Below are 57,671 nucleotides of genomic sequence, written 5' to 3' on the forward strand. Positions count from 1 at the left end.
GCGTCCGGCCGTGGCGGCCGAGGCGCCGCTCCAAGCGGTACCGGCCGTCCAGCACGAAACCCGGGTCCACGGGACCTCCCCTCTGGCGCGGGGATGGCGTTCACCCAGAGTGCAGTACGCACGCGGAACCCGGTTCGGATCGGCCGCCGGACGATCCGCACGGATCAGAAGGGAAAAAGTTCGGACCGGCCGGGTTACGGCCCGTGGCCGGAGCAGGCCACCGCGGGGACTTGCGCTTCCGCGGAGATGCGCCGGCGCCGCCGGCCCGGGTCAAGCCGGGGCATCGGGGCGGTGGCGCGGAGGCCATGAGACATGAAAAGCGGCGCCGGGTGGATACGGGGGCAACCCACCCGGCGCCGCATCATCGGTGTTCCGACGGGGGCCCGGAACACCGGCACGGGCGCTCCGACGGGGGACCAGAGCGCCGGTACAAATCGTACACCGAAACCCCCTGCGGTTAGTCAAGAGAATGTCACGACCGGATTTCCGGTCGCTGTCCGGAAACCCGCTTCTGCTCGGGGCCCTCGCGGTCGTCGAAGTGGGCGGACGGCGTCGGCTCGCGGCCGCCGTTCGCGAAGATCACCGCGACGTACGGCAGGAACAGCGCGCCGACGACGAGGACCGCCGCCAGCCACACCGGTGCCCCGGCCACCACGCTGACCACCGCCCCCACGAAGCAGACCGTCCGCACTCCCATCGACCACAGGTAGCGCCGCTGCCGGTGGCCGATGTCCTCGGACATGGGGCGGGGAGCGTCGGTGACCGTGTAGACCTCCGGTCCCCGATGGTGATTGACCTTCACCATTCCACGGTAAGCCCATGGAGTCCGATAGGCGACAGCAGGACGGTCAAGACATGGGAGACATGACATGACGGACCGTACGTACCGCGTGACGGAGATCGTGGGCACCTCGCCGGAGTCCGTGGAGACCGCCGTCCGCAACGGCATCAGGCGCGCCTCGCAGACCCTGCGCCACCTCGACTGGTTCGAGGTCAAGGAGGTGCGCGGCCAGATCGAGGACGGCGACGTGGCGCACTACCAGGTCACCCTCAAGGTCGGCTTCCGCCTGGAGGACACCTGATCACCCCCAAGGCGCCGCAAGGCGCCTTCGGGGGTGTGGGGGGAACCCCCACCGGGGGGCGTGGGGGGCTGGCCCCCCACCGGGGGCGGCCGGAGCGCCAGCGGAGCGCCAGCGGAGCGTAAGGCGACGGTCGCCCCCGGGGCGGGGGGTGTGGGGGGTCGCCCCCCACACCTAACTCGCCTGGGAGACCGTCGACATGTTGAAGTCGGCGACCCGCAGTGCCGGCATCGCGGCGCGCGTGAAGTAGTCCGACCATTCGCGGGGCAGGGCGGGGACGGTCCCGCCGACCTCGGCGAGCCGCGACAGCAGGTCGACGGGGCTCTCGTTGAACCGGAAGTTGTTCACGGCCCCGACGACCTCACCGTTCTCGACGAGGTAGACGCCGTCGCGGGTGAGGCCGGTGAGCAGGAGGCTCTGCGGGTCGACCTCGCGGATGTACCAGAGGCAGGTCAGGAGCAGTCCCCGCTCGGTGCGGGCGATCATCTCCTCGAGGGACGCGCCGCCGCCGGGGCCCGCCATCGAGAGGTTGTCGATCGACGGGGTGAGCGGCAGGCCGGTGCGCTCGGCGGAGTGCCGGGTCTGCGCGAGCGAGGTGAGCGTGCCGTCGGCGATCCAGTCGGTGGCGCCGAGCGCGAGGCCGTTGTCGAACACGGACGCCTCGCGGCTGGAGGCGTGCGCGACGACGAACGGCGCGCACTCCAGGCCGGGCGCGGCCGGGTCGCTGGACAGGGTGACGGGCAGGCTCGCGAGCTTCTCCCCGACGCGGGTGCCGCCGCCGGGGGCGCTGAACACGGTGCGGCCGTCGGCGGCGTCGTGGGCGCCCGCCGACCAGTACAGGTAGATCATCAGGTCGGCGACCGCGGACGGCGGCAGGATCGTCTCGTAACGTCCGGCGGGCAGGTCGACGCGCCGAGAGCCCCAGTCCAGCCGGCGGGCGAGGCCGGCGGCGAGGCCGGGGACGTCGACGTCGGCGAAGTCGCGGGTGCCGACGCCGGTCCAGGCGGAGCCGCCCGCGCCCTTGGCGTTCAACTCCAGCAGCCCGGTCGGCTGGTCGTGGCGCAGCCGCAGCCCGGCGGAGCTGCCGAGGAACGTGGAGGTCATGACGTGGTTGGCGAACCCGTAGAGCCGGTTCCCGGCGGACTCGGCGGCGGCGAACGCCTCGCCGAGCGCGGGCGCGACGCCCTCGTACACGCCGATGCCGGTCTCGGCGGGCGGGCCGTCCCAGCCGGTCGCGGCGGGCCCGTCGGCGATGAGCGGCGCGGCGTCCTCGGCGGCCTCGTTCCCGGCGGCGTCGGCCTCGGCGGCGCGCACCAGGTCCTCGATGCCGTCGGCGCCGACGGCGGACCGCGAGACCACGCCGGCGGCGACGCCGTCGCCGGTGCGGCGCAGCGCGATCACGGTGAGCCGGGTGGAGCGGGTGACGCCGTTGGTGGTGAGGGTGTTGCCCGCCCAGCGCAGGTTCGCGGTGGTGGACTCGTCGGCGATGGCGATGCAGTCGTCGGCGCGGGACAGGGCGAGGGCCCGCTCCACGGCCTCCTGCGGCCTGATCGTGCTCACTGGCCGGCCTCCTGCAGGGTGTTGAGGATGTTGACGCCGCGGAACAGCGCGGACGGGCAGCCGTGGCTGACCGGCGCGACCTGCCCCGGCTGGCCCTTGCCGCAGTTGAACGCGCCGCCGAGCACGTAGGTCTGCGGGCCGCCGACCGCCTCCATCGAGTTCCAGAAGTCGGTGGTGGTGGCCTGGTAGGCGACGTCGCGGAGCTGGCCGGCGAGGCGCCCGTTCTCGATCCGGTAGAACCGCTGCCCGGTGAACTGGAAGTTGTACCGCTGCATGTCGATCGACCAGCTCTTGTCGCCGACGATGTAGATGCCGCGCTCGACGCCGGAGATCAGCTCGTCGGTGGACGGCCCGCCGGGCGCCGGCGCGAGCGACACGTTCGCCATCCGCTGGATCGGCATGCTGGACGCGGCGTCGGCGAACGCGCAGCCGTTGGAGCGCTCCGCGCCGGTGAGCCGGGCGATGCGCCGGTCGGTCTGGTAGCCGGTGAACAGGCCGCCGGACACGATGTCGAACGACTGGGTCTCCACGCCCTCGTCGTCGTAGCCGATGGTGGCCAGCCCGTGCTCGGTGGTGCGGTCGCCGGTGATGTTCATGACCTTGGAGCCGTACTGCAGGCTCCCGAGCTTGTCGGGGGTGGCGAACGAGGTGCCGGCGTAGGCGGCCTCGTAGCCGAGGGCGCGGTCCAGCTCGGTGGCGTGCCCGATCGACTCGTGGATGGTCAGCCACAGGTTGGACGGGTCGACGACGATGTCGTAGGCGCCGGCCTCGACGCTCGGCGCGGCGAGCTTCTCGGCGAGCAGTTCGGGGATGCGGGCGAGCTCCCCGTCCCAGTCCCAGAGGGCGCCGGTCAGCCACTCCCACCCGTATCCGGCGGGCGGTGCGAGGGTCCGCATCGTGTCGAACACCCCGTCGGCGATGCCGACGGCGTTCACGACCGGGTGCAGCCGGACGCGCTGCTGGGTGGTGACGGTGCCGGCGAGGTCGGCGAAGAACTTGTTCTCCTTGACCTGGAGCAGGGTCGCGTCGACGTGGTCGACGCGGTCGTCGGCGAGCAGCCCGCGGCTCCAGTCCGACAGCAGCGCGACCTTCTCGGCGGTCGGCACGTCGAACGGGTCGGTCTCGTAGGAGGACACCCAGGTGCGCTCGCCGTGCGCGGGTTCGGGCGCCAGCTCGATGGGCTCGCGGTTGACGGCGCGGGCGACGGTCGCGACCTCGACGGCCTGCTCGGCGACCCGGGCGGCGCCGGCCGCGGTCAGGTCGATGCCGGCGGCGAAGCCCCAGGTGCCGTCCTTGACGACGCGGACCGACAGGCCCACGTCGTCGGCGTCGAGCGCGGTCTCCAGGGCGGCGTCGTACAGCCGGAGGGTCTGGCTGCGGATGCGTTCGAGGCGGAAGTCGGCGTGCTCGGCGCCGAGTTCCCTGGCCCGGGCGAGGGCCGCGTCGGCCAGCGCGCGCAGCGGCAGCGCGGTGAAGGCGGGATCGATGTCATGCACCTTCCGCAACCTACCCCCGAGGGCGCTCCCGCCCCACCTGCGCGGCGGGGCGAACAAAGCAGGGGTGCGGATCTTGTCGGTAAGGCACATCCTGTTCCCCCGCGGGGGCCGCTAGGGTCGTGCGATGTCGTCGCAGGACGGCGACTCCGGGAGCGACCGCCCGGCCGCGGGCGGTCCAGCGCGCACCGGGAGCCGCGCACCGGAGAACGGACCAATGAGACAGCCTACGAGAGGGTCGTGATGAGTCGCTCTGTCCTCGTGACCGGGGGGAACCGGGGCATCGGCCTGGCCATCGCCCGCGAGCTGGCCGCGGCGGGCGACGCCGTCGCCGTCACCTACCGGTCGGGCGAGCCCCCGGAGGGGCTGTTCGGCGTGCGGTGCGACGTGACCAGCGCCGAGGACGTCGACGCGGCCTTCGCGAAGGTCGAGGCGGAGCAGGGCAAGGTGGAGGTGCTCGTCGCCAACGCCGGCATCACCAAGGACACGCTGCTGGCGGTGATGAGCGAGGAGTCGTTCACCTCGGTGCTCGACACGAACCTGACCGGCGCGTTCCGGGTCGCCAAGCGCGGCGTGAAGGGCATGATGCGGGCGCGCAAGGGCCGCATCGTGCTGGTGTCGTCGGTCGTCGGGCTGCTCGGCTCGCCAGGGCAGGCGAACTACGCCGCGTCCAAGGCGGGCCTGGTCGGGTTCGCGCGGTCGCTGGCCCGCGAGCTCGGCTCGCGCAACATCACGGTGAACGTGGTGGCGCCCGGGTTCGTCGACACCGACATGACCGCGGTGCTGACCGAGGACCAGCAGAAGGGGATCACCGCGGCGATCCCGCTGGGCCGGATCGCGCGGCCGGAGGAGGTCGCCAAGGCGGTGCGGTTCGTGGCGAGCGAGGACGCCGCCTACATCACCGGGGCCGTGATCCCGGTGGACGGCGGCCTGGGAATGGGGCACTGAGGTCATGGGAATCCTCGAAGGCAAGCGCATCCTGGTCACGGGCGTCCTCACCGACGCCTCGATCGGCTTCCACGTCGCGCGGGTCGCGCAGGAGCAGGGCGCCGAGGTGGTGCTGACCGCCTACCCGCGCCCCACCCTCACCGCGCGGACCGCGAAGCGGCTGCCGTCCGGCCCGGAGAACCCGCCGCCGGTCATCGAGCTGGACGTGATGAACACCGAGCAGCTGAACGCCCTCGAGGGCAACCTGCGCGCGCACGGGTTCGACCACCTCGACGGCGTCATGCACGCGATCGGCTTCGCGCCGCAGACCGCGCTCGGCGGCAACTTCCTGGAGACGCCCTGGGAGGACGTGGCGACCGCGGTGCACGCCTCCACGTACTCGCTGAAGTCGCTGACGATGGCGTGCCTGCCGCTGATGAAGGACGGCGGCTCGGTCGTCGGCCTCGACTTCGACGCCACCAAGTCGTGGCCGGTGTACGACTGGATGGGCGTGGCGAAGGCCGGCCTGGAGTCGTGCGCCCGCTACCTGGCCAAGTACCTCGGCCCGCAGGGGATCCGCGTCAACCTCGTCGCGGCGGGCCCGCTGGCCACGATGGCGGCCAAGAGCATCCCCGGGTTCGAGGGCATGACGGAGCTGTGGCCGAAGGCGGCGCCGCTCGGCTGGGACATCAAGGACAGCGAGCCGACGGCGCGGGCCTGCGTCGCGCTGCTGTCGGACTGGTTCCCCGCCACCAGCGGCGAGATCGTCCACGTCGACGGCGGCCTGCACTCCATCGGCGCGCCGGACGTGTGAGCCCGTGATTCGCGCCGGAGGCCCCTTCCCGTTCCCGGGGAGGGGCCTCCGGCGTTCGTGAGCCGATGCCGGCGGCCGGCACCCGACGCGTCGGGTGCCGGCTCGCGGGTGGCCGCGGTCAGCGGCGGCGGGCGGCGGCGGACCGGCGGATGGAGCGGCCCGCGACGCTGATGTTGAGGGCGGCCACGGCGCCCGCGGCGCCCGCCGCGGCGGCGACCCAGAGCATCTGGTTGCTCTCGTGCTCGGAGGACGCGACGGGCGAGATGAGACGCGTCTGCGGCATGGCCGCGGTGCCCGGGCCGGCGCGGTAGGCGTTCGGGTCGGCCGCGATCTCCGGGGTGGGCAGGACGCCCGGCAGCCCGGCGGCGGGCAGGGGCGCCTTGCCGTCGTAGGGCTTGAGGCCCTCGCCGCCGGTCATGGGGGCGGGCCCGCTCCCCGCCGCACCGCCGCCCGACGGCACGGAGCCGTTTCCGCCGGACCGCGCGGGCGCCCTGGTCGTCTTCGGCGCCTTCGGGACGGCGGGCTTCCTCGTCTGCTCGGTGGGCGTCGGCTTCGGCGTGGGGGTCGGCGTGGGCGTCGGGGTCAGCGCCTTGCGCAGGTTGCCGAGGTTGCACTTCCAGTTCTCGATGGTGCTGGCCGGGTCGGTGCCCTTCTTGCAGGTGTCCGCCGCCGCCTCGCCCGCGGGCGCGGCCAGTACCAGGACCAGGGCGCCCGCCGAGACCGCGGCCGAAGCCGTACCGAGCCGCCTGAGCCGCTGGGGCATGTCGCTCCTCCGCCTACCGGTGATGCTGTTGTTGACATCTGGTCCAACGAAAGAAGGACACAGAGGTCACGGTCAAAACGCGCGCCAATTGGTCAGATCGTGCCCCATGCGCGCCCAACCGTAAACCGCGACACGGCGGTTTCTTTACCCCGTCACCAATCGCGCCAGGTGGGTCCGCCGCTCGCGCGCCCCGGACTCCTTGACGGCCCTGGCCAGAGCGGGTCCGGCCGCCTGCACCACCGACAGGTGCCGGCGCGCGAGCCCGAACGCGGTGGCCACCAGCGGCCGCGACAGCCCATCCGGCACCAGCACCGCGACGACCGCCGGGCGGCGCGTCCCGCGCGCCTGCGCGACCGGCACCGCCCACCCGTGCCGCAGCCGCGCCGCGTCCGCGGGCGCGACCGTCACCGCGCCGCCGGGGAACTCCACGTCCAGCCCGTGCGGGCCGCCTCCGGTCACCACGCCCGTCTCGCCGACCGCGGCCTGGGGGAGCGGCGCCGCGACGACCACCCGGTCGCCGGGGTCCATCCCGCCGAACGCGCCGGGGCCGGGGTTCAGCCGCGCCTTCAGTGCCGCGTTCAGCGCCGCGGTGCCCGCCTCGCCCCCCGCCGCGGCCGCGACGACCTGGACGTCCTCCACCGGGATGCCGAGCGCCCGGGGGATCGAGTCGGTGACGAGCTGGACCGCCCGGTGCACGGCCTCGGCCGGGTCGCCGGCGGGCACGATGACCACCTCGCGGCCCGGCGCGTCCACGGCGACCAGCTCGCCGCCGCGCACCGCCTCGGTGAGCGCCGCGACGGGATCGGCCGGCGGCTCGGCGTCCAGCATGACGACCGGCACGGTCTCGGACGCCTCCAGGTCGTCCAGCGGGCGGCCGGGACCGGCGGGCGGCGGCGAGCCGGGCTCGGCGCACAGCACGAGGTGGGCGCCGTCCGGGCACGCCTCGATCAGCACCGCGCACAGCTCGACGTCCAGCGCCGCCGCGTCCGCCACCACGACCAGGTCCAGCTCGAACGGCCGCTGCTCGCCGCGCCCGTAGACGACGGCGCCGGGCGCCGCCGCGGCGCCGTCCTGCGGCTCCAGCAGGCGGTGCAGGCTCGCCACCGCAGGGGCCGCTCCGCCGCCGGGCAGCGCCGCGGCGAGGTCGGCGGCGGCCCGCTCGGTCGGCGCGGCGATCGCGGCGCGCAGCCCCCGCGACGCGGCGGCCGCCGCGATGCCCGCGGCGACCTCGGCGAGGGCGTCCGGGGCGCCGCGCAGGACGCTGACGCCGGTGCGCAGCGCGGCGGTCAGCGCGAGCGAGCGGTCCTCGGGCAGCCCGGCGCGCAGCTCCTTGACGCCGGCGTCGTCCAGCAGGGGAGCCGCGGTGAGCGTCAGCCGCTGGAACCCCTCGGCCGCCGCCTCCTCCGCCAGCGCCCACCTCGCGGGCCCGAGCGTCTCCTCCGGCTCGGGCGGCTCGGCGTCCTCGTCGAAGGACTCCTCGTCGAACTCCGGCTCCTCGGTGAGCGTGACGACGTCGCCGCCGTCCAGCGCGGCCTCGACGGCGGCGCGCGTGTCCGCGACCCGGGCGCGCTCCAGCGCGGACACCACGTCGGCGAGGGGCGTGACGGTATGGCCGCGGCGGGCCGCCTCGGTCAGCAGGTGCAGGACGAGCGCGCCGCCGCGCCTGGGGTCGTCGGGCCGGGCGTCCGGGCCGAGCAGGGCGCGCGCGAAGTGGTCGGCCTGGGCGGGCTGGACGCCGGGGACGCTCAGCAGCCGCCACGGGTCCTCGCGCAGCCGCGCGGCGGCGCCGGGGCCGAGCCGCGCCGCCGTCCGAGCGGCCAGCCCGGCCGGGACGCCCAAGGAGGCGAACAGCTCGTCGAGGGCGGCCCGGCCCTCGCCGGCGTCGGCGGGCGCCGCGGCCGGAGCGTCGGCCTGCGTGCGGGCGGGCCCCGGCCGCCCCGGTCCCTGCTGCCCGTTTCCCAGCGGCCCGTTTTCCTGCGGGCCGGGCTCTTGTGGTCCGGGTCCCTGTGGTCTCGGTTCCCGCGGACCGGTGGTCCGCGCGGCGCGGGCGGCCTCGGCGGCGCGGGCTCCGGCGGCCTCGGCCGCGCGCAGCGCCTCGGCGGCGCGGGCGGCGCGCTCCTGCGGGGACTCGGCCGAGGGGTCGTCGATGTCAGGTGGGGTGTCGGTCACGGGCTTCCCGTCGCGGCTTCTCACGGTTGGCGGTGGACCGTCCCGAGCGTGCCACGGACGGCCCGCCCGGTCACGGAGGCGGGCACGAGAGGGGCGGTCACAGGGCGGGCGGTCATGGGGCGGGCGCGGTCACTGGTGGGCCGGGGACATGTCGGAGACGTCGTCCAGGGCGGCCCGGATCTCGTTCGGCAGCGTCAGGTCCTCGCTGTCCAGGATGGCCTCCAGCTGTGCGGCGGTGCGGGCGCCGACGATCGGGGCGGCCACCCCGGGCCGGTCCCGGACCCAGGCCAGCGCCACGCTGAGCGGCGACACGCCGAGGCCCTCGGCGGCGGTCACCACCGACTCCACGATCCGCGCGCACTCCTCGTCCAGGTAGGGCTGGACGAAGTCGGCGAAGCGCGGCGCGGCGGCCCGCGACCCGGCGGGGATGCCGGTGCGGTACTTGCCGGTGAGCACGCCCCGCCCGAGCGGCGAGAACGGCAGCAGCCCGGCGCCGGCGTCCAGCGCCGCGGGCACGACCTCCCGCTCGATGTCGCGGCTCAGCAGCGAGTACTCCAGCTGCGCCGACACGATCGGGGCGCGCCCCGGCCAGGCGCGCTGCCACGCGGCGGCCTTGGACACCTGCCAGCCCGCGTAGTTGGAGACCCCGACGTAGCGGGCGCGGCCGGACGTCACCGCCTCGTCCAGCGCCGACAGCGTCTCCTCCAGCGGCGTCGCCGGGTCGTAGACGTGCAGCTGCCACAGGTCGACGTGGTCGAGGTCCATCCGGTCCAGGGACGCGTCCAGAGCGCGCAGCAGGTGCCGGCGGGACCCGTCGTAGCGCCCGTTGGGCCGGATCGCCGCCTTGGTGGCGATGACGAACGCGTCGCGGTCGACGACCTCGCGCAGCAGGGCCCCGAGGATCCGCTCGCTGTCGCCGTCGCAGTAGACGTCGGCGGTGTCCACCAGCGTGCCGCCGGCCTCCGCGAACGCCACGAGCTGCGCCGCGGCCTCGTCCGGCTCGGTGTCCTGGCCCCACGTCATGGTGCCCAGCCCCAGCCGGGACACCAGCAGCCCGCTCCGCCCGAGGTGACGCTCCTTCATAGGCGGTCAATGTAGCGGTCATCGCGGGAGTCCCACGGTGCCGTCACCGTCCGCGTCCGCCCGGTGACGTGCGCGAAGGCAGGTGTACGGCAGGTGACGGGAACATGAGCATGATCGGTCTCAATGGTGACGGAAAACGATGTTCGCGCAGGTGGGACGGTCGCCAGGGCGGGCGGCGCCGGTGCGCGGGAACCGGGGCGCTGCGGGCGGCGGATACGCTTCACCGGGATCGGCGCCGTGGCCGATCTCGCATTCGGAGGGGACCCGCCGCTCGTGAACGTCGTGGAAGCGACCGTGCTCGGGATCGTCCAGGGGCTCACCGAGTTCCTGCCGATCTCCAGCTCCGGTCACCTGCTCATCGTGCCGAAACTGCTCGGCTGGAAGGACCCGGGCGCGGCCTTCACCGCCGTCATCCAGCTCGGCACCATGGCCGCGGTCGTCATCTACTTCTGGCGCGACCTCGTCCGCATCCTGACGACGTGGACCAAGAGCCTGTGGACGCCGGAGCTGCGCCCCCAGCAGGACGCGCGGCTCGGCTGGTACATCGGCCTCGGCACCGTCCCGGTCGCGGTCATCGGCCTGGCCCTCAACGGATTCATCGAGGGCGGCGCCCGGAACCTCTGGCTGAACGCGTCCTCGCTGATCGTCCTCGGCCTGCTGCTGATGGTCGCCGAGTGGGCCGGCATCGGCAAGCGCGAGGTCGCCGACCTCAACATGCGGGACGGCCTGATCATCGGCGGGTTCCAGGCGCTCGCGCTGATCCCCGGGTCGTCGCGGTCGGGGTCGACGATGACCGGTGCGCTGTTCCTCGGCTACACCCGCGAGGCCGCCGCCCGGTACTCCTTCCTGCTGTCGATCCCCGCGGTGGTGCTGTCGGGGCTGTTCGAGCTGCGCAAGGCGTTCGACGGGTCGCTGCAGGTCGTCCCGACCGCGATCGCGACCGTGGTGTCGTTCGTCGTGGGCTACGCGTGCATCGCCTGGCTGCTGAAGTTCCTCACCCGGCACTCCACGAACGTGTTCGTGTTCTACCGGGTGGCGCTCGGCGGCGTGCTGCTGGGCCTGCTCGCGGCCGGCGCGATCTCCGCGACCTGAACCGCGCGCGTCCGGGCCCGGCCGCACCCGGGCCTCACAGGGACCGACGTGCCGCCGGACCGGCGCGAAGATCCTCGGGTGAGACCTGTTCCGGCGGGTCACCGCCGGGCTAAAGTGCCGGGCCATGGCACCATCCCCGTACTCGACGCACCCGCCGGAGGACGCCGGCGGGCCGTCCGCCGACCCGGTGTTCGGCGCCGGCCCCGGCGACGACCCGGGCTACCTCGCCTCGCTGCGGGACACGACGGTGCTGGGACGGATGCGCCTGATGATGCTCGTGCTCGTCGGCGCGCCGGTGCTGATCCTCGCGCTGACCCCGCTGATCGTCGACAACCGCGGCGGCATGGCCGGGGACGCCCCGCCGTGGATCTACGCGCCGCTGCTGCTGGCGGCGGCGGTCGCGGCCCTGGCCGGGCCGCGCGCCCCGCTGGCGATGGCGCCGGGCGCCGAGCCGCCGGCCGCGGCGCGGCTGGCGCTGACGCAGTTCCGGCAGGCGGTGCTGCTGCGGTTCGCGCTGGCCGAGGGCGTGATCCTGCTGGGCCTGCCGCTGGCGATGATCGGGCACGCCGTGGTGGTGTTCGGCGCCGGGTTCGTCGTCGGCTACCCGCTGCTGCTGTGGCTGGCGCTGCCGACCAGAGGAGGGGTGGAGCGGGTGCGCCGCCGGTTGGAGGCCCAGGGGGCCGAGTCGCACCTGTGGGCCGTGCTGCTGGCCGCGCCGCCGCCGGAGCTGCTCCCCGGCCGGACGCCCGGCCGGGACGCCGCGTGACCCTCCGCGCCGGCCCCCCAGGGCCGTCCGCGCGCCCTACAGCCAGCCGCTCTTGCGGAGCCTGAGGTAGAGCAGGACGCACACGACCGCCATCACGACCAGGACGACCGGGTAGCCCCACGTCCACTTCAGCTCGGGCATGTGCGCGAAGTTCATGCCGTAGATCCCGGCGATCGCGGTCGGCACCGCGATGATCGCCGCCCACGCCGAGATCTTGCGCATGTCCTCGTTCTGCCGCTTGCCGAGCAGCGCCAGATGCGCGTTCAGCACGCTGTTCAGCAGCTCGTTGTGCGCGTCGACCTGCGCGTCCACCCGCAGCAGGTGGTCGAGCACGTCGCGGAAGTACTCCCGGGTCCCGGCGCACTCGGAGACCCGGCCCTTGACGATCTCCTGCAGGACCGGCACCAGCGGGTCCTCGGCGGTGCGGAACTCCAGCACCTCCCGCTTGAGCGAGTAGATGTCGGCGGTGACGTCGCGGGCCCGCGGGTCGAACACCGCCCGCTCCAGCCCGATGATGTCCACCTCGACCTCGTGCGCGACCAGCCCGTACCGGTCCACCACCTCGTCGCACACCGCGTACAGCACGGCCGTCGCGCCGTGCTTGAGCAGGTCCTTGTCCTGCTCCAGACGCCTGCGGACGGGGCCGAGCGGGTTCCCGGCCCCGTGCCGGACGGTGACGGCGAAGTCCTCTCCGAGGAACACCATGATCTCGCCGACCTCGATGTCGGACGTCTCGTCGACGTAGGCGAGCGTCTTCAGCACCACGAACAGGGTGTCGTCGTAGCGCTCCATCTTCGGCCGCTGGTGCGCCGACACGGCGTCCTCCGCGGCGAGCGGATGCAGCCGCAGCTCGTCCTTGACGAGCTCGAACTCCTCCTCGTCCGGCTCGTACAGGCCGATCCACAGGAAGCAGTCGCCGTTCGCCCGCGCCAGGTCGAAGGCGTCGCTGATGTCGCCGTCGATGTCGCTGCGGACGCCGCCCGCGTAGATGGCTTTGTCCACGATCACGGCACGCATTGTCGCGCATCCGCCGCGCCGCGCGGAATCGCAGCGGTGATCACATCCGGTCCGCGCATCTCCTACAGTGGCCAGTTGTGACGACCCTTCTCCTGGTAAGGCACGGCCTGACCGCTATGACCGGGCCGGTGCTGGCCGGCTGGACCCCCGGCGTGCGGCTGGACGAGCGCGGCCGCGCGCAGGCCGCCGCGGTCGCCGGGCGCCTGGCGGCGCTGCCGCTCGCCGCGGTCGTCTCCAGCCCCCTCGACCGGTGCGTCGAGACCGCCGAGTCGGTCGCCGCCCCGCACTCCCGGGACGCCGGCGGCGCCGTCGGCAAGGTCGAGATCGACGAGCGGTTCGGCGAGGTCCGCTACGGCGACTGGACGGGCCGCCCGCTCAAGGAACTGGCCGAGGAACCGCTGTGGCGGGTCGTCCAGGCCCACCCGAGCGCCGCCCGGTTCCCCGGCGAGGACGGCGAGGCGATGGCGGACGCCCAGCACCGCGCCGTCGCCGCCGTCCGCGACTGGAACGAGCGCGTCGCCGCCGCGCACGGCCCGGACGCCGTGTACGCGGTGTGCAGCCACGGCGACATCATCAAGGCCGTCGTCGCCGACGCGCTCGGCCTCCACCTGGACCAGTTCCAGCGGATCCAGGCCGACCCCGCGTCGGTGACCGCGATCCGCTACACCGAGCTCCGGCCGTTCGTCCTCCGCCTCAACGACACCGGCGGCGACGTCGCCGGTCTCCTGCCCAAGCCGGACGAGGGCGATGACCGGAAAACCGGATCCGGGGCGAGTGACGCGGTCGTCGGCGGCGGCGCGTAGGGTCGATGTCATGCCCGTCATCTCCTACGACCTGCCGGAGCGGTTCGTCGCCGGCGCCGTCGGGCGCCCCGGCGACCGTGCCTTCTACCTGCAGGCCCGCGCCGGCCGCCGCGTCACCAGCGTCGGACTGGAGAAGTTCCAGGTGACGCTGCTGGCGGAGCGGCTCGAGGAACTGCTGGACGAGGTGCTGCGGCGCAGCGGCGGCGAGGCCCACGTCCCCGCCGTCACCCCGTCCGAGCTGCGCGACGACGGGCCGCTGGAGCAGCCGGTGGAGGAGGAGTTCAAGGTCGGCACGATGGCGCTGGCCTGGGACCCCGACGACGAGCGCGTCGTCATCGAGGCGCAGGAGGTCACCGAGGGCGAGGAGGACGCCGAGGTCGGCGAGGACGACCCGGCCATCGCGGTGCTGCGGGTGCGGATCAGCCCGGCGCAGGCCCGCGCGTTCGCCGAGCGGGCCCTGCAGCTGGTCGCCTCCGGGCGGCCGCCGTGCCCCCTGTGCGGGCTGCCGCTGGACGCCGAGGGCCACGTGTGCCCCCGCCAGAACGGATACCTGGGCTGAGATGCGCGCGGTCGGCACGCCGGGCCGGGTCGCGGCCGCCCCGCACCGGGACCCGCGCTGGATCACGGGCGGCGCGGCCGGGAGAATGAGCGCATGACGCAGTCCTCCCGGGACCGGGCCCCCGCCGGCGACCCCTCCGGCGACCGGGTCTCCCCCCGCGACGTCCCCGCCGCCGAGCGGCTGCTGCTGGCCGGCCGGCTGTCGATCGAGGGCCGCCTCGTCCAGGCCTCCAACGCCACCCTGTACTGCACCATCGAACACGACGGCGTCAGCGCCGCCTGCGTCTACAAGCCCGTCGCGGGCGAGCGGCCGCTGTGGGACTTCCCCGACGGCACCCTCGCCGAGCGGGAGGTCGCCGCCTACGAGGTGTCCAAGGCCATGGGCTGGGGCACCGTCCCCCCGACCGTCCACCGCGACGGCCCCTACGGGCCCGGCATGGTGCAGCTGTGGGTGGAGCCCGACCCCGACACCGACCTGGTCGCGCTGTCGCGCTCCGACGACGACGCGATCCGCCGCATGTCGGTGTTCGACGCCGTCGTCAACAACGCCGACCGCAAGATCGGGCACCTGCTGCCGCCCGGCGACGGCCACGTGTACGGCTGCGACCACGGCGTCTGCTTCTCCGTGGAGTACAAGCTGCGGACGGTGCTGTGGCAGTGGCGCGGCAAGCCGCTCACCTCCGAGGCGGTCGAGGCCCTCGGCCGGGTCGACCGCGCCCTGCGCGGCGGCCCCCTCGCCGCACGCCTCACCGAGCTGCTCACCGAGGAGGAGGTCGATGCGACCCGCCGCCGCGTCGAGCTCATGCTCAAGCACCGCATCCACCCGTACCCGCCCGAGGACTGGCCCGCCATCCCCTGGCCGCCCCTTTAGTCCAGGGGGGCGACCCCCTGGAACCCCCGTCACGGTCGGTGGGCTGTTTCCCCGCTCCGCTGGCGCTCCGCGGCGAAACAGCCCACCGACCGTCGGGCATGCCCGCTGCGCTCGCTGGCGCTCGCTCCGCGTGCCTGCCCGTGATGGCGGCCGGGCTTCGATCTCCCGGGGGCGGCCTCCTAGAACCCCCGTTACGACGGGCGGGGCGTGCCCGCTGCGCTCGCCAGGGCTCGCTCCGCGTGCATGCCCGTGACAGTGGCTGGGCTTCGATCTTCCGGGGGCGGGGCTTGGATGTGGTGGGGTGGGGGACCCCGGGGTTCGGGTGGGTTCGGGGGAAGTGCTCCAATTGGGGGCATGTGCACGGCGATCATCAGTGTCGATCCCTCCGCCGCCGTCCCCGTCCTCGTCGCGGGCGTGCGGGACGAGTTCATCGCCCGGGAGTGGGAGCCGCCGGGACGGCACTGGCCCGGCCGGCCCGGCCTCGTCGGCGGCCGCGACCTGCGGGCCGGCGGCACCTGGTTCGCCGTGGACCCGGCCGCGCCGCGCGTCGCGCTGGTGCTGAACGGCCGCGGCAGGATGGCGCCCGAGGACGGCCGCGCCACGCGCGGCGAGCTGCCGCTGCGGACGGCCGCCGACGGCAAGCTCGGCGAGCCGGACCTCGCCGCCTTCGACCCGTTCCACCTCGTCGGCGCCGAACCGGACCGGGTGCGGCTGTGGAGCTGGGACGGCCGGGACCTCACCGAGCGCGACCTCGGCCCCGGCCTCCACATGATCGTCAACAGCGGGCTCGAGGGCGAGGGGCAGGAGGAGGGCGCGACCGAGGACGCCTACATGGCGGCCCGCCTCGCCCACTTCCGTCCGCGCCTGGCTGCCGCCGCCCGGCCCGAGCCCGGACCCCGCGACGACGTGCGCACGGCGTGGGGGGCGTGGCTGCCGCTGCTGGAGGGCGACGGCCTGCCGCGCGCCGACCACCGCGCGCTGCTGCCGCTGCTGGACATGGGCGACGGCCGCGTCTGGGGCACGACGTCCGTCAGCCTGGCGGCGCTCGCCCCCGGCGCCGTCCGCTACGACTTCTCCGCCGCTCCCGGCGACGGGGCGGGCTGGTCGCGGGTGCTCTGACCCGCGCCCCCGGCGCACGGCGTTTTCCTCTCCGCGTCCGCGCGATCATGACGCTGGGTGCTAATTTGACTACCTAATGCGATCTTCGTGGCCGCCGCGTGCGGGCCCGGTCCGCGGATCGCTCCGGGCAGTCGGTCATCAGCAGACGGGGGAGTGCGCAGATGACAGCAGTGAGACGGGGGGCGGTGGTCACCGCCGGGCTCGGCGCGGCGGTGCTCGCGCTGGCGTCCTGCGGGAGCGGCGGTGGCGGCGGCGGGGGGAGCGCCGGCGGCACGCTGAAGGTCGTCGGGTCCTCCGACGTGGACCACCTCGACACCTCCAGCGTCTACACGACCTGGGGCAACATGCTGGCCCGCCAGTTCGCCCGGACGCTGTTCGGGTTCAAGGCCGCCGACAACTTCGACGACGCCATCAAGGTGCAGCCCGACGTCGCGCAGGAGATCCCCAGCACGCAGAACGGGGGCGTCAGCCAGGACGGCCGGACCTACACCATCAAGCTGCGCACCGGCGTGCTCTGGAACACCAACCCGGCGCGGGAGGTGACCGCGCAGGACTTCATCCGCGGCATCAAGCGGGTCTGCAACCCGGCCAAGCCGTCCGGCGGCAAGGCGTACTACACCGAGACCATCGTCGGGATGAGCGCCTTCTGCAAGGGCTACGGCGGCGTCGACCCGAAGAGCGCGTCCGCCATGGCCGCCTACCAGAACGGCCACGACGTGGCCGGGCTGACGGCCAAGGACGACAAGACCCTCGTCATCAGGCTGACCCAGCCCGCGAGCGACTTCACCAACATCCTCGCGCTGCAGTTCGCGGCGGCCGCCCCCGCCGAGTACGACGGGTACATCCCCGACAGCCCGCAGTTCCGCCAGCACACGGTCTCCGACGGGCCGTACCAGATCGTCTCGTACACGCCGAACAAGCAGTACGTCCTCGACCGCAACGAGAACTGGAACGCCGCCTCGGACCCGACCCGGGCGCAGAACCCCCAGCGGATCCAGATCACGATGGGGCAGGACTCGCCCGACGTCGTCCAGCAGCAGATGGAGCAGGGCTCCGCCGACCTCGCCTGGGACCAGCCGGTGCCCACCTCGCGGATCCCGGCCCTGAAGTCCAACCCCGACTTCAAGATCATGGACGGGTCGTCCAGCAACCCCTACATCGTCTTCAACACCCTCAGCCCGAACAACAACGGCGCGCTCGGCAAGGCGCAGGTCCGGCAGGCGATCAACTACGCGATCGACAAGACCGCGCTGATCCAGATCTACGGCGGCCCGGACGTCAGTGAGGTGCTGAACCAGGTCATCCCGCCGCGCAGCGTCGGCTACCAGCCGTTCAACCTGTACCCGACGCCCGGCAACGCCGGCGACCCGAACAAGTGCAGGCAGCTGCTCGCGCAGGCCGGGTACCCCGGCGGGCTGACGCTCAAGTTCCCCTACCGGGTCTCCAGCAACCACCCCAAGGTCGCGCAGTCGGTGCAGGCGAACCTGAAGGCGTGCGGGATCACCGCGAACCTCACGCCCGACACCAACGGCACCTTCTACAACACCACGCTGGTGACCCCCGCCGACGCCAAGGCCGGCAAGTGGGACATCGCCGGCCCCGGCTGGGTGCCGGACTGGTACGGCAACAACGGCCGCACCAACATCGTGCCGCTGTTCGACGGCCGCCAGTACGGCCCGAACTCCACCAACTACGGCGACTACAACAACCCGAAGGTCAACGCGCTCATCGACCAGGCGCTGAAGGCCAAGGACACCAACGTGGCGGCCGGGTTCTGGGCGCAGGCCGACAAGCAGATCATGCAGGACGCCGCGGTCGTGCCGCTGATGAACCAGAAGTACCCGATCTTCCACTCGTCGCGGGTGAAGAACGCGCAGTACCTGCCGCAGTACCAGGCGTACGACCTCAACCAGGTCAAGCTCTCGTAGCCGGCGGCGCCCGGGCGCCCGCAGGCGGCGCCGCGCCCGGGCACCGGCCCGCGCCCGCGCGCGGCGCGGGCCGTCCGCCGGCCGGATGCAGGACGTGAAAGGGCGTCGATGAGTCTTCTCGAGGTGACCGACCTGCAGGTCTCCTTCAGCACGCCCGACGGGGTGGTGCGCGCCGTGCGGGGCGTCTCGTTCGAGGTGGACCGGGGCCGCACGCTCGGCATCGTCGGGGAGTCGGGCTCGGGGAAGAGCGTCAGCACCCAGACGCTGATGGGTCTCACGCCGGGCGCCCGGGTGAGCGGACGGGCCCTGTTCGAGGGCGCCGACCTGCTCACCGCGGGGGAGCGGCGGATGCGCCAGATCCGCGGCGCGGAGATCGCGATGATCTTCCAGGACCCGCTGTCGAGCCTGCACCCGCTGTACAGGGTGGGCTGGCAGATCGAGGAGATGATCCGCGCGCACGAGCCGGGCACCGGCCGGGACGCGGCCCGGAAGCGCGCGGTCGAGATGCTCGGCACGGTCGGCATCCCGCAGCCGGCGCGGCGCGCCGAGGAGTACCCGCACGAGTTCTCCGGCGGCATGCGGCAGCGCGCCATGATCGCGATGGCGCTGGCGCTGAACCCGAAACTGATCATCGCGGACGAGCCGACGACCGCGCTGGACGCGACCGTCCAGGCGCAGATCCTGGACCTGATGCGGCGGCTGCAGCGCGAGTACGACACCGCCCTCATCATGATCACCCACGATCTCGGGGTGATCGCCGACATGGCCGACGACGTGCTGGTGATGTACGGCGGGAAGGCCGCGGAGAAGGCGCGGCGGCGCCCCCTGTACTACCGGCCGCACCACCCGTACACCAAGGGGCTGCTGCAGTCGACGCCGTCGGCGGCGGCCGGCGCGGACCGGCTGCGGCCGATCCCCGGGCAGCCGCCGAGCCTGATCAACATCCCCTCGGGGTGCGTGTTCCATCCGCGCTGCGAGTACGTGATGGACCGGTGCGTCACCGACGAGCCGGTCCTGGACCCGGTCACGGGCGACGACGACCCGACGCACGTGTCGGCGTGCTGGCTGCCGCTGGAGGCGCTGGGGCTCGGCGAGGACGCCGAGCGGCTGCGGCGCCGGGCGGTCGAGGAGGGACGGGTGCGGGCGCGCCCCGCGGCCGCGGCGCGCAACGGCGCCCCGGAGTCCTCGGGCGCGGTCGACGCCATCGCCGACGGCCGGAACGCGGACATGGAGGCGGGCGCGGACGGCGGCGCGAGCGCGGCCCGCCGGCACGGCCGGCCGGAGGGCGGGGACGACGGCGGAGCGCGCGGGGACGGAGGCGCCGTATGAGCGGCGAGGCGGGCGGGCCGGGCGAGGTCCTGGTCTCGGTCGAGGACGTCTACAAGCACTTCCCCATCAAGCAGGGGATCGTCTTCAAGAAGGAGATCGGCCGCGTGCACGCGGTCGACGGCGTCGACCTCCAGGTCCGGCGCGGCGAGACCCTCGGGATCGTCGGGGAGTCCGGCTGCGGGAAGTCGACGCTGGCGCGCTGCGTCACCGGGCTGCACCAGGTGACGGCGGGGCGGATCCTGTTCGAGGGCGACGACATCACCCGGCTCGGCAAGGCCGGCCTGAAGGCGTTCCGCCGCGACGTCCAGATGATCTTCCAGGACCCGTACGGGTCGCTGAACCCGCGCCGCCGCGTCGGCTCCATCATCGGCGACCCGTTCGCGGTGCACTCGATCGCGGGAGGCGCCGAGCGCAAGCGCCGGGTGCAGGAGCTGATGGAGCTCGTCGGGCTGAACCCCGAGCACTACAACCGGTTCCCCGCCGAGTTCTCCGGCGGGCAGCGGCAGCGGATCGGGGTCGCGCGGGCGCTGGCGCTCAAGCCGAAGCTGATCGTGTGCGACGAGCCGGTGTCGGCACTGGACGTGTCCATCCAGGCGCAGGTCATCAACCTGCTGAAGGACCTGCAGGACGAGCTGGGCCTGACGTACGTGTTCATCGCGCACGACCTGTCGGTCGTCCGGTACGTCAGCGACCGGGTCGCGGTGATGTACCTCGGCAAGATCGGCGAGGCCGCGGAGGCGGAGACGCTGTACGGGCGGCCCCGGCACCCCTACACGGCGGCGCTGCTGTCGGCGGCGTCGATCGCCGACCCGGACGAGGCGGAGCGCGCCGAGCGGATCGTGCTGACCGGGGACGTCCCGTCGCCGATCGAGCCGCCGCCGGGCTGCCGGTTCCATCCGCGCTGCCCGAAGGCGGAGGACCGCTGCATCCGGGAGGACCCGCCGCTCGTGCCGCGCGAGGGCGACCCGTCCGACCACGTGACCGCCTGCCACTTCCCGGTGGAGCCGGGCGAGAGCCTCGCGCACAAGCACGCGGCGATCGCGCAGGTCTCCACCCAGCCGGAACTCCCGGAGGCCGAGGAATGAGCAGCTACACCGATCTCGAGGCGCAGGAGGTCGACCCGACGGCGGGCACCGGCCCGGCCCGGGTGCAGGGCCGCACCCCGTTCCAGCTGGCGTGGGCGCGGTTCCGGCGCGACAAGCTCGCGGTCGCGTCCATCGTCGTGCTGGCGCTGATCGCGATCTACGCGATCCTCGCGCCGGTGTGGGCGCACCTGACCGGCCACCCCTACGACGCGACGTTCCCGAAGACGGGCCTGGACGTGAGCGGGCAGCCGCGCGGCCCGTCCGGCACGTTCTGGCTCGGCGCCGATCAGCTCGGCCGGGACGTGCTGGTCCGTGCCGCCTACGGGGCGCGGATCTCGCTGGTGGTGGGGATCCTGTCCGCGGTGCTCGCGTCGATCGTCGGGACGCTGGTCGGCGTCCTCGCCGGGTTCGTCGGCGGGGCGATGGACACGCTGCTGGCCCGGCTGATGGACATGACCCTCGCGCTGCCGTACCTGCTGGTGGCGATCATGCTGGCGACCACGTTCCAGATCTCCTCGGTCGGCGCCAGCCTGACCCTGACGATCCTGGTGATCGCGTTCTTCTCGTTCGCCGCGTTCGGCCGGATCATCCGCGGCCAGGTGCTGTCGCTGAAGCAGAAGGAGTTCGTGGAGGCGGCCCGCTCGCTCGGCTCCTCCAACGCGCGGATCATGTTCGTGGACATCCTGCCGAACCTGGTCGCGCAGGTCACCGTGCTGACCTCGCTGCTGATCCCGACGTCGATCGTGTTCGAGGCGACGCTGTCGTTCCTCGGCGTCGGGGTGCGGCTGCCGATGCCGTCGTGGGGGTCGATGCTCGGCGAGGGCAGCGACGTGTTCCAGACCGCGTGGTGGCTGCTGGCGGTGCCCGGCGTCCTGCTGCTGCTGACCACCCTGTCGTTCAACCTGCTCGGCGACGGGATCCGGGACGCCCTCGACCCGCGCGGCGACCGGGCCACCGGAGGGGAGTGAGCGCCGTGATCCGCTTCGTCATCCGCCGCCTGCTGTACGCGGTCATCGTGCTGTGGCTGGTGTCCACGCTGGTGTTCGTGTTCCTGCACGTCTCGCCCGTCCCCGTGGAGCGGGTCATCGGCGGGCCGCGCGCCACCACCGACACCCTCGAGCAGATCCGCCGCAACCTGGGCCTGGACCAGCCGGTCATCGTGCAGTACGGCCAGTTCCTCGGCCGGCTGCTGCACGCGAACCTCGGCGACTCCTACATCAACGGGGAGCCGGTGACGACGCTGATCGGGGACCGGCTGCCGACCACGCTGTGGCTGGTGCTCGGCGCCGGCGTCATCTGGTTCGTCGGCGGCGTCGTCACCGGGGTGCTGTCGGCGACCCGGGCGCGCAGCCTGGGGGACCGGGCGGCGACGGTGTTCGTGCTGATCGGGCTGTCGACGCCGCCGTTCGTGATGGCGCTCGTGCTGCTGTACCTGTTCGCGACGAAGCTGAGCGAGGCGGGCATCTACTTCTTCGAGGCGGGCCCGCCGCTGCAGGAGCACTTCTTCCGCCGGATGATCCTGCCGTGGATCGCGCTGGCGTTCCTGATGGTCGCGGCGTACACGCGGCTGACGCGCGGCGCGATGCTGGACGTGCTGGGGGAGGACTACGTCCGGACGGCCCGCGCGAAGGGCCTGTCGCGGCGCCGCGTCGTCTACCGGCACGGGCTGCGGGCGGCGCTGACGCCGGTGGTCACGCAGTTCGGCATCGACCTCGGCGCGCTGATCGGCTCCACGATCGTCACCGAGAAGGTGTTCGGGCTCCAGGGGGTGGGGCAGCTGGTGTACCAGTCGATCGCGCTCGGCGACACCCCGGTGATCATCGGGGTGACGCTGATGGTGACGTTCTTCGTGATCGTGGCGAACCTGCTGGTCGACATCGGTTACTCGTTCCTGGATCCGCGGGTCCGGCTGTCCTGACGGCGGTCCGGGGGCCCGGTGCGCACCGTCCGGACCAGGTCACGATGCGGACACTCGGGACGGTCAACGCGATCTCGGAGTAATACGGCGAGGTGCGCATGGATAAGCTTTCCGTATGCGATCGTGGCCCGCTTCCGACGTCCCCAGCCTCACCGACGCGGGACTGCCCGCCGCGGCGCGGCGGCTCAGTTTGTACGACACCGGGACGGGCGCGGTGCGGCCCACGGAGCCCGGCGAGACCGCGCGGATGTACGTCTGCGGCATCACCCCCTACGACGCGACGCACCTCGGGCACGCCAACACCTACCTGACCTTCGATCTCGTCAACCGGGTGTGGCGCGACCTCGGACACACGGTCCACTACGTGCAGAACGTCACCGACGTCGACGATCCCCTTCTGGAACGTGCCCAGCAGACGGGGGAGGACTGGCGGGAGCTCGCCGAACGGGAGATCCAGCTGTTCCGCGACGACATGACGGCGCTGCGGATCCTGCCGCCGGAGCGCTACGTCGGCGCGGTCGAGGCGATCCCGCTGATCGTCGAGATGATCGAGAAGCTGCGCGGCCGGGACGCCACCTACGAGGTCGACGGCGACGTCTACTTCCCGATCGCCGCGGATCCCGCGTTCGGGCAGGTCAGCGGGATGACGCGGGAGGAGATGGCGCCGCTGTTCGCCGAGCGCGGCGGCGACCCGGACCGGCCCGGCAAGCGCGACCCGCTGGACGCGCTGGTGTGGATGGCGAAGCGGCCCGGGGAGCCCGGCTGGGACTCCCCGTTCGGGGAGGGCCGCCCCGGCTGGCACGTGGAGTGCTCGGCGATCTCCGTCGAGTACCTCGGCATGGGCTTCGACGTGGAGGGCGGCGGGTCGGACCTGGCGTTCCCGCACCACGAGATGGGCGCCTCGCACGCGCAGGTCGCGACGGGGGAGGCCCCGCACGCCCGCGCCTACGTGCACGCCGGCATGGTCGGGCTGCACGGCGAGAAGATGTCGAAGTCGCGCGGGAACCTGGTGTTCGTGTCGAAGCTCCGCGAGGCGGGCGTCGACCCGATGGCGGTGCGGCTGGCGCTGATGGCCCACCACTACCGGTCCGACTGGGAGTGGACGGACGCGGGGCTGCGCGCCGCGGAAGTCCGCCTGGGGCGGTGGCGCGCCGCCGTCGCGCGCCCGTCCGGGCCGCCCGCGGGGCCCGTCGCGGACACGGTCCGCGCGCGCCTCGCCGACGACCTGGACGCCCCCGCGGCGCTCGCCGCGATCGACGCGTGGGCCGCCGCCGATGGTGCCGACGCGTCCTCGCCCGCGCAGGTGCGGGCGCTCGCCGACGCCTTGCTCGGCGTCGCCCTCTGACCGTCCCGTGCGCCGCTCCCGCGAGGAGCGTCACAGCAGGCCGGCGAGCTTGTAGAGGACGAGGGACCCGGCCACCGCGACGTTGAGGCTGCTGCCGTCGCCGACCATCGGGATCTCGACGGCCTCGTCCAGCAGGTCGACGGCCTCGGCGGGGATGCCGTGCTGCTCGTGGCCGAGGACGGCGACGGTCCGGGTCCGCGCGGCGGGCAGGTCGGCGAGCCGCACCGCCTCGTCGGCGAGCTCGACGCCGACCACCCGGGTGCCGGCGCCGCGGGCGCGGTCCAGCCAGCCGAGCGGGTCGTTCACCCAGTGCACGCACGCCGGGCGGCGCAGCGTGTTGCCGCGCTCCAGCGCGGCGGGCACCCACGGGAAGCGCGGCACGGCCAGGCAGGCGCCGACGGCGTCGCAGGTCCGCAGCAGGGTCCCGAGGTTCGCGCCGTGCAGCGGCCACAGCGGCGCGGCGATCAGGTGGTCCCAGCAGGAATGGCGCCGGCCCCGGCGCTGCCGCCGCAGCTCGCGGGGGGTCCGCACGCGGATCGCGGGCGGCCGGGCGGAGCGGGTCACCGCCTCCGGGGGGCGCCGCCCCTCACATCGCTGATGCTCATGGTGGACGCACTTGTCGGCGTGCGCGGGCCATCACCGGCGGGTCGCTTACCCCTCGGAGTGTAGCCGGGTAGAGTCCGCCGCATGCGCATGGAACTGGTCATGCTGATGCTGCCCGGCGTCCTCGTCGCACTGATCGTGTTCGCGTCGGTCAAGCGCCCGGACGAGCCGGGGGAGTGACCGGCCGGCCGCCGGTCAGCCGGGATCCCGGCGCCGCAGGTACCGCTCGAACTCACGGGCGATCGCGTCGCCGCTCGCCTCGGGCAGCTCGGTGGCGTCCTTCTGCTCCTCCAGCGTCCGCACGTACTCGGCGACCTCGGAGTCCTCCTCGGCGAGCTCGTTGACGCCGTTCTCCCAGGCCCGCGCCTCCTCGGGCAGCTCGCCCAGCGGGACGGTGACGTCCAGCAGGTCCTCGACGCGGCGCAGCAACGCCAGCGTCGCCTTCGGCGACGGCGGCTGCGCGACGTAGTGCGGGACGGCCGCCCACAGCGACACGGTGTCCAGGTCGGCCTTGGCGCAGGCGTCCTGCAGCACCCCGAGGATCCCGGTGGGGCCCTGGTAGCGGGCGGGCTCGAGGTGCAGGGTGCTGACGAGCCCGGCCTCGGACGCGGCGCCGGTGACCGGGACGGGGCGGGTGTGCGGCGCGTCGGCGAGCAGCGCGCCGAGCAGCACCACGTTGCGCACGTCCAGCTCCAGCATCAGCCCGACCAGCTCGCGGCAGAACGACCGCCACCGCATGTTCGGCTCGATGCCGTGGATCAGCACGACGTCCTTGCCGTTGGGGAGCCGCGCCCACGACACGCGGGTGGTGGGCCAGGTGATGTCGCGGGTCTCCCCGTCGACCATCTCGACGATCGGGCGGGTGACCTGGAAGTCGTAGTAGTCGTCGGGGTCGAGCTCGGCGATCGGAACCGCGTCCCAGCTGGACTCCAGGTGCTGGATGACCCCGCTGGCGGCCTCCCCGGCGTCGTTCCATCCCTCAAAGGCGGCCACGAGCACCGGTTCGACGAGCTCCGGCACGCTCTCCAGCTCGATCACGCGCTGCCTCCTTCCGACGCCTGGGTACAGCGTCACCGGCGGGGGTCTCATTCCCGGGGTCGGGGGCCCCGCTCATGATCGGTGGCTGTCAGCCTACGTCCTGACAGTCACCTACCCCACCGTTCCGCCGCCAGACCCCCGCGCTGTACGCCCGCGGCGGAACGGAGGTCACGATCGGATCACTTGCCGTCCGTGGTGTGCACGATCAGCACGTCGCAGGGGGACCGGTGCGACAGGTTCGCCGGGACGGAGCCGAGGATGCGGCCGGCGAGGCTGTTGAGGCCCCGGTTGCCGATCACCACGAGGTCGGCGCCGCGCTCCTTGGCGAGGCGGCTGATGACGTCGACGGCGTCGCCCTCGACGGACTCCTGCTGGATGTCCCGGGCGCCCGCCGCCACGGCCCGCTCGCGCGCCGCGCGCAGCGCGTCGTCGGCGGGGGTGGAGCCCTGCACCTTGTAGGCCAGGTCGCCGAGCCGGTCGGCGGCGCTGGCGCGCTCGCGCTCGGGCATCGGGCTGTAGGCGGAGGCGAGCAGCAGGGTGGCGCCGGTCGCGGCGGCCAGCTGCGCGGCCCGGTCGACCGCGCGGAACGAGGAGTCCGAGCCGTCGGTGCCGACGAGGATCATGCGGTACGCGCTCATGCCGTTCCTTACCCGTTGGTAGTAACTGGGGGCACGTTATCGGTCGGGTGACCCATCCGTCACCGTCTTCTTGCACGGCCCGTCCAGTCCGCAGGGGGCACCGGTCCCGCGCCTCCGGCGGTCCTGGACGCCGTTCCGCAATGTGGACGGATCGGAGGGCGCCGGAGACCCGCGGATAGTCTGGGACCCCATGAGCACTCCCGTTCCGCATTCCCTGCGTCAGGCCCTGAAGGAGCGCGTCGTCGTGGCCGACGGGGGCATGGGGACGATGCTCCAGGACGCCGGCCCCACCCCGGAGGACTTCCAGGGCCACGAGGGCTGCAACGAGATCCTCAATGTCACCCGGCCCGACATCGTCCGCTCGGTGCACGAGGCGTACCTCGCGGCGGGCGTCGACTGCGTGGAGACCAACACCTTCGGCGCCGACCTCGGCGACCTCGGCGAGTACGGCATCACCCACCGGATCTTCGAGCTGGCCGAGGCGGGCGCCCGGATCGCCCGCGAGGCCGCCGACTCCTTCGCCGCCCCGGACCGGCCCCGCTGGCTGATCGGGTCGGTCGCCCCCAGCACCAAGCTGCCCACCCTCGGGCAGGTGACGATCGAGCGGAACGGCGCGATGCTGATGGGCTCGGAGATCGGCGCCGCGCTGACGGCCCTGGAGCCGCTCGGCCTCGACCTCATCGGCCTGGACTGCGCCACCGGCCCCGCCGAGATGAGCGAGCACCTGCGCCACCTCGCCCGGCACGCCCGCGCCGGGCTGTCGCCGGTCGGCGGCCGCTGCGGCACCACCCCCGAGCACCTGCGCCTGGTCGTCGAGCGGGTCCGCCGTCGCGCGCCTCGAACCGCACGTGGAGAGGTCCGAGGACGGCGGCAAGGGCCGGACCGTGCTCGCCACCGTCAAGGGCGACGTCCACGACATCGGCAAGAACCTCGTCGACATCATCCTGTCCACCAACGGCTACGACGTCGTCACATCGGCATCGAGCAGCCGGTGTCGGCGATCCTGGAGGCCGCCCCGCGAGCCAACGTCGAGCAGGACCTCGCCGGGCTCTGCGACGGCGAGGTCCGCTACGCCCGCGACGCGTTCGAGGGGCTGCGGCTGATGGACGCGTTCATGGCCGTCAAGCGCGGCGAGCGGGGCGCGAGCCTGCCGTCGCTGCGCGAGCGCCGCGTGCGGCGCGGCGCGACGCTCGCCGTCACCGAACCGGAGGACATGCCCGCCCGATCCGACGCGGGCCATTGGGGGCTCAAGCCGTGGCGCGGCGGGGACGGCCCCGGCTACGAGGAGCTGGTGGAGGCCGAGGGGCGGCCCCGGCTGCGGATGTGGCTGGACCGTGTCCAGACCGAGGGCCTGATCGAGGCCGGAGTCGTGTACGGGTACTTTCCGGCCGCGTCGGAGGGCGACGACCTGGTCGTCCTCAACGAGGACGGCTCCGAGCGGGAGCGGTTCACGTTCCCGCGCCAGCGCCGCGACCGGTTCTCCTTGGCTACGCGGCCTGCGCCGACATGGGAGATGGCACCAAGCTCGTCGGGCTGCTGGACCCGGGCCGGATCGGGGTGACGCTGTCGGAGGAGCTGCAGCCGGCCCCTGAGCAGTCGGCCGACGCGCTGGTCGTCCACCACCCGGAGGCCAAGTACTTCAACACGTGACGGCACACGCCGCGCGACCGTGCAGGTCAACGACCGCACGCGGCACTCGCCAGCGCGGGGACGCGCGCCGGCGGCGACGAGGAAGGGAAGGACGATTTGCGGGACGGTCACGGTGGCCTTCAGGCCGTGCTGTTCGACATGGACGGGTTGCTCGTCGACTCCGAGCGGGTGTGGCTCGAGGTCGAGTCGCAGGTGGTCGCGTGGCTCGGCGGCGAGTGGAGCGAGGAGCACCAGCGGGCGCTGGTGGGCGGGTCCCTCGGCGTCGCGGTCGACTACATGCTGGGGCTGACCGGCGCGGACGTCCCGCCGGAGGAGGTCGGGCGGCGGATGCTGGACGGCATGCACGAGCGGCTGAGCGAGAGCGTGCCGCTGATGCCGGGCGCCAAGGAGCTGCTGGTGGAGCTGAAGGACGCGGGCGTCACCGCGGCGCTGGTGTCCTCCAGCCACCGGCGGCTGATCGAGCCGGTGCTGGACGCGGTCGGCCGCGGGTTCTTCGCGCTCAGCGTCGCCGGCGACGAGGTCGCGCGCACCAAGCCCGACCCGGAGCCGTACCTGACCGCGGTGGCCCGTCTGGGCGCCGTCCCCGGCCGCTGCGTCGTGCTGGAGGACTCCCCCAACGGGGTGGCCGCGGGGGAGGCGGCGGGGTGCGTGACGGTCGCGGTGCCGAGCGTCCTGCCGATCCCGCCGGCGCCCGGACGCACCGTGGCGGCGTCGCTGCGCGAGGTGACCCTGGAACGGCTGTTCTCGCTGGTCGGATGAGGTCCGGCGCCGCCGGGTAGGCGGCGCCGAGGGCCGTGAGGCGGCCCCGCTCGACCGGTTCGACGTCCAACCGTTGCGCGACGTTGATCTATGCGGGGAGGCCGCGCGGCCCGGCCAGGACCCGTGGACGCGTGCCCCGGGAGAGGCGGCCGGGACCTAGGCGGTGGTCCCTAGGGGACGGATCACGCCGGAGGAGGAGACCGGATTGTCCGCAAACCGTCCGCCGGGAGGAGCGGAATCGGGGCCCGGACGTGTGACGATGGAAGGAGCAGCAGCGCCGGCAGGGCAGCACCGTACGGAGTGAGGGGCCGACATGAGCGACACGGCGATCGATCTGATCAGCCTCGGGGTGACCCTGGTCGGGCTGGTCATGAGCTGGGGGGTCTACCGGCGCCGCGGGGCGGCGTCCGGGATGCGCGGCGCCGCGCTGTCGCTGGTGCCGCTGGCCGCGGCGATGACCGGGGTGACCGAGTTCTTCGTGGACCTGGCGTTCAGCCCGGTGAAGTGGGCCGGGGTCGGGGTGGCGGGGCTGGCCGTCCTGCTCTACCTGACCTCGGGCGCGATGCTCAGCCGCCGGGCGGGCGGCGGATCCGACGACGGCGGCAAGGCCGCGGCGCGCGGCAAGGGCGAGCCGAAGGCGGCCGGACGCGGCGGCAAGCCCCGGGGCGAGGTGGGCAGCGCGCAGCCGTCCGGCGACCCGGAGATGGCCGAGATCGAGAAGATCCTGCGCGACCGCGGCATCTCCTGACGCGCGGTCCCGGCGGGTCCGGCGGCGGGCCGGGACGTCCCCCTCGGGGGGCGTCCCGGCCCGCCGTTTCTGCGTCCAGGGGCGCTGACCTGCGGACGATCGATCTCAGAACGGACTCAGTACGGTAAAGCTTGCCGGTCTAGACCGCTTTCGTGTTGCAGAGCACGGCACAGGCGAACGTACTATTCGGGCGATTTGTCCGACCTGATGACCGAGCACGTATGCCCGAGATGACGACGAGATCACAAGTCAGATACGGGTACTGGTGCAGCCCGTCTCACGGATGGACAGTCATGGCCGAGGGGCTACCTTTCCCTTCAGCAAACGCGGCGTAACGGGCACGGGGTCAGCGGATGATCTCCGCGACCGCCGGTCACCGCGCCGGCGGCGGCATGGCCGAACCAGTGGCCGGACGGTAGGAGGTACAGAGCGTGGCCGCACCCCTTGAGGTGACCGGGTCCGACACCGAGGCGCAACCGGAAGCGGTCCTCGCCGGTGTCGACGGCAAGGCGATCCAGGGCCGTTCCCTGGGACAGATCGCCTGGATGCGACTCAAGCGCGACAAGGTCGCGCTCGCCGGCGGCGTCATCGTGATCCTGCTGATCCTCCTGGCGATCTTCGGACCGCTGCTGGTGCAGTCGCCGCTGGCCTACCACCAGAACCTGATCGACCCGACCTACAACCGGCCGAAGACCGGCATCTGGCACACCGGCATCAGCGCCGACCACCTCCTCGGGGTGGAGCCCGGCACCGGCCGCGACCTGCTCGCCCGGATCGTGCACGGCGCCCGGATCTCGCTGCTGGTGTCGTTCCTGGCGACCGTGCTGTCGGTGGTCATCGGCGTCGTCCTCGGCATCACCGCCGGCTACTTCGGCGGCTGGGTCGACATGCTCATCAGCCGGGCGATGGACGCGTTCCTGGCGTTCCCCCTGCTGCTGTTCGCGATCGCGCTGGTCGCCGTCATCTCCGACGGCTCGTTCGGGCTGAGCGGCAACGGCCTGCGGATCTGGGTGCTGATCTTCGTCATCGGGTTCTTCAACTGGCCCTACATCGGCCGGATCATCCGCGGCCAGACCCTCTCGCTGCGCGAACGCGAGTTCGTCGACGCGGCACGCAGCATGGGCGCCCGGAACTCCTACATCCTGTTCAAGGAGATCCTGCCGAACCTCGTCGCGCCGATCCTGGTCTACTCGACCCTGCTGATCCCGACGAACATCCTGTTCGAGGCGGCGCTGTCGTTCCTCGGCGTCGGCGTGATCCCGCCGACCCCCTCGTGGGGCGGCATGCTGACCCTCGCGGTGCCGATCTACTCCTCCGACCCGATGTACATGATCGTCCCCGGTGTGGCGATCTTCATCACCGTCCTCGCCTTCAACCTGCTCGGTGACGGGCTGCGGGACGCTCTCGACCCTCGGGCCAAGTGACCTCGGGTTCATCCGACCCGGAGAAATGAATGGGGTGCGCCTGCACATGAACAAGATGAGACCAATCGCGGCCCTCGCCGCCGGCGCGCTCGCCGCGGCGGGCCTCGCCGCCTGCGGCGGTGGCGACTCCGGCGGCTCGGGGAGCGGACCCGGCTACAACGCCGCGGTCGACAAGGTCATCAACCAGTCGGACAAGAAGGGCGGCACCCTCCGCCTGGCGATGTCCGACGACTTCGACTCGCCGGACCCGGGCAACCAGTACTACGCGTGGGACCAGAACTTCTCGCGCTTCTACGGCCGGGGCCTGATGACCTTCAAGCCGGCCGCGGGCGACGAGAGCAAGCAGATCGTTCCGGACCTGGCGACCGCGCCCGGTCAGCCGAGCGACGGTGCGAAGACCTGGACCTACAAGCTGCGCACCGGCGTGAAGTTCGACGACGGCACCCCCGTCACGTCCAAGGACGTGAAGTACGCCGTCGAGCGCAGCAACTTCACCGACGAGCTGCAGCTCGGTCCGAAGTACTTCAAGACCTACCTGGTCGACAACAAGCCCGCGTACAAGGGTCCCTACAAGGACAAGAGCGACGAGGGTCTGAAGTCGATCGAGACGCCGGACGACAGCACGATCATCTTCCACCTGTCGAAGCCGTTCTCGGAGTTCGACGACCTGGTGGCGATGTCGCAGACGATCCCGGTGCCGAAGGCCAAGGACACCGGCCTGAAGTACGAGTCGTCGATCGTCTCCAGCGGCCCGTACAAGGTCGACAACTACACCCGCGGCAAGTCGATGACGCTGTCGCGGAACCCCAACTGGGACCCGAGCACCGACCCGATCCGCAAGGCGCTGCCCGACAAGATCGAGCTGCAGCTGAAGCAGAACGCCGACGACATCGACAACCGCCTGCTGGCCGGTTCGCTCGACATGGACGTCGCGGGCGTGGGCGTGCAGGCCGGTACGCAGCCGAAGGTGCTGGCGGCGGCGCAGAAGCCCTACACCGACAACCCGATCCAGGGCTACCTGCGGTTCATGTCGCTGAACCTGCACGTCAAGCCGCTGGACAACATCCACTGCCGCAACGCCGTGCAGTACGCGACCGACAAGGTCGCCGCGCAGACCGCCTACGGAGGCCCGCTGGCCGGCGGTGACGTCGCCACGACGATCCTGCCCCCGACGGTCGACGGGTACCGCAAGTTCGACCTGTTCCCGCAGAAGCAGGCGGCGGGCGGCAACGGCCTCGACGCGGCCACGCTGGCGAAGGCCAAGCAGGAGCTCGCGGCCTGCGGCCAGCCGAACGGCTTCTCGACGAAGATCTCGGCGCGGTCCGACCGGCCGAAGGAAGTCGCGATGGCCCAGGCCATCCAGCAGAGCCTCAAGAAGGTCGGCATCAACGTCAGCATCGTGCAGTGGCCGGCCGGCGACTACTTCAACAAGTACGTCGGCGTCCCGAACTACGTGCACCAGCACGGCATCGGCATGATGCTCATGGCGTGGGCGGCCGACTGGCCGACCGGCTACGGTTTCCTCTCCCAGATCGTCGACGGCCGGGCCATCAAGCCCTCCGGCGGCAACAACCTGGCCGAGGAGAACAACCCGAAGGTGAACGACGCGCTCGACCAGGCGATCGCCAGCACCGACAAGACCACGCGGACCAAGCTCTACGGCGACATCGACCAGATGGTCATGCAGGACGCCGTCGAGGTCCCGCTGATCTACGCCAAGGCGCTGCTCTACCGGCCGAAGCGGGTCACCAACGTCGGTATCACGGCCGGCTACGGCGGAATGTACGACTACCTCAACATGGGCGTGGAGAAGTAAATCTCCTCCGTCCGTGCGTTCATCTGAAGGCAGGTGAAGGCGATGCCCGCCGACCGGTACCGGGCCCACAGGTCCGGCCGGTCGGCGGGCGGGGCCGCGAAGTGTGCTCGCATACATCATCCGGCGCCTCGTCGGCGCCGTTCTCATGCTGTTGCTCATCAGCCTGGTGACCTTCGGCATCTTCTTCTGGCTGCCGAAGCTGGCGGGCCAGACCACCGACCAGCTCGCCGCGTCCTACGTCGGCAAGGCCCCGACGGCGGAGGCGATCCAGGCCACCAAGGAACGGCTCGGCCTGGACAAGCCGGTGGTGGTGCAGTACGGCCACTACCTCAAGGGCATCGTGGCCGGTGAGGACTTCAAGGCCGGGCCGGTCACCGACCACTGCCCGGCGCCCTGCCTCGGCTATTCCTTCCGCACCAGCCAGCCGGTGCTCCCGACGCTGATGGACCGTGCCCCGGCGACCCTGGGGCTGGCCATAGGCGCCGCGATCGTCTGGCTGGTGGTCGGCGTGTCGACCGGTGTCGTCTCGGCGCTGAAGAGAGGCAGCATCTGGGACCGGGCCGCGATGGTGGTGGCCCTGAGCGGAGTGTCGCTGCCCATCTACTTCACGGGCCTGGTGTCGCTCGCCCTGTTCTCCTACAAGCTGGGCATCTTCCCCGGCGGAGGCAGTTACGTGGGCTTCAGCCAGAACCCGCTGACATGGTTCGAGTCGCTGGTGCTGCCCTGGGTCACCCTGGCGTTCCTGTACGCGGCGATGTACGCGCGGCTCACCAGAGCGGGCATGCTGGAAACGATGAACGAGGACTACATCCGCACGGCCCGCGCCAAGGGCCTGCCGGAGAAGACGGTCATCACCAAGCATGCGCTGCGCGCCTCGCTGACGCCGATCCTGACCATCTTCGGCCTCGACTTCGGGCTGCTGATCGGTGGCGCGGTGCTCACCGAGAACACCTTCAGCATCCCCGGCCTCGGGCAGCTGGCGATCAGCTCGATCGGGACCGGCGACCTGCCGATGGTGCTCGGCGTCACCACGCTCGCCGCGTTCTTCATCGTCGTGATCAACCTGATCGTCGACCTCCTGTACGCCATCATCGACCCGAGAGTGAGGCTGGGCTGATGACCGACACAACGCCGGCCACCGGGCCCGCCGCGGGCGCCGGGGAGGCTCCCACGGCGTTCCTCGAGGTCCGCGACCTGAAGATCCACTTCCCGACCGACGACGGTCTGGTGAAGTCGGTCGACGGGCTGTCGTTCCAGCTGGAGAAGGGCCGCACGCTCGGCATCGTCGGCGAGTCCGGCTCCGGCAAGAGCGTCACCAGCCTCGGCGTCCTCGGCCTGCACAACCGCAGCAACGCCAACGTGTCCGGCGAGATCTGGCTCGACGGCCAGGAGCTCGTCGGCGCGTCGCCCGGCGAGGTCCGCCGGCTGCGCGGCCGCAAGATGGCGATGATCTTCCAGGACCCGCTGTCGTCGATGCACCCCTTCTACACGGTGGGCGCGCAGATCATCGAGGCGTACCGGGTGCACAACGACGTGTCCAAGCAGGTGGCGCGCAAGCACGCCATCGAGATGCTCGGCCGCGTCGGCATCCCGAAGCCGGACAAGCGGGTCGACGACTACCCCCACCAGTTCTCCGGCGGCATGCGGCAGCGCGCGATGATCGCGATGGCGCTGTCCTGCGACCCGGAGCTGCTGATCGCCGACGAGCCGACCACGGCGCTGGACGTGACCGTCCAGGCGCAGATCCTCGACCTGATCCGGGACCTGCAGCAGGAGTTCAACTCCGCCGTCATCATGATCACCCACGATCTCGGGGTGGTCGCGGAGCTGTCGGACGACATCCTGGTGATGTACGCGGGCCGGTGCGCCGAGTACGCGTCGGTGGAGGACGCCTTCCACAAGCCGCTGCACCCCTACGCGTGGGGGCTGCTCGGGTCGATGCCGCGGCTGGACCGGGAGCGCACCGAACGGCTGCTGCCGATCAAGGGCACCCCGCCGAGCCTGATCAACGTGCCGCAGGGCTGCGCGTTCAACCCGCGGTGCGCCTACAAGGACCTCAACGGGGACAAGTGCACGACGGTGCGTCCCGAACTGGTCGAGGCGGTCCCGGGCCACAGGGTGGCCTGCCATCTCCCGCTCGAGAAGAAGCAGGAGATCTGGGAATCCGAGATCCGGCCGAAGCTGTGACGAGCACGGGTGGGAACAAGACTGTGAGCACTTCTGACACCGCCGCGCCGGGGACCACCGTCCCCGGCGCCGCGGAGACCTCCGCCGACGCGGCGGCGCCCCGTCCCATCCGGGACGGGGAGATGCTGCTGGAGGTGGAGAACCTCGGCAAGCACTTCCCCGTCACCGCGGGGCTGCTGCGCCGGCAGGTCGCGGCGGTGAAGGCCGTCGACGGCGTGTCGTTCTCCGTCCGCAAGGGCGAGACCCTCGGCCTGGTGGGGGAGTCGGGCTGCGGCAAGTCCACCACCGGCCGGATGATCATGCGGCTGCTGGACCCGAGCTTCGGCAAGATCACCTTCGAGGGGCAGGACATCACCACGATGTCCCAGGGGCGGCTGCGGCCGCTCCGCCGCGACCTCCAGATGATCTTCCAGGACCCGTACTCGTCGCTGAACCCGCGCAAGACGGTCGGCGCGATCGTCGGGGCCCCGTTCCGGCTGCAGAACATCGCCACCGAGAACGGGGTCAAGAAGGCCGTCCAGGAGATCCTGGAACTCGTCGGCCTCAACCCCGAGCACTACAACCGGTACCCGCACGAGTTCTCCGGCGGCCAGCGCCAGCGCATCGGCATCGCCCGCACGCTGGCGCTCAAGCCGAAGCTGATCGTCGCGGACGAGCCGGTGTCGGCGCTGGACGTGTCGGTGCAGGCGCAGGTCGTCAACCTGCTGGAGGACCTGCAGGACGAACTCGACCTCACCTACGTGGTGATCGCGCACGACCTGTCGGTCGTCCGGCACATCTCCGACCGGGTCGCCGTCATGTACCTCGGCAAGATCGTCGAGATCGCGGACCGCAGCGACCTGTACGAGCGGCCCATGCACCCGTACACCAACGCGCTGCTGTCGGCGGTGCCGGTCCCGGACCCGAGCCAGCGCGGCGGGCGGCAGCGGATCCGGCTGCAGGGCGACGTGCCGAGCCCCCTCGACCCGCCGCCCGCGTGCCGGTTCCACACCCGCTGCTGGAAGGCGCAGGACATCTGCAAGCAGGTCGAGCCGCCGCTGATCGAGCTCAGCCACGGCCACCAGGCCGCCTGCCACTTCCCGGAGAACACCACCGTGTCGGCGACCGACGAGGTCGCGAAGGCCGCGGTGGCGCCCGGGACGGTGCCGGCCGCCGAGACCGACGCCGAGACCGGCGAGTAGGCCCGGCCGCACGACCGCCCTCGGGCGCGCGTCCCGCACGCCGAAGCCCCGGCCCCCGCACAGAGGGGGACCGGGGCTTCGTCATCCCCCGCCCGGCAGGGACACGGCGAAGGCCCGCCCGGCAGGGACCCGGCGAAGGCCCGCCCGGCAGGGACCCGGCGAAGCCCCGGCCGGGAGGGACGCGACGAAGCCCCGGCCGGCCGGGACACGGCGAAGCCCCGGCCCCCCGATGAGGGGCTGGGGCTTCGGGACGGGAGCCGCCGGTCAGTCCGTGGAGATGGCCTTCAGCACGTCCATCCGCCCGGCCCGCCACGCCGGCCACAGCGCCGCCGCGACCCCGATCAGCGTGGCGACCACCAGGTACACCACCAGCGTCCCGTACGGGATCGACAGCACGCCGAGGCCCTTGTCCTTGAGCGCGTTCTGCATCGCCGCGCCGAACGCCACCCCGATGCCGGTGCCGAGCAGCGCGCCGAACACCGCGATCACGATGGACTCCAGCCGGATCATGCGGCGCAGCTGACGCCGGGAGATCCCGATCGCGCGCAGCAGCCCGATCTCCCGGGTCCGCTCGATCACCGACAGCGCCAGGGTGTTGACGACCCCGACCGCCGCGATGATCACCGACATGGCCAGCAGGATGCTGAGGAACGTCACGAACCCGTCCACCTGCTTGTGGGCGTCCTTCTTCAGCGACGTCTGGTCCGACAGCTTCAGGTTCGGGTACGCCTTCAGCGTCGACTCGATCGCGTGCTTGGTCGCGGTGTCGGTCTTGGCGGTGTCGACCAGCACGGCGTCCACCGACGGCCGCACCGCGTGCCGCAGGTACACCTGCCGGGAGATGATGCGGCTGCCGATGAGGTCGCTCTTGGCGAAGATCCCCGTCACCTTCAGCTGCTCGGTCCTCCCGTCGGGGAACAGCGCCGGGACGGTGGCCCCGACCCGCCACCCGTTGGCCTTGGCGGTCGACTCGTTCACCATCAGCCCGTCCGCGCCGATCGCGGTACCACCCGACACCAGCTTCAGCCGCGCCGCCTTGGCGATCACATCGACGTCGCCCGACATGTACGTGCCGCGCTTGCCGGCGAGCTTCGCGGTGCCCTCGTAGGTCTCGGACGCCGACGCCACCCCCGGCGTCGCCTTCAGCTTCGGCGCGACGTCGAGGCCGATGTCGCCGCCGGTGGCCTGCACCAGGTAGTCCGCGCCGAACTGCGCGTCCACCTGCTGGTCGACCGACGCCCGCATCGTCGCGCCCATCACGTTCACCGCGGTGATCAGCGCCAGGCCGATCATCAGCGCCGCGGCCGTCGCGGCGGTGCGGCGCGGGTTGCGCAGCGCGTTCTGCTGCGCCAGCCGCCCCGGCGCGCCCATCAGCCGCGCGAACGGCCATCCGAGCACCTTCACCACCGGGACGCTGATCACCGGCGCCAGCATCGCCACCCCGATGAACACCGCGAACGCGCCCGCGCCCACCGGGATCACCGGGTTCCCGCCGCTCCCCGCCAGGCCTACGGCGATCAGGCCCGCCCCGGCCAGCGTCAGCAGCGAACCGAGCGCCACCCGGATCCGCAGTGTCCGCTGCGGCAGCGCCACGTCGTCGCGCATCGCCGCCACCGGCGGGATCTTCGCCGCACGCCGCGCCGGGAAGTACGCCGACACCACCGTCACCAGGATCCCCACCGTGTACGACCAGATCACCGGAGTCGCGGTGAACGTCAGGCCGCCCTTCCCGGCGTCGCCCATCTGCGCCTGCAGCAGCGACGCCAGGCCCGCCCCGGCCGCCAGGCCCAGCGTCGACCCGACGACCCCGACCGCGACCGCCTCACCGATCACCGCCCGCGTCACCTGCGGGCGCGCCGCGCCGATCGCGCGCAGCAGCGCCAGCTCCCGGGTCCGCTGCGCCACCAGCATCGAGAACGTGTTGAAGATGATGAACGCCCCGACGAAGATCGAGATCAGCGCGAACACCAGCAGGAACGTCCGGAAGAACGACATGAACGACGCGACGTCGCTCTTGTTCTCGTCCCGCATCTTCGTACCGGTGATCGCCTCCACCCCGGTCGGCAGCACCTTCGCGACCCGGTCCCGCAGCTGCGCCTCCGGCACGCCCGCCGAGCCCATCTGGATGTCGCTGAAGTACCCCGGCTTCAGCATCAGCCGCTGCGCCGTCGGGGTGTCGAACGCGGTGACGCTCGCCCCCATCAGGTTCCCGGTGTCGATCAGCCCGACCAGCCGCATCCGCTGCGGCGGGCCCGACGACACCACCTCGACCATGTCGCCGACGGCCAGCTTCCCCTTCTTCGCCGTCGTCGCGTCGACGATCACCTCGCCGGGCCCGTGCGGCGTCCGGCCCGCCTTCAGCTCGAACGACCCGTTGGAGTTCCAGTTCGAGCCGATCTGCGGCGGGCCCTGCCCACCCGACCCGACCACCTTCCCGTCCCGGCCCACCACCGCCGCGTACCCGTCCACGTTGCCCTGCGGGTCCTTCACCCCGTCGACGCCGCGCAGCGCCGTCAGGACCGACGCCGGCACCGGCTGCGGGGCCTGCCCGTTGCCGTCGCCGCCGAGGGCCTTCTTCGCCCGCACGTCCACGGCGACGTTCTTGCCGACCCGGCTGAACAGGTCGTCGAACTGCTTGTTCATGCTGTCGGTGAAGATCAGCGTGCCCGCCACGAACGCCACGCCGAGGATCACCGCGACGGCCGTCAGCACCAGCCTGATCTTGTGCGCCGCCAGGTTGCGGAGCGTGACCTTGCCCATCATCGCGCCGCGACCCCCGGCCCCTGCCCGCCCGCCGCGGCGGCCGGACGGCCCCCCGTCTCGAAGCCCTTCATCCGCTCCAGCACCCGCTCGGCGGTGGGCCCCGCCATCGTGTCGACGATCTGCCCGTCCGTCAGGAACAGCACCTGGTCGGCGTACGCCGCCGCGGACGGGTCGTGCGTCACCATCACGACCGTCTGCCCCATCCGGGTGACCGAGTCGCGCAGGAACGACAGCACCTCCGCGCCGGACCGCGAGTCCAGGTTCCCGGTCGGCTCGTCCGCGAAGATGATCTCCGGTCGGGACGCCAGCGCCCGCGCGCACGCCACCCGCTGCTGCTGCCCGCCCGACAGCTCCGTCGGGCGGTGCTTCAGCCGAGGCCGCAGCCCCACGGTGTCGATCACCTCGTCCAACCACGCCCTGTCGGCCTTGCGGCCCGCGATGTCCATCGGCAGCGTGATGTTCTCCAGCGCCGTCAGCGTCGGGACCAGGTTGAACGCCTGGAAGATGAACCCGATCTTGTCGCGGCGCAGCCGGGTCAGCTGCTTGTCCTTCAGCCCCGTCAGCTCGGTGTCGCCGATGAAGACCTGCCCGGAGTCCACCGAGTCCAGCCCCGCCATGCAGTGCATCAGCGTGGACTTGCCGGACCCCGAGGGGCCCATGATCGCGGTGAACCGGCCGCGGGGGATCCCCACGGTCACCGAGTCCAGCGCGACCACCCGGGCGTCGCCGCGCCCGTACACCTTGGCGATCTGATGGGCCCGTGCGGCGAAGTCGCCCGCCCCGGGCGCGGAGTGCGCATCAGCGGTCGATGGGGCGGTGTTCGTCACGTGAACTCCCCTGTGTGAGTGGATGAGGGTGGAAAACGAGCTGCTGCGGACCGCGATTGGTCCCCCCGTGCGGCCCACCACACAGAACAGTAGAAGGCCGACCGCCTCCGGAGATGCACCCCAGGAATGGACTTACCACTCCATCCGTGGCAGGAGACTCGCCACCGGCGTCGTCCTACCGGAGTAGGGGACCACCCGGCGAAAGAGGGGGCGGCTCAGGGACGTTCCCTGACCCCGCACCCGCCGCACACCGCCCCACCAGCCCGAACACCACCCGCACGCCCTCAGGGACACCCTTCCCCGCGCGGCCCGAAAAGGCCGCCGGCAGGGCCCGGCGCACCGCCCGCGATCAACCCTGCCCGGGACGGCTCAACCCGGTCTCGTACGCGTACACCACCGCCTGGACCCGGTCCCGCAGCCCCAGCTTCGCCAGCACGTTCCCCACGTGCGTCTTCACCGTCGTCTCGCTCACCACGAGCTCCGCGGCGATCTCCGCGTTCGACTGCCCCCGCGCCACGTGCGCCAGCACCTCGCGCTCCCGCGCGGTCAACGTGTCCAGCCCCGGCGGCGGCGCCGCGTCCCGCACCGCCGGCAGCCGCGTCGCGAACCGGTCCAGCAGCCGCCGCGTCACGCTCGGCGCCACGATCGCGTCGCCCTCCGCCACGATCCGGATCGCCTGCACCAGATCCTCCGGCGGCGAGTCCTTCAGCAGGAACCCGCTCGCCCCCGCCCGCACCGCCTCGATCACGTACTCGTCCAGATCGAACGTCGTCAGGATCAGCACCTTCGGATCGTGCGACGCCGCACCCTCCCGGATGATCCGCCGGGTCGCCTCGATCCCGTCGACCCCCGGCATCCGGATGTCCATCAGCACCACGTCCGGCAGCAGCGACCGCGTCATCTCCACCGCCGCCGCGCCGTCCCCGGCCTCGCCGACCACCGCGACGTCCGCCTCGGCCTCCAGGATCAGCCGGAACCCCGTCCGCAGCAACGGCTGATCATCGACGAGCAGCACCCGAACCGCGCTCACCCGGCCACCCCGCTTGCGTCCATCGTCCCCGCTCCTCGCCTCGCACCGGCCAACGTCACCCTATGCCCTCCCCGCCCCGGCGGCGGCCCCGCAGAGGCCCTGCGGCGCCCTCGCTCCGAACGCCCGAGCGCCTCGCGAACCGCCCACCCGGAGCGCCGCCACCGCTCACGCCTCCAGCGGGAACCGCGCCCGCACCCCGAACCCCCCGCCGACCCGCGGCCCGATCCGCAGCTCGCCCCCGTACAACGCCACCCGCTCGTACATGCCCACCAGCCCATGCCCCGGATTGTCCGTCCCGTCCGCCACGATCGTCGCCGTCCCCCGCCCGTCGTCCTCGATCTCCACCGTCAGATCCGCGTCCGTGTAGTACAGCCGCACCCACGCCCGCGCCTGCGCCCCCGCATGCTTCAACGTGTTCGTCAGCGCCTCCTGGATCAACCGGAACGCCGCCACGTCCACCCCCGGCGACGGCGTCCGCGCCTCGCCCTCGATCCACAGCTGCACCGACAGCCCCGTCTCCCGCACATGGTCCAGCAGCTCCCCGAGATCACCCAGGCCCGGCTGCGGCGCCAGCTCCCGCCCCGCCTGGTCGGCGTCCCGCTCCGTCCGCAGCACCCCCACGATCCGCCGCATCTCGCTCAGCGCCGTCCGCCCGACCTCCTCGATCGTCGACATCGCCTCCCGCGCGCTCCCCGGATCCCGGTCGATGATCCGCCGCGCCGCCCCCGCCTGCACCGTCATCACGCTCACATGGTGCGCCACCACGTCGTGCAGCTCCCGCGCGATCCGCGACCGCTCCTCGATCCGCGCCGCCCGCGCGTCGGTCCCCCGCGCCCGCTCGAGGCGCGCCGCCCGGTCCTCCAGCTCCGCGAAGTACGCCCGCCGCAACCGCAGGTTCCGGCCCAGCACCCACACCCCCGCCACCAGCGCGCAGTCGCTCACCAGCACCACCGGCGACGTCTCCACCGGCAGCATCACCAGCGACACCAGGAACGACACGAACCCCGCCACGCCCCCCAGCGCGCTCTGCGCCAGCCCCCGGTGCGCCGCCAGGCTGTAGACCGCGATCAGGAACGACATCACGTCCGGCACCGACGGCGGATACCCCCACACCGTCAGCGTCAGCTCACCCGCCACGACCACCAGCAGCACCGGCAGCGGATGACGGCGCCGCCACGTCAGCGCCATCGTCACCACCACGACGATCAGCCCGTCGACCGCGTCAGGCGTCCGGAACGCCGCGTAGTCACCGCCGTCCGGGAAGTCCTGCAGGTACATCTGCGGCAGACCCACCAGCAGCAGCCCGGCCGCGAGCAACGCGTCCGCCGCCTGCGGACGCGCCTGCAGCCAGGCACGAAAAGTACGAAGACCACGGATGCGGGGTGACACGACTCTCACCCTAGGAGGTCACAGCAGGTCGCGACCCCTCCTGCACGCGGATCCGCGATCCTCCCCAAGGATGACCCCGCGCATCGCATCTCCGCCCCACGGTGCCCGAGCCCCTACCCCCTGGCAGCCGGAGGCCCGCAGCGGCCGGGCCTGAGCCCCGCGGCGACCGCAGCCCCGCAGCGCTAAAGGTCGTCGCGCTCCCGCACCGCGCCGCCCTCCGCCGCACCCTCCAGATCCGCCGGAGACGGACGCCGCACCGGAACCGCCGGCAGCGGCGGGGGAGTGCCCCCGAACTCCGGGCACCGCTCCTTGTGATCGCACCAATCGCACAGCCGGCTCGTCCGCGGCCGCCACTCACCCGAATCCATCGCCCGCCGGATCGCCTGCCACAGAGCCTCCACCTTCCGCTCCGTCGCCCGCAGGTCCCGCTCATCCGGCTCGTACCGCAGCACCTCCCCGTTCCCCAGGTACATCAACTGGAGCAACCGCGGCACCCGCCCCTGCAACCGCCACAGCACCAGCGCGTAGAACTTCATCTGGAACAGCGCCCGCGCCTCGAAGTCCGCCCGCGGCGCCGTCCCCGTCTTGTAGTCCACGATCCGCACGTCCCCGGACGGAGCCACGTCCACCCGGTCGATGTAACCCCGCAGCTTCAACCCCGAATCCAGCACCGTCTCCACGAACAGCTCGCGCTCCGCAGGCTCCAGCCGCCGCGGATCCTCCAACGTGAAGTACCGCTCCACCATCCGCTCCGCCTGCGCCAGCCACTCCGCCCGCTCGGACTCCCCGGACTCGTCGTCCCCGAACAGCCCGCCCAGCTCCGGCTCCGCCGACAGCAGCCGCTCCCACTGCGGCCCCAGCAGCTCCAGCGCCGCCCCCACCGTCCGCCCGCCCGCGGGCAGGTCGTACAGCCGCTCCAGCACCGCGTGCACCAGCGTCCCCCGCGCCGCCGCCGCCGACGGCCGCTCCGGAAGCCGATCGATCACCCGGAACCGGTACAGCAGCGGACACGTCATGAAATCACCCGCCCGCGACGGCGACAGCGACCCCACCACCTCCACCCCGCCCCCACCCCGCGGAGACGGAACGGACACCTCACCACCGGTCTCGGTCGTCGTCATGGCACAGCAGCGTAGGCGACGCCCCCGACGAAATCCCGCACCCCCGGCCCACCCGCCGAAACCGCGCGCACCGCCACGCCGACCCGCCCCCGACGGGCCGTAGCATCGGATACGTGACCAACACCGCGCCCCCGACCCAGGGCAAGACGCCCGCCGGCGACCCCGGCCCCCGCAAAGGCGGCCCCGACGCCCGGCCCGGCCTCTACATGGGCCGCGCCTTCGGCGTCCCCGTCTACGTCTCGCCCAGCTGGTTCCTGGTCGCCCTCCTCGTCACCGTCATGTTCGAAGGCCAGGTCAACGGCGTCATCGACCGCCCCCTCAGCTACCTCGTCGCCTTCGCCTACGCCGTCCTGCTCTACGGCTCCGTCTTCGTCCACGAACTCAGCCACGCCGTCACCGCCCGCGTCCTCGGCCTCCCCGTCCGCTCCGTCACCCTCCACATCCTCGGCGGCGAGACCTCCATCGAACGCGAGGCCGCCACCCCCGGCCGCGAATTCCTCATCGCCTTCGCCGGCCCCCTCGTCAACCTCGTCCTGGCCGGCCTCGGCCTCCTCGCCCACGCCGTCCTGCCCCTCCCCGACGTCGCCCTCCTCCTCATCGACGCCCTCACCTTCGCCAACCTCCTCGTCGGCGTCTTCAACCTGCTGCCCGGCCTCCCCCTCGACGGCGGACGCCTCGTCCGCGCCGCCGTCTGGAAGGCCACCGGCCACAGCCGCAGCGGCGCCGTCGTCGCCGGCTGGATCGGACGCGCCGTCGCCGTCGCCTGCCTCATCGCCGGCGCCTACCTCGCCACCTACCGCACCGAGGGCGGCACCGGCGGCATCGGCTGGCTCGCCCTCCTGTGGTCCGCCCTCGTCGCCTCCTTCATCTGGGTCGGCGCCACCCAGGCCATCCGCGCCGAACGCTTCCGCGACCGCGTCCCCCTGCTGTCCGCCCGCCGCCTCGCCCGCCGCGCCACCCTCGTCACCGCCGACACCCCCCTCGCCGAGGCCATCCGCCGCGCCCACGCCGACCAGTCCGGCGCCATCGTCATCGCCGACCACGACGGCAACCCCCAGGCCCTCGTCAGCGAGAAGGCCGTCACCGCCACCCCCGAGCACCGCCGCCCCTGGATCACCGTCGGCGAGCTGTCCCGCGGCCTCGAACCCGACCTCACCCTCCCCGCCGACCTCGCCGGCGAGGACCTCATCGCCGCCCTCCGCCGCAACCCCGCCTCCGAATACCTCCTCACCGAACCCGACGGCCGCGTCTACGGCGTCCTCGCCGTCACCGACGTCGACCGCGCCTTCGCTGGCGTCTGACCGTCCCCACCAGCCCGCCCCCGCCCGGACGGACGGCCCGAGCCCCGCCCGCCCGGCGCTAGCCTTGACCACCATGAGCGAACCCCAGCCCACCGAGCCCGCACCCTCGACCGGCCGCATCCCGCACGGCCCGTTCCGGCCCGGAGACCAGGTTCAGCTCACCGACCCCAAAGGCCGCATCAACACCATCACCCTCCAGCCCGGCAAGCTCTACCACTCCCACAAGGGCTCCGTCCCCCACGACGACATCATCGGCAGCCCCGAAGGCACCGTCTACCGCTCCAGCGGCGGCGTCGAATACCTCGCCTTCCGCCCCCTCCTCGCCGACTTCGCCGTCCGCATGCCCCGCGGCGCCGCCGTCGTCTACCCCAAGGACGCCGCCCAGATCGTCGCCATGGCCGACATCTTCCCCGGCGCCCGCGTCATCGAGGCCGGCGCCGGCTCCGGCGCCCTCAGCTGCTTCCTCCTGCGCGCCGTAGGCGAACACGGCCTCGTCTCCTCCTACGAACGCCGCCCCGACTTCGCCGACATCGCCCGCGCCAACGTCGAGAAGTTCTTCGGCGGCCCCCACCCCTCCTGGCGCCTCACCGTCGGCTCCCTCGAGGACGCCCTCACCGAGACCGAGGCCGACCGCGTCGTCCTCGACATGCTCGCCCCCTGGGAGACCCTCGACGCCGTCGCCAAGGCCCTCATCCCCGGCGGCATGGTCTGCGCCTACATCGCCACCACCACCCAGATGTCCCGCGTCGTCGAGGACCTGCGCGCCCACGGCGCCTTCGCCGAGCCCTACGCCTTCGAGACCCTCCTGCGCTCCTGGCACGTCGACGGCCTCGCCGTCCGCCCCGACCACCGCATGGTCGGCCACACCGGCTTCCTCGTCACCGCCCGCCGCCTCGCCGACGGCGTCACCCCGCCCGCCCGCCGGCGGCGCCCCGCCAAGGGCGCCCACCCCGCCCCCGAGGCCCCCGGCTCCGCCCCCGAGGCCCCCGGCTCCGCCCCCGAGGCCCCCGCCGAATCCTGACCCCCGCGGGGCCGCCACGCCCGCGGAACTACGCAAAACGCCCGCGCGGCAGACGAGCACACTGCGACGGGCTTGCAATAAGCACAGCGACACGCCGTGCGCCACCCCACACACCCCGAAATCGACAAACCCTCCACCCCGACACGCCCCCACACCCAAAACCCCAGGTCCGCGCAGCACAACACCACCACCAACACCACCCCCGGCCCGCCCCCCGAACACCACCCGAACCACACCCGCACGACACGAGTACCGAATGGGCAGGTTACGGAAGCCCTCCAGATAGGTAGGGTCTCAGTAGGTCGTCGGCTCTCTTCGTGAGGAGGTGACGGGGCGTGGCCGCTCGTGACGATGCTGGGGCGCGCAGGGCGCAGCACGACAAGGAGGTCAGGGACCTCCAAACGCAGATCTCCTTCCTGGAGGAGGAGATCTCCGTGCTGCGCCGCAAGCTCGCGGAATCCCCGCGCCAAGTACGTGTCCTGGAAGAACGCCTCCATGAGGCACAAGCGAACCTGGCCGCCGTGACAGGCCAGAACGAGCGACTCGTAGCGACCCTCAAAGAGGCTCGCGAACAGATCGTGGCGCTCAAGGAGGAGGTCGACAGGCTCGCGCAACCACCCTCCGGATTCGGGGTCTTCCTCGAAGCCCGCGACGACGGAACCGTCGACATCTTCACCGGCGGACGCAAGCTGCGCGTCAACGTCAGCCCCGCCGTCGACGTCGACGAACTCCAACGCGGCCAGGAGGTCATGCTCAACGAGGCCCTCAACGTCGTCGAAGCGCTCAAGTTCGAAGAGCAGGGCGAGGTCGTCATGCTCAAGGAGCTCTTCGACGACGGCGAACGCGCCCTCGTGATCGCGCACGCCGACGAGGAACGCGTCATCAAGCTCGCCGAACCGCTCCGCGGAGTACCCCTCCGCGCCGGCGACTCCCTGATGCTCGAACCCCGCTCCGGCTACGCCTACGAGAAGATCCACAAGGCCGAGGTCGAAGAACTCGTCCTCGAAGAGGTCCCCGACATCTCCTACGAGGAGATCGGCGGACTCGGCTCGCAGATCGAGATGATCCGCGACGCCGTCGAACTGCCCTACCTGCACGCCGACCTGTTCCGCGAGCACAAGCTCCGGCCGCCCAAGGGCGTCCTCCTCTACGGACCGCCCGGATGCGGCAAGACCCTCATCGCCAAGGCCGTCGCCAACAGCCTCGCCAAGAAGGTCGCCGAACAGACCGGCAAGGAGGGCAAGAGCTTCTTCCTCAACATCAAGGGCCCCGAACTCCTCAACAAGTACGTCGGCGAGACCGAACGGCACATCCGCCTGGTCTTCCAACGGGCCCGCGAGAAGGCCTCCGCCGGAACCCCGGTCATCGTCTTCTTCGACGAGATGGACTCCATCTTCCGCACCCGCGGATCCGGCGTCTCCTCCGACGTCGAGAACACCATCGTCCCGCAGCTGCTCAGCGAGATCGACGGCGTCGAGGGACTGGAGAACGTCATCGTCATCGGCGCCTCCAACCGCGAGGACATGATCGACCCCGCGATCCTGCGGCCCGGCCGCCTCGACGTCAAGATCAAGATCGAACGGCCCGACGCCGAAGCCGCCAAGGACATCTTCTCCAAGTACATCCTCAGCGGCCTCCCGCTGCACCCCGACGACCTCAAGGAGCACGGCGGCTCCGAAGAGGCCACCGTCGAGGCCATGATCCAGCGGACCGTCGAGCGCATGTACACCGAGAGCGAGGAGAACCGCTTCCTCGAGGTGACCTACGCCAACGGCGACAAGGAAGTCCTCTTCTTCAAGGACTTCAACTCCGGCGCGATGATCCAGAACATCGTCGACCGCGCCAAGAAGATGGCCATCAAGCAGTTCCTCGACACCGGCCAGAAGGGCCTGCGCGTCAACCACCTCCTCGCCGCCTGCGTCGACGAGTTCAGCGAGAACGAGGACCTGCCCAACACCACCAACCCCGACGACTGGGCCCGCATCTCCGGCAAGAAGGGCGAGCGGATCGTCTACATCCGCACCCTCGTCTCCGGAACCAAGGGCGCGGAAGCCGGCCGATCCATCGACACCGTCGCCAACACCGGCCAGTACCTGTAATCCGCACCACACGAACGGCCACGCGGCGGCCGCCCCCACCACGGGGCGGCCGCCGCCTGCCGTTCCACACCCCGCCAACCACCCCGACACGCCCCGGGAAGGACCGGCCCCATGGCTCCACCCTCCCGGCCCCGATAGGCTCGACGATATGAGTGTTCGGCGGGTGATGGGCATCGAGACCGAGTACGGCATCTCCGTACCCGGGCAGCCAGGGGCCAACGCGATGGTGACCTCCAGCCAGGTCGTCAACGCCTACCTCGCGGCATCGGCCGCACGGGCCCGCAGGGCCCGCTGGGACTTCGAAGAGGAGAACCCCCTCCGCGACGCCCGCGGTTTCGACCTCGCCCGCGAGGTCGCCGACTCCACCCAGCTCACCGACGAGGACCTCGGCCTCGCCAACATCATCCTCACCAACGGCGCCCGGCTCTACGTCGACCACGCCCACCCCGAGTACTCCGCGCCCGAATGCACCAACCCCCGCGACGCCGTCATCTGGGACAAGGCCGGTGAACGCGTCATGGCCGACGCCGCCGCCCGCGCCGCCATGGTCCCCGGCACCCACCCCATCCAGCTCTACAAGAACAACACCGACAACAAGGGCGCCTCCTACGGCTGCCATGAGAACTACCTCATGCGCCGCGAGACCCCCTTCGCCGACATCGTCCGGCACCTCACCCCCTTCTTCGTCTCCCGCCAGGTCGTCTGCGGCGCCGGCCGCGTCGGCATCGGCGTCGACGGGCGCGGCGACGGCTTCCAGATCAGCCAGCGCGCCGACTTCTTCGAAGTCGAGGTCGGCCTGGAGACCACCCTCAAGCGCCCCATCATCAACACTCGGGACGAACCCCACGCCGACCCCGAGAAGTACCGGCGCCTGCACGTCATCATCGGCGACGCCAACATGGCCGAGTTGTCCACCTACCTCAAGCTCGGCACCACCTCCCTCGTCCTCGCCATGATCGAGGACGGCTTCCTCACCGTCGACCTGTCCGTCGACATGCCCGTCGCCGCCCTGCGCGCCGTCTCCCACGACCCGTCCTGCAAGCACCTGCTCACCCTCCGCGACGGCCGCAAGATGACCGCCGTCCAGCTCCAGATGGAGTACCTCGAGCAGTCCCGCAAGTACGTCGAGGACCGCTATGGCGCCGACGTCGACGAGATGACCAAGGACGTCCTGGACCGCTGGGAGTCCGTCCTGCACCGCCTCGGCGACGACCCCATGCAGCTGTCCCGCGAGCTCGACTGGGTCGCCAAGCTCGCCCTCCTGGAGGGCTACCGCAGCCGCGACGGCATCGACTGGTCCCACCCCCGCCTCCAGCTCGTCGACCTGCAGTACGCCGACATCCGGCCCGACAAGGGCCTCTACAACCGCCTGGCGTCCCGCGACCGCGTCGAGCACCTCATCACCGAGGACGAGGTCGAGCACGCCATCGACGACCCGCCCGAGGACACCCGCGCCTACTTCCGCGGCCGCTGCCTGCGGCAGTACGCCGACTCCGTGGCGGCCGCGTCCTGGGACTCGGTCATCTTCGACGTCCCCGGCCGCGAGTCGCTCCAGCGCGTCCCGACCCTGGAGCCGCTCCGCGGCACCAAGCAGCACGTGGGGGCCCTGCTGGACCGCTGCCGCACCGCCGCCGAGCTGGTGGCCACGCTGACCGGCCAGAGCTGAGCCGAGCCCCTCCGAGGGGCTGACACGCGGGCGCCGTCCGGATCTCGGACGGCGCCCGTTGGATAGTGCCACTATCGAGCGGCGTCCCCGGACTGACCTGCGGCGACGGGCGATGTCGCGGTTTCGTGACCGCTTTGCCTGTTTCACCGGTCTGCGGACGGGCGATAACCGGATCAGGCCCCCGACGCCTAGAGCGACCGGACGAAACGGACCATAAGATCCGCTCGTCTACGAAGATCGGAGATAGGGTCGGGGTACCGGCAAGAAGCGGAGGTACGGAATGGCCACGAAGGACACCGGCGGTCAGAAGCAGACCACCCGGCGCACGGAAGAGGTCGAGGAGACCGAGGCCACGACCACCGAAGACGTCCAGGAGCGGCAGGAGAAGCTCACCGACGACGTCGATTCCATTCTCGACGAAATTGACGAAGTTCTCGAAGAGAACGCAGAGGAATTCGTAAGAGGTTTCGTGCAAAAGGGCGGTCAGTGATTAAAACGGACATGTCGCCCACGGCGCGAAGTCGGTAATTCTTCAGACGAGCAAATATTCGAATACTCGATTCAAAGACATGGGCGGACAGGTAAAGTCCCGCCCATGTCTCATAAGAAGTGCCGCGACTGCGGCCAGACGAAGCCGGCCACAGACTTCTTCAAGCGAGCTGCGTCCGCAGATGGCCTGGCTCTGTACTGCAGGGAGTGCTTCGGTCTGCGGAACGCGGCTTCGAAGCGCAGGAGGCAGGAGCGCCTCGGGAAAGCGATGCAGCCTTATCGCAGGCGCCGAAAGGACCCCGAGGGGACGAAATACTGCCCTCGGTGCGAAACGGTCAAGGACATCGATGAATTCGGGAGCAATCGCTCTCGGAAGTCCGGTCTCTCCACCTACTGCAAGCCCTGCCACAATCAGGTGATCGCCGAGCACAAGAGGGAGAAGCACGGGAGCCAGCGGAACTACATGCTCAAGCTCCGCTATGGAGTGACCGAGCAGGAGGTGGAGCGGATGGTCGCCGAGCAGGGCGGCGTCTGCGTCATCTGCCTCCGGGCTCCGGCGAAGCACGTCGACCACAGCCACCTCACCGGGCTGGTCCGGCGGATCCTGTGCTTCAAGTGCAACGGCGGGCTCGGCCAGTTCCACGACGACCCCGCCGTGCTCCGCCTGGCGGCGGACTACCTCGAACTGCGCGGCTCGCACGCGCGGCGGATGCGCATCGAGATCGGTGCTCCGGTCTTCGGCGGGCCGGATCGCGTCCGGTGGGATCCCTTCTGGCGGACGCGCGGGAGCAGTCTCCAGTCGGCGCGGCACTACCACCTGCGCCAGAAGTACGGGATCAACGACGAGGACGCCGAGTGGCTCCTGAAGGTGCAGGTCGGCCTCTGCGCCATCTGCGCCGACCAACCGGCGAAGCACGTCGACCATGACCACGGCACGGGGACGGTGCGCGGGCTGGCGTGTTCGGGCTGCAACACGGGCATGGGGCAGCTGAGGGACGACCCCATCGCTCTTCGCCGGGCGGCGGACTACGTGGAGGGACGGCTCGTTCGGACGGTGCCCACGGCGGACGGTGGGACGCGGCTGTCGTTGACGGTTCCGGACGTCGATCCCGCGACGGTGCCGAAGGGCGGCTGGAAGGAGCTCTGGGAGGAGGACGGCAGGTACCGCAAGGAGACGCTGCCGTTCGACGAGGAGCTCGACATGCCGACGTGGGTCGGGTCGGACGAGGACGGTGCGTTCGTGTACTCCTGACCGGCCGAGGAGTGCAGAGCGAGTGCGACACGCGCGCACGGCCGGCCCGCCGTGCGCGTTCGTTATGTGCGGGTGGGAGGGCTTTCGCGGGGAAGGTTCGCCGTGGGCTTACGTGGTGGTGGATCACGCGGCATGCGCCGGGTGAGGGTTGAACAGTAGGGTCGTAGGAGTCTGCGCCGGTGGGGTACGCGAGGGCCACCGGCGCCTGGTGGAGGGAAGGGAGTCGCGTGGCGTCCCACGATTCGCACACCGGACGTCTGCCGGGGCTGTTCACGAGCCCGGATACGTCTTCGTTCACGGAGTTCCTGGGGGTGTACTCGCCGGAGTTGCTGCCGGGTCGGCGCGCGGTGCCGGTGTCGCCGGTGGGGGATGAGATCCCGCATGGGACGACGATCGTCGCGGTGAGCTTCCCCGGCGGGGTGGTGATGGCGGGGGACCGGCGGGCGACGGCGGGGAACGTGATCGCGCAGCGGGACATCGAGAAGGTGTTCCGGGCGGACGAGTTCTCGGCGATCGCGATTGCGGGGACGGCCGGGATCGGGATCGAGATGGTCCGGCTGTTCCAGGTGGAGCTGGAGCATTACGAGAAGCGCGAGGGCCGGACGCTGTCGGTGGAGGGCAAGGCGAACCGGCTGGCGACGATGGTGCGGCAGAACCTGGCGATGGCGATGCAGGGGCTGGCGGTGGTGCCGCTGTTCGCGGGCTATGACGAGGAGCGGGACGGGGGGCGGATCTTCTCCTACGATCCGGCGGGCGGCCGGTACGAGGAGCGGGACTTCCACTCGATCGGTTCGGGGTCGGTGTTCGCGCGGGGTGCGCTGAAGAAGCTGTACCGGGCGGATCTGTCGGCGGAGGACGCGGCGCTGGCGTGCGTGCAGGCGCTATACGACGCGGCCGACGACGATTCGGCGACGGGCGGCCCCGATCTGACGCGTCGGATCTTCCCGGTGGTGGCGTCGGTGACGTCGGAGGGGTATCGCCGGCTGGGTGAGGACGAGGTGGGCGCGTTGGCGCAGGCCGTCGTGGATGGACGTTACGACTCGCCGGGCGGTCCGACCGCCCCGCTGCGATAGAAGGGATCCGACCGGTGTCCATGCCGTTCTATGTGTCGCCCGAACAGCAGATGAAGGACAAGGCGGACTATGCGCGCAAGGGGATTGCGCGTGGCCGCAGTGTCGTGGTGCTGCAGTACGACGACGGCATCCTGTTCGTGGCGGACAATCCGTCGCGTGCGCTGCACAAGATCAGTGAGATCTATGACCGGATCGCGTTCGCGGCGGTGGGGAAGTACAACGAGTTCGAGAATCTGCGGCTGGGCGGGGTCCGGTACGCGGACATCAACGGGTACCAGTACGACCGTCGTGATGTGACGGCGCGGGGTCTGGCGAACGTGTACGCGCAGTCGCTGGGGACGATCTTCACGGAGACGAACAAGCCGTACGAGGTGGAGTTGGTCGTCGCGGAGGTGGGCGAGGACGCGGACACGGACCAGATCTACCGGCTGACGTTCGACGGGTCGGTGGCGGACGAGCACGGTTATGTGGCGATGGGGGGTCAGACGGAGTCGGTCGCGCAGGCGCTGAAGGACGGCTACGAGGAGGGGGCGTCGCTGGAGGTGGCGCTGCGGACGGCGGTGCGGGCTCTGGAGGCGCAGGACTCGGATCGGCGGCTGGAGGCGAAGTCGCTGGAGGTGGCGGTGCTGGACCGGAACCGGGAGCACCGGTTGTTCCGGCGGTTGCCGGCGCGGCGGATCGAGGAGTTGCTGGCGGCGGGTGACGGCGGTTCGGGTTCGGGGTCGCCGGGGGCGTCGTCGGCGGGCAAGGCGGGGCCGTCGGTGGACGATGTGGACGATGTGGTGGAGGACGGCGGGGACGACTGATCCGCTGTCCGCGGCGCCGGGGGATTGTGGCGCCGGGGTGAGTTTGGCCCGTCGTGGCCGGGTGGTGTGGTGCCGTCCGGCCGCGGCGGGTTTGTTTCGTGGGGGAAACGGTGGGCTTTTGAGACTGCCAAGTCGGGGCCGGGCCGCATAGGGTCTTGGTGTGGACAGGCGCATCTTCGGGCTTGAGAACGAGTACGGCGTCACTTGCACCTTCCGCGGTCAGCGGCGGTTGTCACCGGACGAGGTGGCGCGCTATCTGTTCCGCAGGGTGGTGTCCTGGGGCCGGAGCAGCAACGTGTTCCTGCGCAATGGTGCGCGGCTCTACCTGGATGTGGGGAGCCATCCGGAGTACGCGACGCCGGAGTGCGACAGCGTCGTGGATCTGGTGACGCATGACAAGGCGGGGGAGCGGATCCTGGAGGGTCTGCTGGTGGATGCGGAGCGGCGGTTGCGCGAGGAGGGCATCGCCGGCGACATCTACCTGTTCAAGAACAACACGGACTCGGCGGGGAACTCCTACGGCTGCCACGAGAACTACCTGGTGGGGCGGCACGGTGAGTTCGGGCGGCTGGCGGACGTGCTGATCCCGTACCTGGTGACGCGGCAGATCATCTGTGGTGCGGGGAAGGTGCTGCAGACGCCGCGGGGTGCGGTGTACTGCGTGTCGCAGCGGGCGGAGCACATCTGGGAGGGGGTGTCGTCGGCGACGACGCGGTCGCGTCCGATCATCAACACGCGGGATGAGCCGCATGCGGACGCGGAGCGGTTCCGGCGGCTGCATGTGATCGTCGGTGACTCGAACATGAGTGAGGCGACGATGCTGCTGAAGGTCGGGGCGACCGACCTGGTGCTGCGGATGGTGGAGGCGGGGGTGGTGATGCGTGATCTGACGCTGGAGAACCCGATCCGGGCGATCCGGGAGGTCAGTCACGACATGACGGGGCGGCGGAAGGTGCGGTTGGCGAACGGGCGCGAGGCGAGTTCGCTGGAGATCCAGAAGGAGTACTTCGGGAAGGCGCGGGACTTCGTGGATTCGCGGGGCGGGGACGCGACGGCGAAGCGGGTGCTGGATCTGTGGGAGCGGACGCTGCGGGCGGTGGAGACGGGCGATCTGGATCTGGTGTCGCGGGAGATCGACTGGGTGATGAAGTACAAGCTGATCGAGCGGTACCGGCGGAAGTACGATCTGCCGCTGTCGTCGCCGCGGGTGGCTCAGCTGGATCTGACGTATCACGATGTGCATCGTGATCGGGGGTTGTACTACCTGCTGGAGAAGCGGGGGTCGGTGGAGCGGGTGTCGCGGGATCTGGACATCTTCGAGGCGAAGTCGGTGCCGCCGCAGACGACGCGGGCGCGGCTGCGGGGGGAGTTCATCCGGAAGGCGCAGGAGAAGCGGCGTGATTTCACGGTGGACTGGGTGCATCTGAAGTTGAACGATCAGGCGCAGCGGACGGTGCTGTGCAAGGATCCGTTCCGGTCGGTGGACGAGCGGGTGGACAAGCTGATCGCGGGGATGTGACGGCCGGCTCCGGGGCCGGCGCGGGGGCGGCGGCGCTCGGGGCGGGTGTGGCCGGTGTGTCTCGTGTGGTGTGGGCTACCGGCTGGTCACTTGAGGGGTAGGGTGAGCGCGCAGCAGCGCTCATCACCCCCTTGAAGGACCCGTATGCGCCGTCGTGTTCTCCGTCGTGTCGTCGCTTTGCCCGCTGTCGCCGTGCTGGCCGTGCCGTTGGTGGCGGGGTGTTCGGGCGGTTCGGACGTGAAGGTGTCGGTGAAGGGCGCGTTCGGGCGTCTGCCGGAGGTGTCGTTCCCGAAGGGCGGTCCGGACGGGTCGCTGGCGGTGAAGACGCTGAAGGAGGGGAAGGGGACGGCGGCCCGCAAGGGTGATCTGGTGATGGCGGACTATGTGGGGTACCGCTGGAACAAGTCGGGGAAGAAGCTGCTGGCGAGCAGTTATGCGGAGGGGCGTCCGGGGTTCTTCTCGACGTGGCAGCTGGTGCCGGGTCTGGTGAAGGCGTTGGAGGGGGCGCGGCCGGGGTCGCGGGTGGTGGCGCGGATTCCGCCGAAGGACGGGTTCGGGGCGGCGGGTGACGCGCGGCATCAGGTGGGGTCGGGGGACACGCTGGTGTACGTGCTGGACGTGCTGGGGGTGTATTCGGGGAAGGCGGGGCCGCACGGGGTGAAGCAGGCGCCGTTGGACGATCCGTCGTTGCCGAGGGTGTCGGACGCGCCGGCGGGGCAGGCTCCGGTGGTGACGGTGCCGAAGGTGGCGGCGCCGAAGAGGCTGCAGGTGCGGACGCTGGTGCGGGGGGATGGGCCGGTGCTGCGGAAGGGGCAGCTGCTGGCGACGCAGTATGCGGGGTATTTCTGGCGTGATGGGCGGGTGTTCAATTCGTCGTGGTCGGCGGGGCATCCGTTCGGTGTGGTGGTGGGGACGGGTCAGGTGATGAAGGGCTGGGATCAGGCGTTGCTGGGGCAGCGGGTGGGGAGCCGGTTGCTGCTGGTGGTGCCGCCGTCGCTGGGGTACGGGTCGAAGGGGTTGGCGCAGTACGGGATCCGGGGGTCGGACACGCTGGTGTTCGTGGTGGATCTGCTGGGCGCGCACTGATCTGATCTGGCTGGTCGGTCGGCCGTCGCCGGGGCGTTGTCGTCGCCGGTGGCGGCCGTCGCGCGTTTCTATGGTCTATCCGCGCTGTTCTTAGAATGGCGGGGTGGAGGACATCGAGGCGGTGGCGCTGCTGCAGGATCCGGTGCGGCGGCGGTTGTACGAGTTCGTGGTGGGCCGGGGCCGCGAGGTGGGGCGGAACGAGGCGGCGGAGGCCGCGGGGGTGGGGCGGACGCTGGCGGCGTTCCATCTGGACAAGCTGGTGGACGGGGGTCTGCTGGAGGCGGGGAGCCGGCGGTTGTCGGGGCGTTCGGGGCCGGGGGCGGGGCGTCCGGCGAAGGTGTACCGGCGGTCGGCGGTGGAGCGCGGGGTGTCGTTGCCCGCGAGGGACTACGGGACGGTGGCGGGTCTGCTGGCGGAGGCGGCGGAGCGGGCGGGGCTGGACCGGGAGGTGCGGGAGGCGGCGCGTCGTGAGGGTGCGGCGCTGGCGGCCGGGGTGCCGTGCGGTGATCTGGACGCGTTGGCGAAGGTGCTGGAGGAGCGCGGTTACGAGCCGGTCCTTGAGGACGCCGAGAACGCCGAGGACGCCGAGGGCGGCGGTGGGGTGGTTCTGCGGATGCGCAATTGCCCGTTCCATGCGGTGGCGGAGCGGTTTCCTCCGCTGGTGTGCGGGATGAACCTGGCGTTGCTGGAGGGCCTGGTGGAGGGCTCGGAGGGGGTGCGGGTGCGGATGGACGCGCGGCCGGGGTGGTGCTGCGTGGTGGCCGAGCCTTCTAAAAACAATGAAGATTGACATAGAAGCGGCGGGCGTGGTGGAGTGACGCCATGACCGCTCATCAGGATCTTCGCGCCGGCTTCCACCTCGCCCAGTTCAACGTGGGCACGCTCCGGTATCCGCTGGACGACCCGCGCACCGCGGACTTCGTGGCGATGCTCGACCCGGTGAACGCGCTCGCCGACGGCGCGCCGGGGTTCGTGTGGCGGCTGGTCGAGGAGGGGCGGGCGGACGCGACGGGGATGCGTCCCGCCGGCGACGACGTGATCATCAACTACTCGGTGTGGGAGTCGCAGGAGGCCCTCTGGGACTTCGTCTACCGCACGGGGCACCTGGAGACGCTGCGGCGGCGCCGCGAGTGGTTCCAGCGGCACGTGGAGGCGCACATGGTGCTGTGGTGGATCCCGGCGGGGTACGTCCCGACGGTCGAGGAGGCGCTGGAGCGGCTGGCCCTGCTCCGGGCGCAGGGGGCGTCGCCCCGCGCGTTCACGTTCTCGTCGTCGTACACGGCCGAGGAGGCCGCGGCGTGCGAGGCCGCCGAGGGGAAGGCGGGCGCCGGGGAGAAGGGGGCCGCGGGCGCGGAGCCGGCGGTGCTGTGAGGGTGCCCGCCGGCCCCGCGGCGGTCAGCCGAGGAGGGCGGCGGTGTGGCGGCCCGCGGCGGCGGCCGTGAGGAAGTAGGCGAGGTCCTCGTCGAGGCGGCGGCCCATGGTGGACAGGCGGACGCCCCAGTCCTTCTCGGCGGCCCTGAGCGTGTCGTGGAGGCCGTCGACGGGCACGGGCACGAGCGTGTGGCGGTCGCCGAGCGGGGCGGCCTCGGCGGCGACGCGGGCGCCGAACGCGCCGCCGAGTTCGGGGACGGGCACCTCGGCGCGGGCGAGGGCGACGCGGCCGTAGGCGGTGAGGGAGTGGTGGGAGACGCCGATGTGGCGTTCCCGCTTGTCGCCCTCGCTGACCCGCAGGGACGCGACGGGGCGGCCGTCCAGCACGGACGCGGCGTTGACGGCCTCGCCCGCCGAGACGCCGGAGAAGCCCCATCTCGTGCCGGTGCCGAGGTTGCCGGGGCCCTGGGCGAGGACGACGGCGTCGGCGTCCAGGACCAGCCGGGCCGCGAGGAGGCCGGTGTGGACGGTGACGGCCTCCAGGTCGCCGCCGAACGCCTGCCCGGCGGTGACGGTGGCGGCGAGGGCGCCGGCGTCCTTGAGGCGGGCGATGGACATGGAGAACCAGGAGGGCAGCGCGCCGCCGTCCGGCATGAGGTAGACGATCCGGGCGCCGGGGCGCGCGGCGAGCAGGCCGGCGAGGATGGGCGCGAGCGCGGAGTGCAGGTCGGCGACGACGACGGGCATGCCGCCGAGGGAGTCGGCGTCGCGGAGCGTCTCGTGGTGGGGGGAGTCCTGCTCGTCGGCGCCGAGGACGGTGGCCTGCAGGGGCGTGTAGCGGGCCTTGACGAGGTGGCCGGGGCCGGCCGGGTCGGGCGGGAGCCGGTCGGGGACGGCGACGACCATGGCGTAGCCGCCGGTGCCGAGGCCCAGCGCCAAGGCCGTAGTGTTGAGCAGGACGGTGTCGCCGGGCTCGGGACGTCCGACCAGGTCGGGGTAGGCCAGTGCGCGGTGCGCGCCGTCGTCCCCGATCACGACGTCGAGTTCGACCGCCCCCGGCCATTCGCGGCGGATGCCCTCTACTGTGCCTTTGCG

At 71.9% G+C, this 57,671-nt stretch carries 51 protein-coding genes and 2 pseudogenes (2 of these 53 cut by a window edge); 36 read left to right on the plus strand and 17 right to left on the minus strand.

What is annotated here, in order from left to right:
• Both J4557_RS19085 and J4557_RS19090 read right to left on the minus strand, forming a co-directional pair.
• On the minus strand, nucleotides 1-70 hold the start of the coding sequence (locus tag J4557_RS19085; protein ID WP_208268059.1) for a protein kinase family protein. The gene continues 1,199 nt to the left of window position 1, outside the view; the window shows 70 of its 1,269 coding nt (coding positions 1-70); its start codon is at nucleotides 68-70; the stop codon falls past the left edge of the window.
• 402 nt (nucleotides 71-472) lie between these two features.
• Nucleotides 473-802, minus strand: coding sequence for a DUF3099 domain-containing protein (locus J4557_RS19090; protein WP_208268060.1), 330 nt, complete (start codon nucleotides 800-802; stop codon nucleotides 473-475).
• Nucleotides 803-869: 67 nt separating this feature from the next.
• On the opposite strand from J4557_RS19090, the gene J4557_RS19095 reads away from it, so the two are divergent.
• On the plus strand, nucleotides 870-1,082 hold the full coding sequence (locus J4557_RS19095; RefSeq protein ID WP_190856435.1) for a dodecin: 213 nt from the start codon (nucleotides 870-872) through the stop codon (nucleotides 1,080-1,082).
• 171 nt (nucleotides 1,083-1,253) lie between these two features.
• On the opposite strand, the gene J4557_RS19100 is transcribed toward J4557_RS19095, so the two are convergent.
• Together J4557_RS19100 and J4557_RS19105 are read right to left on the minus strand one after the other, a co-directional pair.
• Entirely contained in the window at nucleotides 1,254-2,630 is a 1,377-nt protein-coding gene (locus J4557_RS19100; RefSeq protein WP_307800075.1) for a metallopeptidase TldD-related protein, read from the minus strand.
• Nucleotides 2,631-2,635: 5 nt separating this feature from the next.
• A complete protein-coding gene (locus J4557_RS19105) occupies nucleotides 2,636-4,135 on the minus strand; it encodes a TldD/PmbA family protein (RefSeq protein ID WP_208268062.1) in 1,500 nt (499 codons plus the stop codon).
• Between the two features lie 240 nt (nucleotides 4,136-4,375).
• Here J4557_RS19105 and J4557_RS19110 point away from each other — a divergent pair, with 240 nt between their 5' ends.
• Nucleotides 4,376-5,080: a beta-ketoacyl-ACP reductase gene (locus J4557_RS19110; protein ID WP_208268063.1), complete on the plus strand. Its 705-nt coding sequence runs from the start codon at nucleotides 4,376-4,378 to the stop codon at nucleotides 5,078-5,080.
• A 4-nt stretch (nucleotides 5,081-5,084) separates the two neighbouring features.
• Nucleotides 5,085-5,873 carry an enoyl-ACP reductase FabI gene (gene fabI / locus J4557_RS19115; RefSeq protein ID WP_190856437.1) on the plus strand — a complete coding sequence of 263 codons (789 nt, stop codon included), beginning with the start codon at nucleotides 5,085-5,087 and terminating at the stop codon, nucleotides 5,871-5,873.
• 118 nt (nucleotides 5,874-5,991) lie between these two features.
• Here the strand turns inward: fabI and J4557_RS19120 are convergent, their stop codons facing one another.
• From J4557_RS19120 to J4557_RS19130, 3 genes are all read right to left on the minus strand, one after another.
• On the minus strand, nucleotides 5,992-6,636 hold the full coding sequence (locus J4557_RS19120; RefSeq protein WP_208268064.1) for a hypothetical protein: 645 nt from the start codon (nucleotides 6,634-6,636) through the stop codon (nucleotides 5,992-5,994).
• A 144-nt stretch (nucleotides 6,637-6,780) separates the two neighbouring features.
• The gene (locus J4557_RS19125) at nucleotides 6,781-8,805 is read right to left on the minus strand and encodes a helix-hairpin-helix domain-containing protein (protein ID WP_307799989.1); all 2,025 of its coding nucleotides are present in this window, start codon (nucleotides 8,803-8,805) and stop codon (nucleotides 6,781-6,783) included.
• Between the two features lie 129 nt (nucleotides 8,806-8,934).
• Complete coding sequence (locus J4557_RS19130; protein ID WP_208268065.1) at nucleotides 8,935-9,888, minus strand: aldo/keto reductase; 954 nt, start codon at nucleotides 9,886-9,888, stop codon at nucleotides 8,935-8,937.
• A 273-nt stretch (nucleotides 9,889-10,161) separates the two neighbouring features.
• Between J4557_RS19130 and J4557_RS19135 the strand changes: the two genes are divergently transcribed.
• Complete coding sequence (locus J4557_RS19135) at nucleotides 10,162-10,980, plus strand: undecaprenyl-diphosphate phosphatase (RefSeq protein WP_208268066.1); 819 nt, start codon at nucleotides 10,162-10,164, stop codon at nucleotides 10,978-10,980.
• Nucleotides 10,981-11,104: 124 nt separating this feature from the next.
• Nucleotides 11,105-11,746: a hypothetical protein gene (locus J4557_RS19140; protein WP_208268067.1), complete on the plus strand. Its 642-nt coding sequence runs from the start codon at nucleotides 11,105-11,107 to the stop codon at nucleotides 11,744-11,746.
• A 36-nt stretch (nucleotides 11,747-11,782) separates the two neighbouring features.
• Here the strand turns inward: J4557_RS19140 and corA are convergent, their stop codons facing one another.
• Nucleotides 11,783-12,754, minus strand: a complete 972-nt coding sequence (corA, locus tag J4557_RS19145) for a magnesium/cobalt transporter CorA (protein ID WP_208268068.1) — start codon at nucleotides 12,752-12,754, stop codon at nucleotides 11,783-11,785.
• 86 nt (nucleotides 12,755-12,840) lie between these two features.
• Between corA and J4557_RS19150 the strand changes: the two genes are divergently transcribed.
• The 10 genes from J4557_RS19150 (at nucleotide 12,841) to mshC (ending at nucleotide 23,719) form a co-directional block, all read left to right on the plus strand.
• On the plus strand, nucleotides 12,841-13,566 hold the full coding sequence (locus J4557_RS19150; protein ID WP_208268069.1) for a histidine phosphatase family protein: 726 nt from the start codon (nucleotides 12,841-12,843) through the stop codon (nucleotides 13,564-13,566).
• A gap of 10 nt (nucleotides 13,567-13,576) precedes the next feature.
• Entirely contained in the window at nucleotides 13,577-14,125 is a 549-nt protein-coding gene (locus J4557_RS19155; RefSeq protein ID WP_208268070.1) for a DUF3090 domain-containing protein, read from the plus strand.
• 93 nt (nucleotides 14,126-14,218) lie between these two features.
• The gene (locus tag J4557_RS19160) at nucleotides 14,219-14,995 is read left to right on the plus strand and encodes an SCO1664 family protein (RefSeq protein ID WP_208268071.1); all 777 of its coding nucleotides are present in this window, start codon (nucleotides 14,219-14,221) and stop codon (nucleotides 14,993-14,995) included.
• Nucleotides 14,996-15,349: 354 nt separating this feature from the next.
• On the plus strand, nucleotides 15,350-16,114 hold the full coding sequence (locus tag J4557_RS19165) for an NRDE family protein (protein ID WP_208268072.1): 765 nt from the start codon (nucleotides 15,350-15,352) through the stop codon (nucleotides 16,112-16,114).
• Nucleotides 16,115-16,275: 161 nt separating this feature from the next.
• Complete coding sequence (locus J4557_RS19170) at nucleotides 16,276-18,042, plus strand: ABC transporter substrate-binding protein (protein WP_208268073.1); 1,767 nt, start codon at nucleotides 16,276-16,278, stop codon at nucleotides 18,040-18,042.
• 108 nt (nucleotides 18,043-18,150) lie between these two features.
• Nucleotides 18,151-19,371 (plus strand): ABC transporter ATP-binding protein, encoded by a 1,221-nt coding sequence (locus J4557_RS19175; RefSeq protein WP_208268074.1) that lies wholly within the window; start codon nucleotides 18,151-18,153, stop codon nucleotides 19,369-19,371.
• Complete coding sequence (locus tag J4557_RS19180; protein ID WP_208268075.1) at nucleotides 19,368-20,456, plus strand: ABC transporter ATP-binding protein; 1,089 nt, start codon at nucleotides 19,368-19,370, stop codon at nucleotides 20,454-20,456. The genes J4557_RS19175 and J4557_RS19180 overlap by 4 nt, the downstream gene beginning before the upstream one ends.
• Complete coding sequence (locus tag J4557_RS19185) at nucleotides 20,453-21,424, plus strand: ABC transporter permease (protein WP_208268076.1); 972 nt, start codon at nucleotides 20,453-20,455, stop codon at nucleotides 21,422-21,424. The genes J4557_RS19180 and J4557_RS19185 overlap by 4 nt, the downstream gene beginning before the upstream one ends.
• 5 nt (nucleotides 21,425-21,429) lie before the next feature.
• Complete coding sequence (locus tag J4557_RS19190; protein ID WP_208268077.1) at nucleotides 21,430-22,374, plus strand: ABC transporter permease; 945 nt, start codon at nucleotides 21,430-21,432, stop codon at nucleotides 22,372-22,374.
• 115 nt (nucleotides 22,375-22,489) lie between these two features.
• Complete coding sequence (mshC, locus tag J4557_RS19195; RefSeq protein ID WP_208268078.1) at nucleotides 22,490-23,719, plus strand: cysteine--1-D-myo-inosityl 2-amino-2-deoxy-alpha-D-glucopyranoside ligase; 1,230 nt, start codon at nucleotides 22,490-22,492, stop codon at nucleotides 23,717-23,719.
• A 30-nt stretch (nucleotides 23,720-23,749) separates the two neighbouring features.
• Here the strand turns inward: mshC and J4557_RS19200 are convergent, their stop codons facing one another.
• From J4557_RS19200 to J4557_RS19210, 3 genes are all read right to left on the minus strand, one after another.
• The gene (locus J4557_RS19200) at nucleotides 23,750-24,283 is read right to left on the minus strand and encodes a TrmH family RNA methyltransferase (RefSeq protein ID WP_208268079.1); all 534 of its coding nucleotides are present in this window, start codon (nucleotides 24,281-24,283) and stop codon (nucleotides 23,750-23,752) included.
• A gap of 234 nt (nucleotides 24,284-24,517) precedes the next feature.
• The gene (locus J4557_RS19205) at nucleotides 24,518-25,360 is read right to left on the minus strand and encodes a PAC2 family protein (protein WP_208268080.1); all 843 of its coding nucleotides are present in this window, start codon (nucleotides 25,358-25,360) and stop codon (nucleotides 24,518-24,520) included.
• Between the two features lie 179 nt (nucleotides 25,361-25,539).
• Complete coding sequence (locus tag J4557_RS19210; protein WP_208268081.1) at nucleotides 25,540-25,998, minus strand: universal stress protein; 459 nt, start codon at nucleotides 25,996-25,998, stop codon at nucleotides 25,540-25,542.
• Nucleotides 25,999-26,266: 268 nt separating this feature from the next.
• On the opposite strand from J4557_RS19210, the pseudogene J4557_RS52515 reads away from it, so the two are divergent.
• The 9 genes and pseudogenes from J4557_RS52515 to J4557_RS19250 all read left to right on the plus strand — a co-directional run.
• Nucleotides 26,267-26,686, plus strand: a pseudogene (locus J4557_RS52515) (homocysteine S-methyltransferase family protein); the annotation flags it as partial.
• 133 nt (nucleotides 26,687-26,819) lie between these two features.
• A pseudogene (locus J4557_RS52520) lies at nucleotides 26,820-27,648 on the plus strand (vitamin B12 dependent-methionine synthase activation domain-containing protein); the annotation flags it as partial.
• Between the two features lie 126 nt (nucleotides 27,649-27,774).
• Complete coding sequence (locus J4557_RS19220) at nucleotides 27,775-28,407, plus strand: HAD family hydrolase (protein WP_307799993.1); 633 nt, start codon at nucleotides 27,775-27,777, stop codon at nucleotides 28,405-28,407.
• Nucleotides 28,408-28,720: 313 nt separating this feature from the next.
• Nucleotides 28,721-29,155: a hypothetical protein gene (locus J4557_RS19225; RefSeq protein ID WP_208268082.1), complete on the plus strand. Its 435-nt coding sequence runs from the start codon at nucleotides 28,721-28,723 to the stop codon at nucleotides 29,153-29,155.
• A gap of 431 nt (nucleotides 29,156-29,586) precedes the next feature.
• The gene (locus J4557_RS19230) at nucleotides 29,587-30,579 is read left to right on the plus strand and encodes an ABC transporter permease (protein WP_208268083.1); all 993 of its coding nucleotides are present in this window, start codon (nucleotides 29,587-29,589) and stop codon (nucleotides 30,577-30,579) included.
• Nucleotides 30,580-30,634: 55 nt separating this feature from the next.
• Nucleotides 30,635-32,395 carry an ABC transporter substrate-binding protein gene (locus J4557_RS19235; RefSeq protein WP_208268084.1) on the plus strand — a complete coding sequence of 587 codons (1,761 nt, stop codon included), beginning with the start codon at nucleotides 30,635-30,637 and terminating at the stop codon, nucleotides 32,393-32,395.
• A gap of 103 nt (nucleotides 32,396-32,498) precedes the next feature.
• Nucleotides 32,499-33,512, plus strand: a complete 1,014-nt coding sequence (locus tag J4557_RS19240; protein ID WP_208268085.1) for an ABC transporter permease — start codon at nucleotides 32,499-32,501, stop codon at nucleotides 33,510-33,512.
• Nucleotides 33,512-34,582 carry an ABC transporter ATP-binding protein gene (locus J4557_RS19245; protein WP_208268086.1) on the plus strand — a complete coding sequence of 357 codons (1,071 nt, stop codon included), beginning with the start codon at nucleotides 33,512-33,514 and terminating at the stop codon, nucleotides 34,580-34,582. The genes J4557_RS19240 and J4557_RS19245 overlap by 1 nt, the downstream gene beginning before the upstream one ends.
• Before the next feature lie 122 nt (nucleotides 34,583-34,704).
• Nucleotides 34,705-35,763: an ABC transporter ATP-binding protein gene (locus J4557_RS19250; RefSeq protein WP_243776045.1), complete on the plus strand. Its 1,059-nt coding sequence runs from the start codon at nucleotides 34,705-34,707 to the stop codon at nucleotides 35,761-35,763.
• A gap of 264 nt (nucleotides 35,764-36,027) precedes the next feature.
• On the opposite strand, the gene J4557_RS19255 is transcribed toward J4557_RS19250, so the two are convergent.
• The 5 genes from J4557_RS19255 to J4557_RS19275 form a co-directional block, all read right to left on the minus strand.
• Entirely contained in the window at nucleotides 36,028-38,526 is a 2,499-nt protein-coding gene (locus tag J4557_RS19255; RefSeq protein ID WP_243775989.1) for an ABC transporter permease, read from the minus strand.
• On the minus strand, nucleotides 38,523-39,353 hold the full coding sequence (locus J4557_RS19260; protein WP_208268087.1) for an ABC transporter ATP-binding protein: 831 nt from the start codon (nucleotides 39,351-39,353) through the stop codon (nucleotides 38,523-38,525). Before J4557_RS19260 ends, J4557_RS19255 begins: the two co-directional genes overlap by 4 nt.
• A gap of 349 nt (nucleotides 39,354-39,702) precedes the next feature.
• Nucleotides 39,703-40,383, minus strand: coding sequence for a response regulator (locus J4557_RS19265; protein ID WP_307799995.1), 681 nt, complete (start codon nucleotides 40,381-40,383; stop codon nucleotides 39,703-39,705).
• 165 nt (nucleotides 40,384-40,548) lie between these two features.
• Complete coding sequence (locus J4557_RS19270) at nucleotides 40,549-41,772, minus strand: sensor histidine kinase (protein ID WP_208268088.1); 1,224 nt, start codon at nucleotides 41,770-41,772, stop codon at nucleotides 40,549-40,551.
• Between the two features lie 182 nt (nucleotides 41,773-41,954).
• Nucleotides 41,955-42,788 (minus strand): RecB family exonuclease, encoded by an 834-nt coding sequence (locus J4557_RS19275; protein ID WP_243776047.1) that lies wholly within the window; start codon nucleotides 42,786-42,788, stop codon nucleotides 41,955-41,957.
• Between the two features lie 218 nt (nucleotides 42,789-43,006).
• Between J4557_RS19275 and J4557_RS19280 the strand changes: the two genes are divergently transcribed.
• The 12 genes from J4557_RS19280 to J4557_RS19335 all read left to right on the plus strand — a co-directional run bounded on the left by J4557_RS19280 (nucleotide 43,007) and on the right by J4557_RS19335 (nucleotide 56,576).
• Complete coding sequence (locus J4557_RS19280) at nucleotides 43,007-44,194, plus strand: site-2 protease family protein (RefSeq protein WP_208268090.1); 1,188 nt, start codon at nucleotides 43,007-43,009, stop codon at nucleotides 44,192-44,194.
• Nucleotides 44,195-44,267: 73 nt separating this feature from the next.
• Nucleotides 44,268-45,215, plus strand: coding sequence for a tRNA (adenine-N1)-methyltransferase (locus J4557_RS19285; RefSeq protein ID WP_208268091.1), 948 nt, complete (start codon nucleotides 44,268-44,270; stop codon nucleotides 45,213-45,215).
• Nucleotides 45,216-45,550: 335 nt separating this feature from the next.
• Complete coding sequence (gene arc, locus J4557_RS19290) at nucleotides 45,551-47,314, plus strand: proteasome ATPase (protein WP_208268092.1); 1,764 nt, start codon at nucleotides 45,551-45,553, stop codon at nucleotides 47,312-47,314.
• A 148-nt stretch (nucleotides 47,315-47,462) separates the two neighbouring features.
• Nucleotides 47,463-48,980, plus strand: coding sequence for a depupylase/deamidase Dop (dop, locus tag J4557_RS19295; protein WP_208268093.1), 1,518 nt, complete (start codon nucleotides 47,463-47,465; stop codon nucleotides 48,978-48,980).
• A gap of 280 nt (nucleotides 48,981-49,260) precedes the next feature.
• Nucleotides 49,261-49,470, plus strand: a complete 210-nt coding sequence (locus tag J4557_RS19300) for a ubiquitin-like protein Pup (RefSeq protein ID WP_067638008.1) — start codon at nucleotides 49,261-49,263, stop codon at nucleotides 49,468-49,470.
• A gap of 414 nt (nucleotides 49,471-49,884) precedes the next feature.
• Nucleotides 49,885-50,721 (plus strand): endonuclease domain-containing protein, encoded by an 837-nt coding sequence (locus J4557_RS19305; RefSeq protein WP_208268094.1) that lies wholly within the window; start codon nucleotides 49,885-49,887, stop codon nucleotides 50,719-50,721.
• Between the two features lie 227 nt (nucleotides 50,722-50,948).
• On the plus strand, nucleotides 50,949-51,794 hold the full coding sequence (prcB, locus tag J4557_RS19310) for a proteasome subunit beta (protein WP_208268095.1): 846 nt from the start codon (nucleotides 50,949-50,951) through the stop codon (nucleotides 51,792-51,794).
• A gap of 20 nt (nucleotides 51,795-51,814) precedes the next feature.
• Nucleotides 51,815-52,600, plus strand: a complete 786-nt coding sequence (prcA, locus tag J4557_RS19315; RefSeq protein WP_243775990.1) for a proteasome subunit alpha — start codon at nucleotides 51,815-51,817, stop codon at nucleotides 52,598-52,600.
• Between the two features lie 160 nt (nucleotides 52,601-52,760).
• Nucleotides 52,761-54,119: a Pup--protein ligase gene (pafA, locus tag J4557_RS19320; RefSeq protein WP_151592999.1), complete on the plus strand. Its 1,359-nt coding sequence runs from the start codon at nucleotides 52,761-52,763 to the stop codon at nucleotides 54,117-54,119.
• A 177-nt stretch (nucleotides 54,120-54,296) separates the two neighbouring features.
• Nucleotides 54,297-55,205, plus strand: a complete 909-nt coding sequence (locus J4557_RS19325) for an FKBP-type peptidyl-prolyl cis-trans isomerase (RefSeq protein WP_243775991.1) — start codon at nucleotides 54,297-54,299, stop codon at nucleotides 55,203-55,205.
• A gap of 103 nt (nucleotides 55,206-55,308) precedes the next feature.
• Complete coding sequence (locus tag J4557_RS19330; protein WP_208268145.1) at nucleotides 55,309-55,995, plus strand: helix-turn-helix transcriptional regulator; 687 nt, start codon at nucleotides 55,309-55,311, stop codon at nucleotides 55,993-55,995.
• Nucleotides 55,996-56,027: 32 nt separating this feature from the next.
• Nucleotides 56,028-56,576, plus strand: coding sequence for a DUF3291 domain-containing protein (locus J4557_RS19335; protein ID WP_208268098.1), 549 nt, complete (start codon nucleotides 56,028-56,030; stop codon nucleotides 56,574-56,576).
• A gap of 24 nt (nucleotides 56,577-56,600) precedes the next feature.
• Here the strand turns inward: J4557_RS19335 and J4557_RS19340 are convergent, their stop codons facing one another.
• Nucleotides 56,601-57,671, minus strand: the 3' portion of a protein-coding gene (locus J4557_RS19340) for a DUF3866 family protein (protein ID WP_208268099.1). The gene runs 12 nt beyond the window's last position; the window shows 1,071 of its 1,083 coding nt (coding positions 13-1,083); its start codon lies off the right edge, out of view — the gene reads right to left on this strand; its stop codon occupies nucleotides 56,601-56,603.

The sequence above is a fragment of the Actinomadura nitritigenes genome, from assembly GCF_017573545.1.
In the GTDB taxonomy this organism is placed as follows: Bacteria; Actinomycetota; Actinomycetes; order Streptosporangiales; family Streptosporangiaceae; genus Spirillospora; species Spirillospora nitritigenes.

Bases quoted from the DNA above. Each gene is read 5' to 3' on its own strand.
- J4557_RS19095 (WP_190856435.1), top strand. From the start codon at position 870: ATGACGGACCGTACGTACCGCGTGACGGAGATCGTGGGCACCTCGCCG.
- J4557_RS19110 (WP_208268063.1), top strand. From the start codon at position 4,376: ATGAGTCGCTCTGTCCTCGTGACCGGGGGGAACCGGGGCATCGGCCTG.
- fabI (WP_190856437.1), top strand. From the start codon at position 5,085: ATGGGAATCCTCGAAGGCAAGCGCATCCTGGTCACGGGCGTCCTCACC.
- J4557_RS19120 (WP_208268064.1), bottom strand. From the start codon at position 6,636: ATGCCCCAGCGGCTCAGGCGGCTCGGTACGGCTTCGGCCGCGGTCTCG.
- J4557_RS19130 (WP_208268065.1), bottom strand. From the start codon at position 9,888: ATGAAGGAGCGTCACCTCGGGCGGAGCGGGCTGCTGGTGTCCCGGCTG.
- J4557_RS19140 (WP_208268067.1), top strand. From the start codon at position 11,105: ATGGCACCATCCCCGTACTCGACGCACCCGCCGGAGGACGCCGGCGGG.
- J4557_RS19155 (WP_208268070.1), top strand. From the start codon at position 13,577: ATGCCCGTCATCTCCTACGACCTGCCGGAGCGGTTCGTCGCCGGCGCC.
- J4557_RS19160 (WP_208268071.1), top strand. From the start codon at position 14,219: ATGACGCAGTCCTCCCGGGACCGGGCCCCCGCCGGCGACCCCTCCGGC.
- J4557_RS19165 (WP_208268072.1), top strand. From the start codon at position 15,350: ATGTGCACGGCGATCATCAGTGTCGATCCCTCCGCCGCCGTCCCCGTC.
- J4557_RS19170 (WP_208268073.1), top strand. From the start codon at position 16,276: ATGACAGCAGTGAGACGGGGGGCGGTGGTCACCGCCGGGCTCGGCGCG.
- J4557_RS19175 (WP_208268074.1), top strand. From the start codon at position 18,151: ATGAGTCTTCTCGAGGTGACCGACCTGCAGGTCTCCTTCAGCACGCCC.
- J4557_RS19180 (WP_208268075.1), top strand. From the start codon at position 19,368: ATGAGCGGCGAGGCGGGCGGGCCGGGCGAGGTCCTGGTCTCGGTCGAG.
- J4557_RS19185 (WP_208268076.1), top strand. From the start codon at position 20,453: ATGAGCAGCTACACCGATCTCGAGGCGCAGGAGGTCGACCCGACGGCG.
- mshC (WP_208268078.1), top strand. From the start codon at position 22,490: ATGCGATCGTGGCCCGCTTCCGACGTCCCCAGCCTCACCGACGCGGGA.
- J4557_RS19210 (WP_208268081.1), bottom strand. From the start codon at position 25,998: ATGAGCGCGTACCGCATGATCCTCGTCGGCACCGACGGCTCGGACTCC.
- J4557_RS19225 (WP_208268082.1), top strand. From the start codon at position 28,721: ATGAGCGACACGGCGATCGATCTGATCAGCCTCGGGGTGACCCTGGTC.
- J4557_RS19235 (WP_208268084.1), top strand. From the start codon at position 30,635: ATGAGACCAATCGCGGCCCTCGCCGCCGGCGCGCTCGCCGCGGCGGGC.
- J4557_RS19245 (WP_208268086.1), top strand. From the start codon at position 33,512: ATGACCGACACAACGCCGGCCACCGGGCCCGCCGCGGGCGCCGGGGAG.
- J4557_RS19250 (WP_243776045.1), top strand. From the start codon at position 34,705: ATGCTGCTGGAGGTGGAGAACCTCGGCAAGCACTTCCCCGTCACCGCG.
- J4557_RS19255 (WP_243775989.1), bottom strand. From the start codon at position 38,526: ATGATGGGCAAGGTCACGCTCCGCAACCTGGCGGCGCACAAGATCAGG.
- J4557_RS19275 (WP_243776047.1), bottom strand. From the start codon at position 42,788: ATGACGTGTCCGCTGCTGTACCGGTTCCGGGTGATCGATCGGCTTCCG.
- J4557_RS19285 (WP_208268091.1), top strand. From the start codon at position 44,268: ATGAGCGAACCCCAGCCCACCGAGCCCGCACCCTCGACCGGCCGCATC.
- dop (WP_208268093.1), top strand. From the start codon at position 47,463: ATGAGTGTTCGGCGGGTGATGGGCATCGAGACCGAGTACGGCATCTCC.
- J4557_RS19300 (WP_067638008.1), top strand. From the start codon at position 49,261: ATGGCCACGAAGGACACCGGCGGTCAGAAGCAGACCACCCGGCGCACG.
- prcA (WP_243775990.1), top strand. From the start codon at position 51,815: ATGCCGTTCTATGTGTCGCCCGAACAGCAGATGAAGGACAAGGCGGAC.
- J4557_RS19335 (WP_208268098.1), top strand. From the start codon at position 56,028: ATGACCGCTCATCAGGATCTTCGCGCCGGCTTCCACCTCGCCCAGTTC.